This is a genomic window from Gillisella vitis (assembly GCF_021559775.1).
GTDB lineage: Bacteria > Pseudomonadota > Alphaproteobacteria > Rhizobiales > Rhizobiaceae > Allorhizobium > Allorhizobium ampelinum.
The window spans coordinates 2,519,003-2,575,858 of sequence record NZ_CP056047.1 but is presented as its reverse complement, the minus strand read 5'-3'; the positions used below and the strand labels follow the sequence as shown (position 1 = coordinate 2,575,858).

52 protein-coding genes and 1 tRNA gene (1 of these 53 running past the window's edge) are annotated in these 56,856 nt (G+C 58.4%); 18 read left to right on the top strand and 35 right to left on the bottom strand.

All coding sequences use genetic code 11. The features are described 5' to 3' along the window. Positions 1–351, bottom strand: partial view of a GNAT family N-acetyltransferase gene (locus tag AVCG78_RS12155; RefSeq protein ID WP_071204973.1) — the 5' portion only. 249 nt of this gene lie to the left of the window's left edge; only the first 351 of its 600 coding nucleotides appear in the window; the start codon lies at positions 349–351; its stop codon lies off the left edge, out of view. 470 nt (positions 352–821) lie between these two features. Further along, positions 822–2,270, bottom strand: coding sequence for a hypothetical protein (locus tag AVCG78_RS12150; protein ID WP_071204975.1), 1,449 nt, complete (start codon positions 2,268–2,270; stop codon positions 822–824). A 306-nt stretch (positions 2,271–2,576) separates the two neighbouring features. Here AVCG78_RS12150 and AVCG78_RS12145 point away from each other — a divergent pair, with 306 nt between their 5' ends. Beyond that, complete coding sequence (locus AVCG78_RS12145; protein WP_071204977.1) at positions 2,577–4,388, top strand: potassium/proton antiporter; 1,812 nt, start codon at positions 2,577–2,579, stop codon at positions 4,386–4,388. A 138-nt stretch (positions 4,389–4,526) separates the two neighbouring features. Then, positions 4,527–5,399, top strand: coding sequence for an MBL fold metallo-hydrolase (locus tag AVCG78_RS12140; protein WP_071204982.1), 873 nt, complete (start codon positions 4,527–4,529; stop codon positions 5,397–5,399). 17 nt (positions 5,400–5,416) lie between these two features. Here the strand turns inward: AVCG78_RS12140 and AVCG78_RS12135 are convergent, their stop codons facing one another. Next, positions 5,417–5,920, bottom strand: coding sequence for a pyridoxamine 5'-phosphate oxidase family protein (locus AVCG78_RS12135; RefSeq protein ID WP_071204979.1), 504 nt, complete (start codon positions 5,918–5,920; stop codon positions 5,417–5,419). A gap of 264 nt (positions 5,921–6,184) precedes the next feature. On the opposite strand from AVCG78_RS12135, the gene AVCG78_RS12130 reads away from it, so the two are divergent. Next, positions 6,185–6,931 carry a YebC/PmpR family DNA-binding transcriptional regulator gene (locus AVCG78_RS12130; RefSeq protein ID WP_015917027.1) on the top strand — a complete coding sequence of 249 codons (747 nt, stop codon included), beginning with the start codon at positions 6,185–6,187 and terminating at the stop codon, positions 6,929–6,931. 99 nt (positions 6,932–7,030) lie between these two features. Here AVCG78_RS12130 and glmM read toward each other — a convergent pair whose 3' ends face one another. The 19 genes from glmM to ruvC all read right to left on the bottom strand — a co-directional run bounded on the left by glmM (position 7,031) and on the right by ruvC (position 24,097). Continuing rightward, positions 7,031–8,383, bottom strand: a complete 1,353-nt coding sequence (gene glmM / locus AVCG78_RS12125; protein ID WP_071204981.1) for a phosphoglucosamine mutase — start codon at positions 8,381–8,383, stop codon at positions 7,031–7,033. A 268-nt stretch (positions 8,384–8,651) separates the two neighbouring features. After that, positions 8,652–10,580 carry an ATP-dependent zinc metalloprotease FtsH gene (gene ftsH / locus AVCG78_RS12120; protein ID WP_041698195.1) on the bottom strand — a complete coding sequence of 643 codons (1,929 nt, stop codon included), beginning with the start codon at positions 10,578–10,580 and terminating at the stop codon, positions 8,652–8,654. A gap of 123 nt (positions 10,581–10,703) precedes the next feature. Continuing rightward, complete coding sequence (gene tilS, locus AVCG78_RS12115) at positions 10,704–12,008, bottom strand: tRNA lysidine(34) synthetase TilS (protein ID WP_071584777.1); 1,305 nt, start codon at positions 12,006–12,008, stop codon at positions 10,704–10,706. 59 nt (positions 12,009–12,067) lie between these two features. Continuing rightward, a complete protein-coding gene (gene ybgF, locus AVCG78_RS12110) occupies positions 12,068–13,069 on the bottom strand; it encodes a tol-pal system protein YbgF (RefSeq protein WP_071584739.1) in 1,002 nt (333 codons plus the stop codon). 216 nt (positions 13,070–13,285) lie between these two features. Continuing rightward, on the bottom strand, positions 13,286–13,819 hold the full coding sequence (gene pal, locus AVCG78_RS12105) for a peptidoglycan-associated lipoprotein Pal (protein ID WP_015917022.1): 534 nt from the start codon (positions 13,817–13,819) through the stop codon (positions 13,286–13,288). Between the two features lie 231 nt (positions 13,820–14,050). Then, a complete protein-coding gene (gene tolB / locus AVCG78_RS12100) occupies positions 14,051–15,358 on the bottom strand; it encodes a Tol-Pal system beta propeller repeat protein TolB (protein ID WP_015917021.1) in 1,308 nt (435 codons plus the stop codon). Positions 15,359–15,410: 52 nt separating this feature from the next. Then, positions 15,411–16,580 (bottom strand): hypothetical protein, encoded by a 1,170-nt coding sequence (locus AVCG78_RS12095; protein ID WP_015917020.1) that lies wholly within the window; start codon positions 16,578–16,580, stop codon positions 15,411–15,413. 9 nt (positions 16,581–16,589) lie between these two features. Beyond that, positions 16,590–17,048, bottom strand: coding sequence for a protein TolR (gene tolR, locus AVCG78_RS12090; protein ID WP_015917019.1), 459 nt, complete (start codon positions 17,046–17,048; stop codon positions 16,590–16,592). A 49-nt stretch (positions 17,049–17,097) separates the two neighbouring features. Beyond that, a complete protein-coding gene (tolQ, locus tag AVCG78_RS12085; RefSeq protein ID WP_015917018.1) occupies positions 17,098–17,817 on the bottom strand; it encodes a protein TolQ in 720 nt (239 codons plus the stop codon). Between the two features lie 451 nt (positions 17,818–18,268). Then, the gene (gene ybgC / locus AVCG78_RS12080) at positions 18,269–18,718 is read right to left on the bottom strand and encodes a tol-pal system-associated acyl-CoA thioesterase (RefSeq protein WP_071205107.1); all 450 of its coding nucleotides are present in this window, start codon (positions 18,716–18,718) and stop codon (positions 18,269–18,271) included. Positions 18,719–18,729: 11 nt separating this feature from the next. Then, a complete protein-coding gene (locus tag AVCG78_RS12075; protein ID WP_071205106.1) occupies positions 18,730–19,290 on the bottom strand; it encodes a DinB family protein in 561 nt (186 codons plus the stop codon). Then, positions 19,280–19,789, bottom strand: coding sequence for an NUDIX hydrolase (locus tag AVCG78_RS12070; RefSeq protein ID WP_071205105.1), 510 nt, complete (start codon positions 19,787–19,789; stop codon positions 19,280–19,282). The genes AVCG78_RS12075 and AVCG78_RS12070 overlap by 11 nt, the downstream gene beginning before the upstream one ends. Beyond that, on the bottom strand, positions 19,786–20,244 hold the full coding sequence (locus AVCG78_RS12065; RefSeq protein WP_180216990.1) for an NUDIX hydrolase: 459 nt from the start codon (positions 20,242–20,244) through the stop codon (positions 19,786–19,788). The genes AVCG78_RS12070 and AVCG78_RS12065 overlap by 4 nt, the downstream gene beginning before the upstream one ends. A 61-nt stretch (positions 20,245–20,305) precedes the next feature. After that, entirely contained in the window at positions 20,306–21,196 is an 891-nt protein-coding gene (locus AVCG78_RS12060) for a metallophosphoesterase (protein ID WP_071205103.1), read from the bottom strand. Continuing rightward, positions 21,193–22,236 (bottom strand): Holliday junction branch migration DNA helicase RuvB, encoded by a 1,044-nt coding sequence (gene ruvB / locus AVCG78_RS12055; protein WP_015917012.1) that lies wholly within the window; start codon positions 22,234–22,236, stop codon positions 21,193–21,195. The genes AVCG78_RS12060 and ruvB overlap by 4 nt, the downstream gene beginning before the upstream one ends. Further along, positions 22,233–22,631: a PIN domain-containing protein gene (locus AVCG78_RS12050; protein WP_041697040.1), complete on the bottom strand. Its 399-nt coding sequence runs from the start codon at positions 22,629–22,631 to the stop codon at positions 22,233–22,235. Before AVCG78_RS12050 ends, ruvB begins: the two co-directional genes overlap by 4 nt. After that, on the bottom strand, positions 22,582–22,890 hold the full coding sequence (locus AVCG78_RS12045; RefSeq protein ID WP_015917011.1) for an AbrB/MazE/SpoVT family DNA-binding domain-containing protein: 309 nt from the start codon (positions 22,888–22,890) through the stop codon (positions 22,582–22,584). The genes AVCG78_RS12050 and AVCG78_RS12045 overlap by 50 nt, the downstream gene beginning before the upstream one ends. A 54-nt stretch (positions 22,891–22,944) precedes the next feature. Continuing rightward, complete coding sequence (gene ruvA, locus AVCG78_RS12040) at positions 22,945–23,562, bottom strand: Holliday junction branch migration protein RuvA (RefSeq protein WP_015917010.1); 618 nt, start codon at positions 23,560–23,562, stop codon at positions 22,945–22,947. A 25-nt stretch (positions 23,563–23,587) separates the two neighbouring features. Next, positions 23,588–24,097, bottom strand: coding sequence for a crossover junction endodeoxyribonuclease RuvC (gene ruvC / locus AVCG78_RS12035; protein WP_015917009.1), 510 nt, complete (start codon positions 24,095–24,097; stop codon positions 23,588–23,590). A gap of 205 nt (positions 24,098–24,302) precedes the next feature. On the opposite strand from ruvC, the gene AVCG78_RS12030 reads away from it, so the two are divergent. The 3 genes from AVCG78_RS12030 to AVCG78_RS12020 all read left to right on the top strand — a co-directional run bounded on the left by AVCG78_RS12030 (position 24,303) and on the right by AVCG78_RS12020 (position 27,510). Further along, positions 24,303–25,319, top strand: coding sequence for an LLM class flavin-dependent oxidoreductase (locus tag AVCG78_RS12030; protein ID WP_071205100.1), 1,017 nt, complete (start codon positions 24,303–24,305; stop codon positions 25,317–25,319). A 138-nt stretch (positions 25,320–25,457) separates the two neighbouring features. Then, positions 25,458–26,276 (top strand): outer membrane protein, encoded by an 819-nt coding sequence (locus AVCG78_RS12025; protein ID WP_071205116.1) that lies wholly within the window; start codon positions 25,458–25,460, stop codon positions 26,274–26,276. 247 nt (positions 26,277–26,523) lie between these two features. Then, positions 26,524–27,510: a sterol desaturase family protein gene (locus AVCG78_RS12020; protein WP_071205099.1), complete on the top strand. Its 987-nt coding sequence runs from the start codon at positions 26,524–26,526 to the stop codon at positions 27,508–27,510. On the opposite strand, the gene AVCG78_RS12015 is transcribed toward AVCG78_RS12020, so the two are convergent. Beyond that, complete coding sequence (locus tag AVCG78_RS12015) at positions 27,447–28,037, bottom strand: DoxX family protein (protein WP_071205098.1); 591 nt, start codon at positions 28,035–28,037, stop codon at positions 27,447–27,449. The two genes, AVCG78_RS12020 and AVCG78_RS12015, sit on opposite strands and share 64 nt — an antisense overlap. A 208-nt stretch (positions 28,038–28,245) precedes the next feature. Between AVCG78_RS12015 and AVCG78_RS12010 the strand changes: the two genes are divergently transcribed. The 6 genes from AVCG78_RS12010 (at position 28,246) to AVCG78_RS11985 (ending at position 34,978) form a co-directional block, all read left to right on the top strand. Continuing rightward, positions 28,246–29,424 (top strand): phosphoserine transaminase, encoded by a 1,179-nt coding sequence (locus tag AVCG78_RS12010; protein ID WP_071205097.1) that lies wholly within the window; start codon positions 28,246–28,248, stop codon positions 29,422–29,424. A gap of 84 nt (positions 29,425–29,508) precedes the next feature. Next, positions 29,509–31,104: a phosphoglycerate dehydrogenase gene (gene serA / locus AVCG78_RS12005; RefSeq protein ID WP_071205096.1), complete on the top strand. Its 1,596-nt coding sequence runs from the start codon at positions 29,509–29,511 to the stop codon at positions 31,102–31,104. A gap of 208 nt (positions 31,105–31,312) precedes the next feature. Further along, on the top strand, positions 31,313–32,731 hold the full coding sequence (locus AVCG78_RS12000; RefSeq protein ID WP_071205095.1) for a cytochrome ubiquinol oxidase subunit I: 1,419 nt from the start codon (positions 31,313–31,315) through the stop codon (positions 32,729–32,731). Continuing rightward, on the top strand, positions 32,721–33,725 hold the full coding sequence (cydB, locus tag AVCG78_RS11995) for a cytochrome d ubiquinol oxidase subunit II (RefSeq protein WP_071205094.1): 1,005 nt from the start codon (positions 32,721–32,723) through the stop codon (positions 33,723–33,725). The genes AVCG78_RS12000 and cydB overlap by 11 nt, the downstream gene beginning before the upstream one ends. Next, a complete protein-coding gene (locus tag AVCG78_RS11990) occupies positions 33,725–33,859 on the top strand; it encodes a DUF2474 domain-containing protein (RefSeq protein WP_139190353.1) in 135 nt (44 codons plus the stop codon). Before cydB ends, AVCG78_RS11990 begins: the two co-directional genes overlap by 1 nt. 117 nt (positions 33,860–33,976) lie before the next feature. Beyond that, positions 33,977–34,978: a Tim44 domain-containing protein gene (locus tag AVCG78_RS11985; protein ID WP_071205093.1), complete on the top strand. Its 1,002-nt coding sequence runs from the start codon at positions 33,977–33,979 to the stop codon at positions 34,976–34,978. A gap of 537 nt (positions 34,979–35,515) precedes the next feature. On the opposite strand, the gene AVCG78_RS11980 is transcribed toward AVCG78_RS11985, so the two are convergent. Further along, complete coding sequence (locus AVCG78_RS11980; protein ID WP_041697036.1) at positions 35,516–36,091, bottom strand: transglycosylase SLT domain-containing protein; 576 nt, start codon at positions 36,089–36,091, stop codon at positions 35,516–35,518. Between the two features lie 312 nt (positions 36,092–36,403). Between AVCG78_RS11980 and bcsN the strand changes: the two genes are divergently transcribed. Then, entirely contained in the window at positions 36,404–37,129 is a 726-nt protein-coding gene (gene bcsN, locus AVCG78_RS11975; protein WP_139191463.1) for a cellulose biosynthesis protein BcsN, read from the top strand. Positions 37,130–37,179: 50 nt separating this feature from the next. On the opposite strand, the gene AVCG78_RS11970 is transcribed toward bcsN, so the two are convergent. Both AVCG78_RS11970 and AVCG78_RS11965 read right to left on the bottom strand, forming a co-directional pair. Next, complete coding sequence (locus tag AVCG78_RS11970) at positions 37,180–39,405, bottom strand: TonB-dependent siderophore receptor (RefSeq protein WP_081355342.1); 2,226 nt, start codon at positions 39,403–39,405, stop codon at positions 37,180–37,182. 341 nt (positions 39,406–39,746) lie between these two features. Continuing rightward, a complete protein-coding gene (locus AVCG78_RS11965; RefSeq protein WP_174089704.1) occupies positions 39,747–40,646 on the bottom strand; it encodes a helix-turn-helix transcriptional regulator in 900 nt (299 codons plus the stop codon). Between the two features lie 153 nt (positions 40,647–40,799). On the opposite strand from AVCG78_RS11965, the gene AVCG78_RS11960 reads away from it, so the two are divergent. From AVCG78_RS11960 to fhuB, 3 genes are read left to right on the top strand one after another with little or no spacing between them, the layout of a single operon-like run. Next, positions 40,800–41,615: an ATP-binding cassette domain-containing protein gene (locus tag AVCG78_RS11960; RefSeq protein WP_015916995.1), complete on the top strand. Its 816-nt coding sequence runs from the start codon at positions 40,800–40,802 to the stop codon at positions 41,613–41,615. Between the two features lie 7 nt (positions 41,616–41,622). Further along, a complete protein-coding gene (locus tag AVCG78_RS11955; protein ID WP_071584778.1) occupies positions 41,623–42,504 on the top strand; it encodes an iron-siderophore ABC transporter substrate-binding protein in 882 nt (293 codons plus the stop codon). Continuing rightward, complete coding sequence (gene fhuB / locus AVCG78_RS11950) at positions 42,501–44,480, top strand: Fe(3+)-hydroxamate ABC transporter permease FhuB (protein ID WP_156582835.1); 1,980 nt, start codon at positions 42,501–42,503, stop codon at positions 44,478–44,480. The genes AVCG78_RS11955 and fhuB overlap by 4 nt, the downstream gene beginning before the upstream one ends. Before the next feature lie 15 nt (positions 44,481–44,495). Here fhuB and AVCG78_RS11945 read toward each other — a convergent pair whose 3' ends face one another. Continuing rightward, positions 44,496–45,122 (bottom strand): TetR/AcrR family transcriptional regulator, encoded by a 627-nt coding sequence (locus AVCG78_RS11945; protein ID WP_071205088.1) that lies wholly within the window; start codon positions 45,120–45,122, stop codon positions 44,496–44,498. A 157-nt stretch (positions 45,123–45,279) separates the two neighbouring features. On the opposite strand from AVCG78_RS11945, the gene AVCG78_RS11940 reads away from it, so the two are divergent. Continuing rightward, complete coding sequence (locus AVCG78_RS11940) at positions 45,280–46,113, top strand: cyclase family protein (RefSeq protein ID WP_234665071.1); 834 nt, start codon at positions 45,280–45,282, stop codon at positions 46,111–46,113. A gap of 77 nt (positions 46,114–46,190) precedes the next feature. After that, positions 46,191–46,586: a lipocalin-like domain-containing protein gene (locus AVCG78_RS11935; RefSeq protein WP_174089703.1), complete on the top strand. Its 396-nt coding sequence runs from the start codon at positions 46,191–46,193 to the stop codon at positions 46,584–46,586. A gap of 266 nt (positions 46,587–46,852) precedes the next feature. On the opposite strand, the gene AVCG78_RS11930 is transcribed toward AVCG78_RS11935, so the two are convergent. The 8 genes from AVCG78_RS11930 to AVCG78_RS11895 form a co-directional block, all read right to left on the bottom strand. After that, complete coding sequence (locus AVCG78_RS11930; RefSeq protein WP_409065477.1) at positions 46,853–49,000, bottom strand: TonB-dependent siderophore receptor; 2,148 nt, start codon at positions 48,998–49,000, stop codon at positions 46,853–46,855. A gap of 304 nt (positions 49,001–49,304) precedes the next feature. Continuing rightward, a tRNA-Met gene (locus AVCG78_RS11925) sits at positions 49,305–49,381 on the bottom strand. Positions 49,382–49,539: 158 nt separating this feature from the next. Continuing rightward, on the bottom strand, positions 49,540–50,736 hold the full coding sequence (gene mnmA / locus AVCG78_RS11920; protein ID WP_071205112.1) for a tRNA 2-thiouridine(34) synthase MnmA: 1,197 nt from the start codon (positions 50,734–50,736) through the stop codon (positions 49,540–49,542). 223 nt (positions 50,737–50,959) lie between these two features. Continuing rightward, positions 50,960–52,531, bottom strand: a complete 1,572-nt coding sequence (locus AVCG78_RS11915) for an FGGY-family carbohydrate kinase (RefSeq protein ID WP_071205085.1) — start codon at positions 52,529–52,531, stop codon at positions 50,960–50,962. A gap of 25 nt (positions 52,532–52,556) precedes the next feature. After that, entirely contained in the window at positions 52,557–53,231 is a 675-nt protein-coding gene (locus AVCG78_RS11910) for an HAD family hydrolase (protein WP_071205111.1), read from the bottom strand. Between the two features lie 11 nt (positions 53,232–53,242). Continuing rightward, positions 53,243–54,730: a mannitol dehydrogenase family protein gene (locus AVCG78_RS11905; RefSeq protein WP_071205084.1), complete on the bottom strand. Its 1,488-nt coding sequence runs from the start codon at positions 54,728–54,730 to the stop codon at positions 53,243–53,245. Positions 54,731–55,054: 324 nt separating this feature from the next. Beyond that, complete coding sequence (locus AVCG78_RS11900; protein ID WP_071584745.1) at positions 55,055–55,831, bottom strand: L-iditol 2-dehydrogenase; 777 nt, start codon at positions 55,829–55,831, stop codon at positions 55,055–55,057. After that, on the bottom strand, positions 55,828–56,841 hold the full coding sequence (locus AVCG78_RS11895) for an ABC transporter ATP-binding protein (protein ID WP_071205081.1): 1,014 nt from the start codon (positions 56,839–56,841) through the stop codon (positions 55,828–55,830). The genes AVCG78_RS11900 and AVCG78_RS11895 overlap by 4 nt, the downstream gene beginning before the upstream one ends. Positions 56,842–56,856 lie beyond the last annotated feature (15 nt).

The following is a 56,856-nucleotide window of genomic DNA, read 5'->3' as shown; positions in this document are numbered from 1 at the left end:
TTTGCATTCGGTGTTGAGCGGTGACCTCTGCACGGACTGTCGGTACCAAGTTGCACCAATTTCTAGCCTCCTATTGGCGGCGTCGATGTTCATATAGGTGGTCATTCCGACAGCTTTGCCTGTCGCTTTTTCAACAATGGCAAATGGGAGCATCGAGCCGATGGTGCGCAGCCCAAGCCGCCTTTCGATTTCAGCACCCATGTTTTCTGGCTCAGGCACCTTTGTGTACCAAAGGCGATGCAATTCTCCGTCCCCAGTGGCTTCGACCAGATCATCATGATGCTCCATCGTCAGCGGAACGACGGATGCAAAGGTACCTTCTGCTGTGAACGGATCTGGCCAGATTGGCATTGAGCAAAACTCCTAAGCCGTTTCGAGGGATACGGCCACTGGCCGAATTTTATCCCAGCGATGCTACTACAGAGGGTTCTAGAATCCAGCGTCCCGCGTTTATCGATCCGATGAATAATTTGAATGATGGCGTTTCTAATTTCAGAAACGGCAGCGCTTCGCGATGACAACGAAGGGAACAAACCGATCATTGGCGGCCGAATGCAAAGGTGCTTCGCCTCCATTTCGGTTGTTCGGCACTCCTGCGGCGTTTCCACAAAGCGAAAGTGCCCCTGTCCTTCGGCTCCTTTCAACAGCCAGGAAACAGGATTGGAAAAATCGAGCTTTGAATGGTCCAATTTTCTGTTTCGGCGTCGTGTTTGACCACACCATAGGTGCCGAATAATGACCCCAGTCGCGCCTAAAAAGTCGCAAATTGATCAGCATGTTAACCTGCGCGGACTAGGGTCTTTGTTCCGCGCAGAGAAGTATCAAACTTCAACGCTTACCTGAATACCACCTGGAGCCTCGCCTGCGGTGACCGGAACATCCGGGAATCTTACGATGCCTGACATTTCGATCATGGCCACGCGGCAGCGGCGAGCAAATTCGTCGTCTGAAGTGCCGGAAAGATACTGTGCGGCGGCGTACAGTCGGTCGGTCGACACTAATCCGCATGACATAGATGTGGCCGAGGCGATGCACTTGTCGGTGAACTGAGTCTCGCGCTCACCCGGCTTCGTCAGGCGATAGCCGTTTCCGAACAGAATGCCTTTGGCCAGCTGATGGACTTCTTCGCGCTGCAGGTCTTCGTGCAAGTTAGTTGACAGCTGGCGCAGCTTCTCGATGTTTACTGCTTTGTTGTCTTTGCCTTCAGCTTCACCAAGAAGGCGCCCTTCCGCGCTCTCAAAGACCGCATCGAATTCCGATTTCCCGTCCTCATATGGTTCTGCTTTGAAGCCGAGCACCGTCAACGCGGCGATGATCGCGGCTTCCAACGGCTTGCCCTTCTCGAAGAGCAGCGCGCGTAGCTGCCCGGCATCCTCCAGCTGGCGGGATAGCTCTTCCTTGGCGCGCTGGGCTTTCTCCAGTTCTGTCTCTGCCTGGAGGAGCAGCTGTCGAAGCTCGATCTCCGGGGCGAGTGCGAATTCGTCAGCCGACGCCCATTCTGGCTGCGGCGTCTTCTCACCGTCGCTGGCAATTGCCTTCGATAGCGCGACAATTTCCCCAATCAGGGACGCGCTGAATTGTTCTCCTGCCGGGGACCAGACTTCACCTTCCTCTTCATCCTCAGCGAAAAACTTCTCGGCGATAAAATCCATGTCCGGAAGGAGCAGAAGCGCGCCAGCGGAAACCTTGCCCTTAAGAAACAGGCCGACAGGCTTGTGTCCGTGTTCAGTCTGAACACACACACCTTTGGCGTTGCTGTCCCAGACCACGTTATACTTGGAGGATTGCCCAAACTGCTTCCAGTAAGGAGCCAGCAAGTCGCGCGCGCCAGTGGCCAGCGTCATCGCGGTACCCTGTGTTGCCGTCCAGTGTGACGTAACAGGCAAGCAATCATAGCTCGTAATCTGCTCGACGTGTCGAGTAACCTTCTGATTGCGGCCGGTACCGGACGTTGATTTCGCGCCGGTTGCAGCGAAGACCTCCACAGGGGGCGTGAGGAATCCTACCACTAATTTTCCGGCTTCGACCGCCTGAGCGATCTCCCGCCGCCAATGTGCGTTCGCCTCGCGCATCTCGAACGACTTGCGATCGTTGAGGGCCAACTTCCCCATGTACTCGCTGTTATCGTACTGGTACTTGGTGAAATCCGACACGACTGGCCGAAATAGCACGATGTCCCAATCCAGCAGTGATTTCTTTTCAGTGAAATCCGCAAACTCTATGTCCTCGCCTGCCAGATAAAAACCGACAGTCAAAATCTTCTTAGGCATGCAACCCCACCGTCCCGTTGATGGCTCCGAATGTAATGTCGGCCAAATATCCATTCAAGCTTGGCGGTTGCGGTCATCCCCGAAAAAGTGACTTTTGAGTGTGGAACTCTTCCCCACCCCCATTTTCCCCCTTATCGCCATATTTCGTTTTGTAATTTCGCCCCAGTCTGGGAATAGTATTCCTAAGGGAATTCAAGGCGATTCTGCCGTCTCTTCGTCAGCCACAGTGTCGGATCATGCGGTCTTGAGCGCCGGGTTGGGTACCGGACTGTGTGGTGGGGCACGGGGTAAGAAAGGGGCGCAAGGTTGGAACATTTCTACATCGTCACGCTGGTTCTGACGGCGCTGATCCTGTTTGCGGCTTTTTCCAGCCTGATCGCCTTTCGCTTTGGCGCGCCGCTGCTGCTGTTGTTTCTGGTGATTGGATTGATGGCCGGGGTCGATGGTCTCGGCATTCATTTCGACAATCATTCCGTTGCCTATACCATCGGCTCGCTGGCGCTGGCCGTTATCCTGTTTGATTCCGGCTATACGACCTCGTTGCAATCCTTCAAACAGGCGGCAGCGCCGTCGATCATGCTGGCGACAGTCGGGGTTTTGTTGACGGCGGGTCTGTTCGGTCTGCTGGCCGCCTGGATGTTAAAACTGTCGCTGCTGGAAGGCATGCTGCTTGGCTCCATCGTCGCCTCTACCGATGCGGCGGCGGTGTTCTTCCTGCTGCGGATTGGCGGCATTAATATCCGCGACAAAGTGCGCTCCTCGCTGGAAGTGGAATCCGGCACCAATGATCCGATGGCGATCTTTCTCACCCTGGCGCTGGTGCAGATGGTGTCCACCGGCAAGGATCATACCGGCCTCGATTGGAGCCTGCTGCGGATGTTCGTCGAGCAGATGGGCATGGGCCTGGCGCTCGGGCTGATCGGCGGGGCGATGATGGCGATGATCGTCAAGAAAATCCCGATTGATCGCGGCCTGTTGCCGATCATCGTGCTGGCCATGTCGATGGTGATCTTTTCCTATACCGGCGCCATCGGCGGCAGCGGCTTTCTGGCCGTCTATGTCGCGGGCATCTATGCCGGAAACCGCAAAATCCCCGGCAGTGCTTCCATTGCCCGCTTCCAGGAGGGCATGACCTGGCTGGCGCAGATCATCATGTTCCTGGTGCTCGGGCTCTTGGCCACGCCGTCGCATTTCATCAAGATCCTGTTTCCGGCGGTGGTTCTGGGCCTGTTTCTGGTGTTTATCGCCCGGCCCGCAGCGGTCTGGCTGTGCCTCATTCCCTTCGATTATACCCATCAGGAAAAGCGGTTCATTTCCTGGGTCGGCTTGCGCGGTGCGGTGTCCATCCTGCTCGGCATTCTGCCGATCCTCGGTGATCTCAAGGGTGGTGAGGTCTATTTCAACACCGCCTTCATCGTGGTGATGATTTCGCTGCTGCTTCAGGGCTGGACCATCAAGCCAATGGCCAAACGGCTCGGCCTGATCATCCCGCCGCGCATCGGCGCTATCGACAAGGTGGAGCTGGATCTGCCGGGCGCCGCCCATCACGAGTTGCTGTCCTATCGCGTCGTGGCGGGCAGTCCGGTGCTGAGCGGCGCGCGCATTCCGCGCTGGGCCATGCCATCGCTGGTGATCCGCGATGGCAAATCCATGCGCTACCAATATGCGGGCCGGCTGCGGGAAAACGATCAGGTCTATCTGTTCATCGCGCCCGGTTATCCGCGGCTGCTTGACCGTTTGTTTGCCAGCAAGGCGCCTGTCGATGATGACGATAGCGAGTTTTTCGGCACCTTCACCATTTCACCCTCGCGTCCCGCCGCCGAACTGGATGCGGCCTACGGACCCGGGCTTTTGAACGAGGCCGACCGGCAAAAAACCATTGGCGAACTGATGGAAGCGCGCCTGGGCGGCAAGGCCGAATATGCCGACCGGGTCCGGCTCGGCCATATCATCCTGATCGTCCGTGATATCGGCGAAACCGGCCATATTTCCTCCGTTGGCGTCTCCATGGAAGCTGTCGCGCCAACCGATAACGCGCCCGCCTTCCTTAGCCTGACCGGCATGGCCCATTGGCTGGCGGGCCTGCGCCATAAGCTGCGGGCGGCTGTGCAAAAGTAGCGGCCAAGACCGACCCCGATGCCCTATCCCATGGGGCCGGTCACATTTCAGCATAAATTCCATGCGGCGCTTTTATACGGCGCATTCTTCGGTTACTTTGGTGTGCATGATGCAACGCTGGCATGAGCTGAGGCGGGCATGATGACGCGAATGCTGGTGATTTTCGGTATTCTTGCTGTTCTTCCGGGCTTTGCCCTGGCGCAAGACAATAGCGCTGCCGCACGGCCTCCCGTTAGCCGCCCTCCCGTCAGCCAATGCCAATTGGTTGCCAAGCAGCTTCCCGGGGCTCGGTTTTCTCCCGCCGAATATGTAAGCGCTGGCACGGATAAAGGACCGCTGCGCCTTGCGGCTCTGGCGGAAAACGTCACCATCACTTTTCTCGGCCATTCCACCTTCGAAATCGAAACGCCGCAGGGCTTGACCATCGATACCGATTACAGCGGATACCTGCGCTCCGCGCGGGTGCCGGATGTGGTAACGATGAACAAGGCCCATTCCAGCCATTATACGCTGTCGCCCGACCCCGGCATCGCCCAGGTTCTGCATGGCTGGAACGATGCGCAGCCGGGGGAGCCGGTTCACCACAACCTTGTGGTGGGCGATGCCTATATCCGCAATGTGGCCACCGATATCCGCAGCTGGGGCGGTGATTTCGAGCCGAATGGCAATTCGATCTTCATTTTCGAGGTCGCCGGCCTGTGCATTGGCCATCTCGGTCATCTACATCATGAATTGACGGACAAGCAATTTGCCGCCATCGGCAGGCTGGATGTGGTGATGGTGCCTGTCGATGGCGGATTGACGCTCGGCAGCGACAGTATGAGCCGAATGGTAAAACGGCTGCGCTCGGCGCTGATCCTGCCCATGCACCGACGCGGGCCTATTATGAATGACTTTGTTGGAATGTTCGGTCCAGGTTTTGATGTCAGGGTTGCCGAGACCAATGCCGTGACAGTGTCCATGCGCAGCCTGCCAAAAAAGCCGCTGATCCTGGTGCTCAGCGGCTTCTAAACGGCACATAAAATCCGTTAGGCAAACGTCAGATGGTGGTGCTGCCCCACATCCGGTAGTTTTTCGCCGTCAATATTGGCCTTGGCGATTTCCCAGCCGAATTTCAGTGGATTGCCGGTCGAGGCCCAGACTTCGGCATCGTCGATATGCAGGGCGAGCATGGTGAGGTCGGGGTCTTTCTTGCCGTTATGATACCAGGCCTCGACCACCGAGCTCCAATATTCATCGATCTTGCTCGGATCGCGGCGCACATCGATAACGCCGGACAGGCTGGCATGGTAATCGTGGTTTTTGCCGACAACGCAGAAATGCGCCCGGCTGCCAGGGCGGATATTCTGGACAAAATCTGAATCGGTCCGGGTGAAAAACCACACCGTATTGGTTTTCGGATCTCCGTAAGGTGCCATCGGCTGCATATGCATGGTGGAGCCTTCCAGGCCGAGCATGCCGGCGTGAATGGCTTCGATTTCCTCCCAAAGCTGGCGGGCGGGTTCTTCGCGGGCTTCCGTGAGATTGACCATTGGCTTTCCTCTCTTCTTGCTGGTGTTCTTCAGCAGGGCAACGGAAGGAAAGCCTTATTGTTCCAGGGCAGAAGGGCTCTTCGCACCTTCGCCCCCCTTGAATGGCGAGCCACAGGGCCTTATAAGGGCGCCAATTCGCGGCTGCATGAGCAAGCGAGCTCAATCCGGTTCGAAATCATGCAGCAAAGAGAGAGCGTTAAAGCGCGCCTGACGGATCACGACCGATGCCGCAGGATGCCACAAATCAGATGTCGCAGGGGTGCCATGGCCGGCCATTCACAGTTTAAAAACATCATGCATCGCAAGGGCAAGCAGGATTCCGTGCGATCGAAAATGTTCTCCAAGCTCGCCCGTGAAATCACGGTGGCGGCCAAGGCTGGCTTGCCCGATCCGACCATGAATGCCCGCCTGCGCCTGGCCATCCAGAATGCCAAGGCGCAATCGATGCCGAAAGACAATATCGAGCGCGCCGTCAAGAAGGCATCGGGCGTCGATGGCGAGAATTACGAAGAAGTCCGCTACGAAGGCTATGGCCCGGGCGGCGTCGCGGTGATTGTCGAAGCTTTGACCGATAACCGCAACCGTACAGCCTCCAATGTCCGCTCGACCTTTTCCAAGGCTGGTGGGGCACTGGGGGAAACCGGATCGGTTTCCTTCTCCTTCGATAAGGTTGGCGAAATCACCTATAAGGCCAGCGTTGGCGATGCCGATGCAGTGATGGAAGCTGCCATCGAAGCTGGTGCGGAAGACGTGACCAGCGACGAAGACGGCCACACGATCATCTGCGGTTTTGAGGACATGAACGAAGTCTCCAAGGCGTTGGAAGCGACGCTTGGCGAAGCCGAATCCGTCAAGGCCATCTGGAAACCGCAAAACACAGTGCCTGTTGATGAAGACAAGGCGCAATCGCTGATGAAGCTGATCGAGACGCTGGAAGACGACGATGACGTGCAGAACGTCTATTCGAATTTCGAGGTTTCGGAAGAGGTGATGGCAAGGCTTTCCGCTTGATGCAATCCATGCCGCGCTGTTGAAAGCGTAGAAAAGAACGCAATGCAAAAAGCCCGGCTATGGATTTAGCCGGGCTTTTTCAGGTGAAAAGGTGAGGTTTTACGCCGCTTCGCGGCTGTTGGCGATCACGCCGATCAGGTCGTTGACGATCCGCTCGATCTGGCTGCGGTCGTCGCCTTCGGCCATGACACGGATCAGCGGTTCGGTGCCGGACGGGCGGATGACCAGACGGCCATTGCGGGCCAATTCGCTTTCGGCATCGGCAATGGCCTGGCGGACGAAACTGTCTTCCAGCGGCTTGCCGCCGGAAATGCGGACATTGCGTAGCAATTGCGGCACGGGATCGAAGCGGTGGCAGATCTGGCTGACCGTCTTGCCGGTGCGCTTCACCGCTGCCAGAATTTGCAGGGCGGCAACCAGGCCGTCTCCGGTCGTGCCGAAATCCGACAACACGATATGGCCCGATTGCTCGCCACCAATATTGTAATGGTTTTGGCGCATATGCTCGACGACATGGCGGTCGCCAACCTTGGTACGGGCCAGTGTCAGGCCCTTGCCGCCCAGAAAGCGTTCGAGGCCGAGATTGGACATCACGGTGGCGACAATGCCGCCACCCTTGAGAGTCTGGTCATTGGCCCAGCTTTCGGCAATCACCGCCATCAACTGGTCGCCATCGACAATCGCACCGGTTTCATCGATGATGATCACCCGATCGGCATCACCATCGAGCGCGATGCCGATATCGGCGCGCACCTCGTGGACTTTCTTCTGCAGTGCTGCCGGATGGGTGGAGCCGCATTCGAGATTGATATTGAGACCATTCGGTTCGTTGCCGATGGTCACCACTTCAGCGCCCAATTCCCAAAGTGCCAGAGGCGCAACCTTATAGGCGGCGCCATTGGCGCAATCGATGGCGATCCGCAACCCGCTCAGCGTGACATCGCGCGGCAATGTGCGTTTGACGAATTCGATATAGCGGTAAATGTCGCCATCGACGCGCTTGGCCCGGCCTATATCCTCAGCCCTGGCCAAGGGGAGGGGCGCTTCCTGGTTCAACAGGGCTTCGATTTCAGCTTCCAGCTCATCGGACAGCTTGTAACCATCGGGGCCGAACAGTTTGATGCCGTTATCGGCAAAGGGATTATGCGAGGCCGAGACCATGACGCCGATATCGGCGCGCAGCGAGCGGGTCAGCATGGCCACAGCCGGTGTCGGGATCGGGCCGAGCAGAAACACATCCAGGCCCGCGGCGGTAAAACCGGCCACCAGCGCCGTTTCCAGCATATAACCGGAGAGGCGGGTATCCTTGCCGATCACCACCCGGTGACGATGCTGGCCGCGACGGAGGATGGTACCGACGGCAATGCCGACCTTCATGGCGAGATCCGGCGTCATGGGAAAGACATTCGACTGTCCGCGAATACCATCGGTTCCGAAATAACGTCGTGTCATGATGTCTCCTGAGGTCCAAAGCTTTTTCGCCGTCTTTAGCGCGCGAAATGCTCTTTCTTTGTTTTTACGCATCGCATTGACCGGCAATGCCTATGTGCGCAGGCCGTCCGCCGTTCATTCATCGCTCATCGCATGTTTTAACGGCGCATTCACTTAAATTACCGTCAACATTGATTATAACCCGTTACCACATAAAAAAACCGCCCGTTCAAAGGGCGGCTTTTCGTTCTGTGACCGATATCAAGGTCTTTTTACGAGACTTGGCGGATCAATGCGCTTGGGGTTCCAGTCCGGCTTCCGGTTCGCCGCCCTTAGGCGCGTCCTTCTTACCGGTGGAGGGAACCGCAGAGCTGCGGGTTGGGCCATCTTCACCACTGTCGCGTGTTGGCTTTTCGCCACGGATCAGCGCCTTGATTTCCTCACCCGACAGGGTTTCGTATTCCAGCAGGCCTTCGGCTAGAATAACGAAGGCATCATGCTTCTCGGTGATGATACGACGGGCCTCGGTATAGGCTTCGTCAATCAGGCGGCGCACTTCGGTATCGATCTTCTGCGCCGTTGATTCCGAGACATTCTTGCTCTGCGAGACAGAATGGCCGAGGAACACTTCCTGCTGGTTTTCACCATAGGCAACCTGACCGAGGATATCGGAAAAGCCCCATTGGGTCACCATGGCGCGGGCAAGTTTGGTGGCCTGCTCGATGTCTGAAGACGCGCCGGAGGTGATGTTTTCCTTGCCGAAGGTGATTTCTTCGGCAACACGGCCACCCATCATGATCACCAGACGCGACACCATCCACTTATAGCTCATGGAGTAGCGGTCGCCTTCCGGCAATTGCATGACCATGCCAAGGGCGCGGCCACGCGGAATGATGGTTGCCTTATGCAGCGGGTCAGCGACCGGCACGTTTAGCGCGGTAATCGCATGGCCGGCCTCGTGATAGGCGGTCAGCTTCTTTTCGGCTTCGGTCATGGCGGAGGAACGGCGTTCCGCACCCATCATGATCTTGTCCTTGGCGTCTTCGAATTCCGCCATGGTGACGACGCGCTTGTTGCGGCGCGCAGCCATCAGGGCGGCTTCGTTAACGAGGTTCATCAGGTCAGCACCGGAGAAGCCGGGCGTGCCACGGGCCAGAACCTTGAGATCGACATTGGGAGCCAGCGGCACGTTGCGGGCATGCACCTTCAGAATGCGCTCGCGACCGATAATGTCGGGGTTTGGCACCACGACCTGGCGGTCGAAACGGCCCGGACGCAGCAGGGCTGGATCGAGAACGTCGGGACGGTTGGTGGCGGCAATCAGGATGATCCCCTCATTGGCCTCGAAGCCGTCCATTTCGACCAGAAGCTGGTTCAGCGTCTGTTCGCGCTCGTCATTGCCACCGCCGAGACCCGCACCACGATGGCGGCCAACGGCGTCGATTTCGTCGATGAAGATGATGCAAGGCGCATTCTTCTTGGCCTGTTCGAACATGTCGCGCACGCGGCTTGCGCCAACGCCTACGAACATTTCAACGAAATCAGAACCGGAAATCGTGAAGAACGGCACATTGGCCTCGCCTGCGACCGAGCGGGCCAGCAGGGTTTTACCTGTGCCGGGAGGGCCGACCAGCAGCACGCCACGCGGAATTTTGCCGCCCAGACGCTGGAATTTCTGCGGATCGCGCAGGAATTCAACGATTTCCTCAAGATCCTGCTTGGCTTCGTCCACGCCAGCCACATCTTCAAAGGTGACGCGGCCATGTGCTTCGGTCAAAAGCTTGGCCTTGGACTTGCCAAAGCCCATCGCGCCGCGCGAACCGCCCTGCATCTGACGCATGAAAAACAGCCAGACACCGAGAATGAGCAGCATGGGCAGCAGAGTGCCGAGATAGCTGAGGAAGCCGGAAGACCCGTCGGACTCAGGACGAGCAACGATCATCACATTCTTGGTTTGCAGTTTTTCAAGCAGATTGTCATCCACGACCGGAGCATAGGTCTGGAAGGCGGCGCCGTTTTCGCCATAGCTGCCAATGATACGGTTGCCGGTGACGGTCACGTCGCGAACACGGCCCGAATCAACTTCACGCAAGAATTGCGAATAGGGAATCTCGCGGGAACTTGTTTGCGACGGAGACGTCTGGAACATGCTGAACAGCGCGACCAATAGCAAAGCTATGATCGCCCACAGCGCGAGATTTCTAAAATTTGGGTTCATCGAACTCCCCAGAAAAAATGTTCGGCGCATGAAAACGCCGTATCGTCGGACAGTAACATAGGTTTCCTGAAGCGCCTTGCCAAGGCAAAGCGCGGCCCCGACTTCGTTTTCCGTCAATAAGATTTAAAAACAGGGTGATAAAAAGCCTGGTGCGTCGAAAAGACCCGCCAAAGCCACGGCGAGCGGCCAGTCGAACCCCGGGAGAAACCCCTGGTAGGGGGCAATCACAGGCGTGGCGTGCAGGTTTGGACCGATCCCGGGGAGAGATTGGCGGGCCAGCGCCGCCAGTGAAACGGGCAGGGACGAGGCGGGGAGGGGTGAGGTGGCCAGGGTGGGGGACGTCTGATCTGTTTTGGTTTCGCCCGGCTGCACCCGGCTTTCCGCCCTGCCGATATTGCTGATGTGCCAGCGGCCGTCCCACAGCACAGTCTCCCCTGGTTTCACAATACCATGCGGCAGATTGCGCCCTTCACGTACCAGATAGATGCCGTGGCGATGACGATGTGCAAGGCAGCGACCGAGTGTCACCCTGGCGCCAGGTGGCTGTTCGCAAAGGGCGATGAGCCGCACAAGCGCATCCTGCCCAGGCCCATGCGGCTGGCCTCCCACAGTTGCAATCAGTGCCTGCAAGGCATGGCAAAGGATCGCACGGGGTGCCTCGAACAGGGCATTATCGAGATCGACAAGTCCTGGCAGAGGCATGGTGGCATGGGTGGAGACTAAAGCGGCGGCTCCTTGCGACAGAGACAGGCGCTCATTCTGGGGCAGGCCGGGCTGCTGGTCCGTTGAGAGGTTGGCTCGGATACGGGCGCGCTCATAGGCGGGGTTGTCATTGCTGGGATCATCGACCCAGCCATGCCCACGGTCCTGCAAGAATGCGCGGATGGTCTGGCGACGCGAGCGCAGAAGCGGTCGGGTGATCCAGATAGAATTTTCAAACAGGACGGAGCTGGCCATGCCCGCAAGGCCGGTCGCCCTAGGGTTTCGACTGCGTTTCTCACGCATGGCGATGGTCTCGATCTGATCGTCGGCGGTATGGCCGGTCAGGATGGCAGCAGCGCCGATCTCTTTGGCGATCTCGGCCAGCAGCCGGTAGCGGGCGGCCCGGGCGGCGGCGGAAATTCCTGATTTCGGCTTGTCGCCTACCCAGCGGCGAATCACATGGGGAATGCCGAGCGTTGCGCAAAGCGCTGCAACCGTTTCGGCTTCTGCGGCGGAGCCATTGCGAAGACCGTGATCGATGGTGGCGGCGTGAAGGGTGACGGTTTTGGCTGGCATGGCTTGCAGCTGTTCATGCAGGGCAAGCAGCAGGCCGGTCGAATCGCTTCCGCCGGAAATCGCCACCAGAAGGCGCAAGGGGTGGTTTATTCTGTCAAGGAAAGCGGCAATGGCGGCGTCAGGAGGGACGGCGGATAGAGTGTCCGTCATGAAATCGCCCAGTCGGTCGTGGCCCGGAAGCTGTGTGTCCAAACCGGTGTCGGGCGGCATCAGCAAGCCAGGCGCTTCTGCTCGCTGGCGGCCTTGTTCTGCACGGCCTTGGAGGCGTCGGGATAGCGCTTGTTCACTTCGCGCAAGGTGGCGCAGGCGGTGTCCTTGTTGTCAAGGGCAGCCAGCGACATGCCGAGTTTCAGCAGCATTTCGGGCGCCTTGGGTGATTTTCCGTAGCCCTGGTAGGCCTTGAGGAAGGTCTCAGCCGAATCCTTGTAGCGAGCCTGCGAATATTGCGCTTCGCCCAGCCAGAAATTGGCGTCGGCGGCCTTGCCGCTTTTCGGATAGCGGCTGATGAAATCGCGGAATTCGCCTTCCGCCGCCTTGTAGTCACCCGACAGCACATGGCTATAGGCGATCTGATAGAGATCCTGCTCGCCGCCGAGCGACGCGGTTTTGGTTCCGCTCTGACCGGCAGGTGCCGTACCCGGCAGGGTGCTGGCGTTGGAACCTGCCGAACCATTGACGCTGGCGCCGACCGGATTGCCGCTGTTGTCCATTTCGATCGAGCCAAGCGTCATTTCACCGGGTGCAGCGGAGCGCCCGCCGCCAGCCGGGCTTGTTGCCTGGCTGCCAGCGGTTTCTCCGATGATCTGGCCAACACCGTCACTGCCACCAGCCGGCTGGCGCGCCGCTACCGACGGGCTGGTCTGGCCGGGGGAGCCTGCGTCACTTCTTTTTTTTTCCAGCTCCTGGAATCGGAATTCGTTGTCTTCCTGCGCCTTACGGATGGTTTCCTGCATTTGCAGCAGCTGGTAGCTCATGTCCTCGATTCGCCCGTTCAACTGGCGGATCTGGTCCTGCAATTGCTGGACTTGAACGATGTCACTGCCCTGCTGCTGGACCTGCTGCACTGGCATGTCGCTGACTGGCGCTGGCGGCGTGTGCTGGCGTTCGAAAAGCGAAAAGGCCAAGGCACTGCTGCCCGCTTGGACTCCGAGGATTGGGGGGGCGAGAATTGCAGTCATTCCCACCATCCCGGCCACGACAAGTCTCTTCATCGATGTGGTTCCTGTTTTCCGTGTTATTGCCCGATTGATGTGCGCCCGTCAGGCTTTGCTGTCGAATATCGACCGTCAAGCCTGCGATGTCTGCCAATAAAGCTTTTCTCTGTTCTTTGCAAAAAGCAACCGAGTTCGGCCAAAGTGTGAAGAAAACAAAAGGGCGGCCCGAAGACCGCCCTGTTTCTGTCATGAATGCAGGCACGATTTCGTGAATTACATTCCAGAGCCGCCGAGAACCGTCACGGCGCGACGGTTCTGCGACCAGCAGGAAATATCGTCGCAGGTGGCGACCGGACGTTCCTTGCCGTAGGAAATCGTCTTGATCCGGTTGGCCGGAATGCCACGCGACACGAGATAGGCCTTGGTGGAGGCGGCACGGCGGGCACCGAGCGCCAAGTTGTATTCGCGGGTGCCGCGTTCGTCGGCATGGCCTTCGACGGTGATCGGATACTGCGAATAACGCTGCAACCACTGAGCCTGGCGGTCCAGCGTCTGCTGGGCGTCGGCGCGGATCGAGGTTGAGTCGGTATCGAAGAAGATCCGGTCGCCGACATTGACGGTGAAGTCCTGGGTAGAGCCGGGTGTTGCAGCACCTGCGCCGCCAAGGCCAAGCTCGGACGCGCTATTGGGCATGTTCTTCTTGGAAGCGCAGCCAGCCAGCGCCAGCGTCATGGCGAGAGCGAGAATGGCGGGGTTGCTGGCAAGCTTTTGCATGCGGCTCATTACCGGGGTTACAGTGCGGCTCATGGCCGATCTCCTTGCAAGTAGTGTGGGGCAGTCATTGTGCAGTGATGGTGGGCAGCCGGTTGGGCGGTCCGTGTGAGCAGTGCCGATTGACACTGGTGTCAATCGTGGTTGCCGAACTCTAATCAATCCTGGTTAACCAGAAGCAAACGGTCATGGTTAATCTTTACTTAATTCACGACCGGTCATCAAATGCAATCGCCTTCCGGCGGGAGCCGGAAGGCGATGAAAGTGCTATTCGAGAAGCGGCGACCAGGCTGGGTCGGACGCAAAGCTCGGAGTTTTGACCAATTGCTCGTTATAGCCGGTCAAGTCGATGGAATAGAGCTGCGGTCCGCCTGAGCCTGCGGCCTGGCGGAAGAACATCAGCACGCGGCCGTTCGGCGCCCAGGTCGGGCCTTCATTATGGAAGCCGGTGGTCAGAAGCCGCTCACCCGAACCGTCCGGCTTCATCACGCCGATAGAGAATTTTCCGCCCGATTGCTTGGTAAAGGCGATCAAGTCTCCGCGGGGCGACCAGACCGGAGTGGAGTAAGAGCCTTCGCCAAAGGAAATGCGGGTCTGGCCGGAGCCGTCGGAATTCATCACGTAAAGCTGCTGGCGTCCGCCACGGTCGCTCTCAAACACGATCCGGCGTCCATCCGGCGCATAGGACGGGGAGGTATCGATGGCCGCCGTGCTGGTCAACCGGGTGGTGGTGCGCGAGCGCAGGTCCATCGTGTAGATGTTACTGTTGGCGTCCTGTTGCAGGCTCATGATCACCCGCTGACCATCCGGCGAGAAGCGCGGCGAGAAGGTCATGCCGGGGAAATTGCCGACCACTTCGCGCTGTCCGGTTTCCAGTTGCAGCAGGTAGACGCGCGGCTGGTTGCCCTCGAAGGACATATAGGTCACTTCCTGGCGGTTCGGCGAAAAGCGCGGCGTCAGCACCAGATTGGCGGTATTGGTCAACATGCGGACGTTTTCGCCATCCTGGTCCATGATGGCCAGCTGGCGCTTGCGGTCGGTCTTGGTGCCGCTTTCGGCCACGAAGACGATGCGGGTATCGAAATAGCCCTTTTCGCCGGTGATGCGCTCATAGATCGCGTCGGCGATGATATGGGCGACGCGACGCCAGTTTTCAGGCTGGGTATAGAATTGCTGGCCGCTCATCTGCTGGCCCGCATAGGTATCCCACAGGCGGAATTCGGCGCGCAAGCGGCCATCGCCTTCCTGGGTAATGCGACCAACCACCAGGGCCTGGGCGTTCAGCACCGTCCAGTTCTGCATGTTGGGCGCCTGATCGGGATTGATCTGCTTGTCGATGAAGGCGCCGTGATTGACCGGGGCGAACAGACCGGAGCGTTTGAGGTCCGCCTCCACCACGGCCGAGATCTTCGCGCCGATGCCATTGGCCGACAGGAAATCGGGAATGGCGATCGGCATCGGCTCGACATTGCCCTTATTGATATTGATCTCGACCAGCGCCATGGCCGGCGTGGCAAAGGCGCCCGCCATGCCGACGAGGACGATCAGGATACGCAGGAGTGAGAATGTCTTCATAAGGGCAAGCCTTTCAGCTTCTACATGAATTCGTGTGGGCATGAATTCGCTTTTACATGAATTCGCTTGGATCGAAGTTGACGACAACCTCGGACCAGGCATCGTATTTTTCAACGGGCAGGTTCTTGAACGGCACGGATTTCAGAATGGCGCGGCGCGCGCTTGAGATCATCACCTGCTGGGCGCTGGGCGATCCGCCGGTCGCCGTCACTTCCGGCTCGCCGATCAGATTGCCGCTCTCGTCCAGTTTGAAATGAGCGCGGATCACCATGCCCTGGGCATCGCCCATGCCTGACAGCACCGACCAGTTGTTCTGAATCGCGCCGCGCAGGGCGTCCATTTCACTCTGGCTGAGTGTCGAGCCGCCCGTGGTCTTCTTGCCGCCCAGCGCCGCCTGTTCGGTGGAGCGCTTGGCACCGCCACCGGCAGCATCGGTCTTGTTCAGCAGGGCTGCGATCTCATCGGCGTTGAAATCGCTTTCCTTGGAGGATTTCGCCTTGGCCGCCTGCTGGTTTTTGTCAGCCTTTTTAACGTCCGGTGCCTTGGCTGCCTCGGTCTTCGGCTTGGCCTCCGTTGGCTTTGGCTCAGGCGTCTTGGTCTCCGCAGGCTTTGGCGGCTCGGGCTTCGGCTTGGACGCGGGCAGGGGAACGCTGGTCGGCAGCGGAATGTCTTCGGCCTTGGCGACTTCCTGGGGTTTTGCTTCCGGCTTCGGCTCGGGTTTGGCCTCCGGCTTTGGCGGTTCTGGCTTCGGTGGTTCCGGCTTTGGCTCTGGCGTCGGGGTCGGCACGTCCTTCGGCACCGGCACGGCTTCCTTGGAAGGGGCTACCGCCGTCTCTTCCTTGGCAATTTCCTTGACGTCATTGGTTTCGTTGTCCTGCGTCGGCAACACCTTGTCGACCTTTTCAGGAGCTGCTGCGGTTTCCTGCTGCGACGGCTTTTTCGACGGCGTCGGCGGGGTCTTCATGTCGACTTCGTTGTCGCCCATGTTTTCCGCGTTCTGAACGGTGCTCGGCTTCTTGGTCGGGGTGGGTGCCGATTTTTCGCGCTTCGGCGCTTTTTTATCACCCTGCTGGATCTGGGTCAGTTCCGAGATCGGCACGATATCGACGGGCAGGGCCTCGACATCGGCGACTTGCATGGGCGCAGGCGCGCTAATCGTCACCAGCGCCATGGCCAGCAGCGTTGCGTGCAAAATCGCAGATGTGACGAGACTGCCTTTCATTTCGAAAGATCACTTGTCCTGTTCTTGCAGGGTCACAAGGCCGATATTCTTGTAGCCAGCCGAAGAAATGCGCGCCATGACCTTCATGACCGTGCCATAGGCAGCAGCCGTGTCGCCGCGCACATAAATGCGTTCATTGTAACCTGTTGTTGCAATAGCCTGGAGCTTGGGAACGATTTCCTCAAGCGGGATTGGGCTTTCCTGCAAATAGATTTCGCCAGCCGGATTGACCGAAATGGTGATCGGCTGCGTATCGGAATTCATGGCGCTGGCCTGGGTTTCCGGGAGGTCGATCGGCACGCCGACCGTCATCATCGGGGCTGCAACCATGAAGATGATCAACAGCACCAGCATCACGTCAACCAGCGGGGTGACGTTGATTTCGCTGACCGGACCGCGCTTGCCGCCCCGGCGCCTGCTGCCGCGGCGGCCACCGCCGCCTCCATTTGCTCCTACCGACATGCCCATCTGATCAATTCCTTTCGCCGACCTTGCCCAGTCGTTCTAGACTGGAGCCTTATTCCGCCGCCTGGCGAGGCTGGAGCTTCTCATCGATCTGTCGCGACAGTATGGCGGAAAACTCGTCGGCAAAGCCTTCCATGCGCGAGGACAGTTTGCCCGCTTCGCCGGAAAATTTATTGTAGGCGATAACAGCCGGAATAGCGGCGACCAGACCGATCGCCGTTGCCAGCAGCGCCTCGGCGATACCGGGGGCAACGACCGCCAGATTGGTGGATTTCGAACCGGCAATCGCCTGGAACGAGGTCATGATACCGATAACCGTGCCGAACAGGCCGATGAAGGGACCAGCCGAACCGATGGTGGCCAGCGAGCCAAGACGGGCTTCGAAATGTTCGGCCTCGCGCGCCATGGTGACATCCATCGAACGGTCGATACGCATCTGCAAGCCAATGGGCGAGCGTGCGCCGCGCTCAAAGCTCTTCTTCCACTCCCGCATGGCGGAGACGAATATGGCCGCCAGCCCGGTATTGTTGCGCTCTGCCAGCGTGCGATACAATTCTTCCAGCGACTGGCCGGACCAGAACACCTGTTCGAACTGGTCGAACTGGCGGCGCGCCTTGGCGAAGCTGACATATTTGTCGATGACGATGGCCCAGGTCCAGACGGAGGCGCCCAGAAGCCCGATCATCACGATTTTCACGACCCAGCCTGCCTGCATGAACAGGGCCCAAAGGCTGACGTCGTGGCTTGCGGCTGCCAATCCTACTTGTTCCATCGCTACCGTTCCTAAAATCCAGACGCCCGGACGTAAAGAGACCGGGCGGATTTACAGCTTTATTTGCGCATCACGCGGGCTTGCGCAAACAACGCTGTAACAAATTCGTTTTTCTATGCAATCATCTCTGCACCATCAGGCAGTGTGATCGATCATGCACTTATACGAAGGCTCATTGAAGATGACCCTTCGTATTCCCCTTGAAAATATCTCAAGCTTTTGATGCATTTGAGATATTTTCAATTCTTCAAGTCGAGGATGCGTCAGCATCTTCGAGACCTGGTATTATATACTGATGTGCCGATAGGCGCGGTGGCGTTTCATCAACGCGATCCGCCATCCCCAAAGCACCCAGCTTGCCTTTTTGCCGCTAAATTTGGTCAAAGGAAGGCGTGCGGCGCACAAAGCACCGCAAGGTTAGTAAGACATCATTATTGTTAACGATAGGTTATCAGCCGGGCGTGAAACCGAGGAACTTCTCGGCGATTGTTTCCGGCAGGCGGCGCGGACGCCCAAATTTGTTAACGACGGCAATCACAACTTTTGCGTCTATCAACCTGCGGTCACCGCTATTAATGGTTTGCCGCAGCACCATCTTGGCACCCCCGGCCTTTTCGGTGATCGTCTCGATAACAAGGATGTCATCCATCCGCGCCGGGCTTTTGAAATCCAGCTCCATGCGGTGTACGACGAAAACCAGCCCTTCCTCATCGGCATGGATCAGCTCGCTCTGTTCGCAGCCGAGACAGCGCAGATAATCAGTGCGTCCGCGCTCAAGGAAATGCAGATAGCGGGCGTGATAGACCAGCCCGGAAAAATCCGTGTCCTCATAATAGACCCGCTGGACGAGACGATGGCCGCCTTCGATCAGCTGGCCGGAAATGGAAAATTCATGCGTCATAGTTTGCCTTTTCAATGACCGAGATCGGCTTCTGTCCAGCCCAGTCGCTGCATGTCATCGGCCCGGTCGCGGAAATCCGTCGCTGTTATGAACTCATCGAGCTGCGGCGGCTTGACGCTGGTGCCAGTCAGCATCGCATGGACCTGACCGCGATGGTGGGTTTGGTGGTGGAACAGGTGGAAGAGAAGATCGTCACACCGTTCAATTTGCAGCCTCGTTCCGCGATGCACTGTGACGTCTTGGGCAAGCGCGTCGGCGGTGAGAGCATCGCACAGGGTTAGAAGACGCTGATCCACAGCGGATTGGGCCTTGTGCAAGGTGTCAACAGTTTCAAAAGGCTCCTCATTGTCAAAGGCCGCTGGACCAAGGGTGCCGCCTTCCAAGGCATCCACATAGAACCAATCGACGGTCAGAATGTGGTTGAGCGTTGCCTTGATCGACGGGAAGAAACTTGTGCGCGGCGCTTCAAACTCACCCGGTTGAAGCTGCGCGCAGGCACCCAGCAATCTCGCATTGGCCAGGGTGTTGTTGCGGGCCATCTTGCGAAAGATGCGGCAGGGATCAATGGGCATGGCTGTCCTCATCCACAATCAAGTGTTCAACGCGCTCTGGCAAACGGTTCATATAGTCGCCCAGAAAGGCTGGCCGGATATCAAAAGCTGCAAAGGCTGCTGCGGTTGCTGGCACCCAGCGAAACAGCACCTCGGTCGGACCATCAACCACGCGATGGACAACATCATCCCTGTGGAAGGGCAGGGGCACATCCATGTTCAGGAGATAGTAAAATCCCAGTTCGTGGGCGCGGTAATCATCAAAAGAAAAGAAAACCTCAGTCGTGAACAACAGGCGCTCAATGCGCACCGTGCGGTCGATTTCCTCCTGCATTTCGCGGATAATTGTCTGCTCGCTGGTTTCACCAATTTCCGCCCGGCCACCGGGCAAGGCCCAATAGCTTTCATTGACGCTTCTTTGCACCAGCAGATGATCGTTGTGCAGGATCACGCCCGCCACCCGGAAGGTGAACAGTTGCGGCTTTTTATCCAGCCGGATCATGTGGCGCTCAACGGTCATTTGTCGTCCAGATTTCCATCATCCCACACCAGATGGCGGGAGGTTTGGGGCAGGTTTTCAATCTCGTCGGCGATGAAATAAGGCGGGATATCAAGAGCGGTCAATGCTTGTTTGGTGGCTTTTGCCCATTTGAATTCCAGCGCGTTCTTTCCATCCTGGATGCGGTGAATGATATCCGTCTCATGGAAGGGCAGGGTGTCTGGCAGGTGCATCAGGTAATAATAGCCCAGTTCGTGCCAATCCCGGCCCTCGTAGTGGAAGAAGTTTTCGACGCTCCACAAAAGCCGGTCGATCCTGGCCTCGACACCGAGTTCCTCAGCCATTTCGCGGCTCAAGGTTTCCTGCGAGGTCTCGCCGATTTCGGCCCGGCCACCGGGAAAGGTCCAGAATTTTTCATGTACGGCGCGATGCACCAGCACATGTCCATTGCGAAAAGCCAGACCGGCAATGCGCATCTGGAAGATGCGGTTCTGTTGCTTGATCCGAATGCGATTGTCTTTGGGCACGTTCCCGTCCTTATGCCAGATCGATGACAAGGATTTCCGGCGGTGAACCGAAGCGGACCGGTGCGACGGAACAGCCAAGTCCGCCCGAAACGATGATATTGCGACCACCTTCCTCGCGATGGCCATAGACATAGCGTGAGCCGAAGCGCGATGGCACGACCGGTGTCCAGCCGAACAGATTGACCTGTCCGCCATGGGTATGGCCCGAAAGCGTCAGCGAGACCCGATCCGGCACGGCGGGAAAAATATCCGGTTCATGGGCCAGTAGGATGACCGGGGCATTGTCTGTCACCTTGGCCAGCGTGCCGGGTAGGTCGTCTAATCCCCGCATCCGGTGATTGCCGGTCAGATATGCCCACTGGTCTTCCAGCCCGGCCACCCAGAAGGGGTGATCGTCTGACCCCAACCGCACCGCGCTGTTGGACATCGCATTGATACCGACGCTGCGCAGTGCCCGATGGGCCATGGTCTCTGGCAGGCGTTGCAACTGCGCCTCGCTATCCTGCCACCAATCGTGATTGCCGCAGACGGCGTGGACGCCATAGGGTGCTTTCAGCACAGACAGGGCTTTGGACCATTGCTCTGGTGGCACCACGCCTGTCACCAGTTTCATGCCGGACATGTAATCGCCCAGCAGCAGGATGACATCGCCACCCAGCGTGTTGGCGTATTCGCAAATCCGGGCGATCCGCTCGGCGGGCATCCAGGGTTCGCAGGCATGGAAATCGGCAAGCGCGACAATCCGCAGGCTTTGACCCTTCGGCCAGCCGGGTGGGGAGAGTTTGTAGCGGGTGGTTTCCAGCCGCAGCAACGGCTCCACCGCGCCAGCATAGCCGCCAAGCGACAGGATACCGGCGGCGCTGCCTGCCAGCAGCTTGAAAAATGTCCGTCTGGTTATCAATCGTCATCCTCAAGGGTCAGGCGAAACTGCGCGGCCTCCATGTCTTTCGGCGGCATCAGGCCCAGATGTTTCCAGGCAATCGCGGTCAACACGCGGCCACGGGGGGTGCGCTGGATGAAACCTTGCTGGATCATATAGGGCTCGATAATATCCTCGATGGCGTCGCGCGGTTCGGACAGGCCAGCGGCAATGGTTTCAATGCCGACTGGACCCCCACCAAAATTGACGGCAATCATGGTCAAATAACGGGTGTCGAGCTGATCAAGGCCCATATTGTCCACTAACAACCGCGTGAGCGCCTCATCGGCGATCTCGCGGGTCACAGCAGGGGCGCGGGCGACCTCGGCAAAATCGCGCACCCGGCGTAGCAGCCGGCCTGCAATGCGCGGCGTACCACGGGCGCGCCTGGCAATTTCGCGCGCTCCGTCATCGGTCATGCCAAGGCCCATCAGGCGCGCGCCGCGCCGCACGATCAGCTCCAGCTCCTCGACCGTATAGAAAGACAGCCGCACCGGAATGCCGAACCGGTCGCGCAAGGGCGTGGTCAACAGGCCAAGCCGGGTGGTGGCGGCGACCAGGGTGAATTTGGAAAGGTCGATCTTCACCGAGCGCGCCGCCGGGCCTTCGCCGATGATCAGGTCAAGCTGGAAATCCTCCATCGCCGGATAGAGAATTTCCTCCACCGCCGGGCTCAAGCGATGGATTTCATCGATAAACAAGACGTCGCGCTCTTCCAGATTGGTGAGGAGTGCGGCGAGATCCCCCGCCTTGGCGATGACAGGACCGGAGGTCGAGCGGAAATTGACGCCCAGTTCCTTGGCCATGATCTGCGCCAGCGTCGTCTTGCCGAGGCCCGGTGGGCCGACGAACAGCACATGATCCAGCGCCTCGCCCCGGTTCTTGGCGGCTTCGATGAAGATCTTCAGATTGGCGCGGGCCTCCGCCTGGCCGGTAAAGTCGTCCAGGGTCTGCGGTCTGAGCGCCGAATCAACGTCTTCGCCGCGCTTTTCCGGGGTGAGGACAGGGTTTTGAGCGCTCATGTGAGGAGTTCCATGCCAGAAATTGCTTTCGCGGCTTTTCGGTCAAAGGTAACTGTGTGGCTGGCACCGTGGCGATCAGCAATATAGGCAATGATCCGGTCGGAGAGGTCGTCATTGCGTGACATCTCGTCCTCGATCATGGCGTCGAGACGATCTTCGTCTTCAAACAGAAACTGTTCCGAGGGTAAAAGTTGACGCAGCACCTTCGTGACATCTTCGTTTGTGAAACGATAACTGCGTTTCAGAACCCAGGCCATTTCAGCAACGACAACCAGCGAGACAAAGGCCGGATCGTCCATCGACCGTTTGGAAATGAAGTTTTTTGCCGCTTCGAATTGCTCGGGATCATCCGCCAGAAGAAACCTCAGAAGCACGTTTGTGTCTATGCCAATCACGCGTAATTCTCCTGTCGTCTTCTGCGAGCGATTCGCCTATGGCCGCATCCATCTCTTCCAGAGACATCGGCGGGCGGGACGGATCGTGCAGCAATCCCGCAAGCTGCATGGCATTACCATTTTTGACACGCAGGTAGACCCGATTTCCCTGAGTGACATAACGGACCTTGTCGCCGGGCTTCAAACCCAACATATCCCGGATTTCAGCCGGAATCGTCGTCTGTCCCTTCGACGTGATAGTACTGTCGTAAATCGCCATATCGATCTCCTTACTTTTTCACAATAGTAAGGAATTCTGCCAAAGGCAAGGAAATCACCGCGATAGCTCCTTCAAGCCCAGCCGGATAAGCTTCGCGCTATCTGCGCCTTCACCACCGTTTTTCAAGGCGGCGGCGATGGCGTTGGCGGCCTGGTCGCGGGAATAGCCGAGATTGGTCAGGGCTGACACCGCATCGGAAACCGGGGCGGAGGCAACGCCTTCGCCAAGCTCCTGCTTGAGACCTATGGCGCTTCCCGCATCCCCGGTGAAGGCCGGAGCCTTGTTCTTCAATTCGGTGACAAGACGCAGCGCCACTTTCGGGCCGACGCCGGGGGCTCTGGCAATGGCGGGTTTGTCTTGGAGAGCGATGGCATTGGCGAGTTCGGAAGGGGTGAGGGTGGCCAAAATCGCCAGCGCCACCTTGGCACCGACGCCCTGGACGCTTTGCAGGAGATTGAACCATTCCCGCTCCAGCGCGCTCATGAAGCCGAACAATTTCAGCTGGTCCTCGCGCACATAGGTCTCGATGAACAGCACGATGGCTTCACCGGGAGACCCCAGCCGCGCCAGGGTGCGGGACGAACAATGCGCGACGTAACAGACGCCGTGCACATCGACCAGCACATGGTCGTCGCCGATCTCGTCAATGGTGCCTTTGAGCTTGCCAATCATATGCCATATCCAATGAAAAGAGTGATTATCCCGCCAGCGCCCGGCGCATCCGCTCACCGCCGCGATTATGGGCGTGACAGATGGCGATGGCCAAGGCATCGGCTGCATCATTGCCCTTGAATTCGGCCTTCGGCATCAGGATCTTCAGCATCATATGGATCTGCTGCTTATCGCCATGGCCGACGCCGATCACCGATTTCTTCACCGCATTCGGGGCATATTCCGCCACCGGCAATCCGGCACGGGCAGGCACCAGCATGGCGATGCCACGCGCCTGGCCGAGCTTCAGTGTCGCGACGGCATCCTTGTTGACGAAGGTCTGTTCAACCGCCGCTTCATCCGGCTGGTGGAGATGCACCACATCGGCCAGCCCATCATGCAGCTGGCACAGTCTGGACGCCAGATCCATGTCTCCATCGGACATGACTGTACCCGATGCGATGAAGCGCAAAGAATTGCCCAACGTCTCGATAACGCCCCAGCCGGTGCGGCGCAGGCCAGGATCGATACCGATAATGCGAATCGCGCTTGTCATGGAAAAATCCTAATCCTTTTCGCGCCAGATGTGCCAGCAAAAAGTGAACAAAACAAAAACATTCACTGTGGATTAGTCATTCGCTTGCGCCTGTTCCCCAAGCCTGTCGCGCAAAGATGTGATCGCGCCTTTCCGCTCTCCTCCTCTGGTATTCGCGTCAGGATTACATAAATAAAGTGATATATTCACATCTGGAGCGCGCTTTATGACATCTGGAAAAACCGTGCCGATTTCCATTCTGGACCTTTCGCCCATCGCTGAAGGGCAGAGCGTGTCGGATGCGCTTTCGGCCTCGCGGCGCATGGCCGTTGCGGCTGAAGAGCATGGTTATACGCGGTTCTGGCTGGCCGAGCATCACGGCATGCCGGGCATTGCCAGCGCGGCGACCGCAATTGTCATTGCCCATGTCGGGGCGGCGACCAAGCGGATTCGCATTGGCTCCGGGGGCATCATGCTGCCCAATCATGCGCCGATGGTGATTGCTGAGCAATTCGGCACGCTCGCGGCGCTGTTTCCGGGCCGGGTCGATCTGGGTCTCGGACGGGCGCCCGGCACCGATATGCGCACAGCCCGCGCCTTGCGCCGCAATATGGAGGCGGGCGTGGATAACTTCCCCCAGGATATTCAGGAGCTGCAATTGCTGCTGGGGCCGCCGGTTGGGGATGGCAGCCTGATTGCGGTGCCCGGTGTGAATAGCGATGTGGCGGTGTGGCTGCTGGGTTCCAGTCTCTATAGCGCCCATCTGGCGGCGGCGCTGGGTCTGCCCTATGCCTTTGCGTCGCATTTCGCCCCGGATCAATTGTTTGAGGCGATCTCGATCTACCGTGATCGCTTCCAGCCCTCAGAGGCGCTCGACAAGCCCTATATGATCGTCGGCGTGATGGGCGCTATCGCCGAAACGGATCAGGAGGCACGGCGTCTGTTTACCTCCGCCCAGCAGCAATTCATCAACCTGCGGCGCAATGTGCGCAGCCAGTTTCCTCGCCCGGTCGAGACCATGGAGGGCGTGTGGAGCGAGATGGAGCGCTTTGGCGTCGAGCATACGCTGCAACATGCTGTGGTCGGCGGCCCGGCGACAGCGGCTGAAAAGCTATCTCGCTTTCTGAAAAATACCGGCGCCGATGAAGTGATCGTCTCCATGCCGATCCACGATATTGAGGCGCGGCTGACCTCGGTTCGGCTGTTTGCCGATCTGCAGCGTCAGGCATGCGAAGCGGCGTGACGGCGTGGTAGAGGCCTAAATGCGATCGCGGCATGGTTAAGCAACAGGCTTAATGAGGTCTTAACCTTTGCCCTTCATTATCCACGGTTGAAACCTGGGGGCATGGCCCCGTCATCCTTTGATTTTGGGGCCTTTCTCATGAAAAGACATCTATTGGCACTGTTTGCCGCCGGCATTCTGGCCGGTCCGGTAAGCGCCGCCGACGTCTATCAGCCAGAACCGCCGCCGCAGGACGCTCCCGAAGTGCGGGTTGCCGATACGTCCGGCTGGTATCTGCGTGGCGATATCGGCTATTCCTTCAACCAGTTGCGCGGCGCGAAGTTCTACCAGGGCTCCAATGCCAATCAGGCCAGTTTCGACCGGCATGATCTCGATAACAGCTATACGCTGGGCGCTGGTGTCGGATACCAGATCAACAGTCATCTGCGCACCGATGTAACCTTCGACTATCTCGGCAAGTCGGATTTCACTGGCTCGACCCGTGGATCCTGTGGTGTGTCAAGCGCTTGTACCTCGCGTGACCTGTCCTCCTTGCAGGCCTATACGCTGATGGCCAATGCCTATGTGGATCTCGGCACCTATGCCTCGTTCACGCCCTATGTTGGCGCAGGTATCGGCGGATCCTACGTCAAGTGGGACAAGCTGAAGAACACCTCCTGTGCCGATGACGGCAGTGGTTGCGATGGCAGCGAAGAACATGGCGGCCGGGGTAGCTGGCGCTTTGCCTATCAGCTGATGGTTGGCACCTCCATTGATCTCACCTGCGACTGGAAAGCCGATATCGGCTACCGCTTCCGCCAGACGACGGGTGGCAGCATGTTTGGCTACAAGGCCAATGGCGGTCCCGGCAGTGACAAGGGCTTTTACAGCCACGACCTGCATGTCGGCGCTCGCTATCAGTTCGGTGGCTGCCCGACGCCGGTCGCCTATGAGCCGCCACCTCTCGTGTATAAGTGATCGGGCTTACCGCCTGTGAATGCCTGCTGGTCTGGATAGAACCGGATCGATTTTGAAAAAGCGCCGTGCATTCGAAAGGACGCACGGCTTTTTGTTGTTTTTCATAACTGCCTGCCCCCTTGCATTTCCAGCACTGTCCCATAAAGCTAACAGCACAGGAACGGCTGCTTGGCGAAGGATCTCATCCGTCAATGGGCTTTTCTGCCCGGATTTACATCACCACTGTCAATCTTTTTGAACGGTCAAAATGAAAATACTCGCTTCCTTCCTGGTGTGGCCGGGCGTGTTCGTGTTCGGGCTGACGGGCTCCTATTTCGCTTTTTCCAGTTCTCATCCGCTGCTTGGCTTCGTTGCCGTCTATCTCTGTGCTTTCGGTCTTCTGGCGCTCAGCGAGCGGTTCCTGCCTTATGAGCTGACCTGGCTGGAAGGCGATGGCGAGACCGTCAACGACGTCGCCCATACGCTGTTGACCAAGGGACTGGTCGAGTTTCTATCGGGTCTGACGGTGATTTTCCCGATGGCCGCTGCCCGGGTGCTGCAACCGCTGACGGCGCTGGAATTTCACCTTTGGCCAACCGGCCTGCCCATGGCCTTGCAGGTGGTTCTCGGGCTGGTCGTTGCTGAATTCGGTCTTTACTGGGCACATCGTATTGCCCATGAACGGCTGTTCTTCTGGCGTTTCCATGCGCTACATCACAGCGTTGCCAGGCTCTGGGTGGTCAATACAGGGCGTTTCCATGTGATGGATTCACTTTTCAAGGTGGCGCTTAGCCAGCTGCCGCTCTATCTGCTGGGCGCGCCCGTCGCCGTGTTTCTCTGGGTCGGTGCGGCCACTGCCTTCATCGGTATCCTCACTCATTGCAATGTCGCAGTGCGCACCGGCATTCTTGACTTCGTGTTCAGCACACCGCGCCTGCATCGCTGGCACCATTCGAAGATTTTACGTGAAGGCAATACCAATTACGGCGAGAACCTGGTGCTTTTCGATCAGATATTCGGGACCTATTACAATCCCGAACACGGACCCAGCACCAATATCGGCATCAGCGGCACGGTGGCCAAGGGGTTCGTTGCTCAATTGGTCCAGCCCTTCACGGTGAAGGGCCAGCGGCAGATTCTCGGTGCTCGTCCGGTCGAGGAGAGGACGCTCGCATCCCCCGATGTCGTTGCTCAGAATTCGCGCTTGACCAGCAGCCTGTCCACCGACAGCGCTCCGCCACCGAAGGCCGCGTAAAACAGCGCACCGCCGGTCCAGAACAGCGAAGCAAGTTCGGCCTTGGTCTGCACCTGTTCAAGAAAGATGGTGCCGCCATCTGCAAGCCGCTTGACGGCTTCTGGGGTGAACAACGTGGCGCCGCTTTTAAGGGCGTCAATGCCTTCTTGCGTTAGGAACGCATGCCCGTAGGGGAACTTGATGTGAAACCACAGGGTGATGGCCAGCATGATGCCATTGGCGAGTGCGACTGGCCGCGTAAGAAGTCCGATTACAATCAGGAAACCGCCGAAAAACTGCATGGCAGCCAGCATGGGCGACCAGAGCCAGCCCGGGTAGAAGCCAAGATTCTCTACAAAGCCGATCTGGGCCATGGGCGCCATGATTTTTGGATAGCCCTCGATGACAAGCATGGCGCCGATGGCAACCCGGAAGGCTGTAAATGCCAGGGGCTCGGCAAAGCTTTCATAGAATTTTCCCATGATGGGCAAAATGAAACGGGTTTTAACCGGGCTGGTGGCGGGGGAATAACTTGTCTCAATCGTCATTTTGAACCTCAAGATCCTGGGAGTAAATCTGGGTTGATCTTGCATGGAATTGCTGACCAGCAGTTGATCTCAGTCAAGAGCCGCCTGAGGCATTCTGTCGTTGCTTTATCGACAAAAGGTGCTTGACGAAAATCGGGAACTCGATTAGCAACGACGGCGGGACACCTCTCCCCAACGAGAGGCCATATACCTGGAAGGGTAGTTTGCTATGGTTGATATTACTGCACCCGCTGTACGTACGGAAAATGCTAATTTTTCGTCTGGCCCTTGCTCGAAGCGCCCCGGTTGGGCACTCGACGCTCTCAGCGATGCCCCGCTCGGTCGTTCGCACCGCGCCAAGGTTGGCAAAGACAAGCTGAAGCTGGCCATTGATCTCACTCGTGAAATTCTGAACGTTCCTGCCGATTACCGCATTGGTATCGTTCCCGCATCTGACACTGGCGCTGTTGAAATGGCGCTCTGGTCCTTGCTGGGTGAACGCGGCGTGGACATGCTGTCTTGGGAAAGCTTTGGCGCTGGCTGGGTGACTGATGTGGTCAAGCAGCTCAAGCTTGCTGATGTTCGCAAGTTCAATGCCGATTACGGCCTGCTGCCAAACCTTGCCGATGTTGATTTCGACCGCGACGTGGTCTTCACATGGAACGGCACGACTTCGGGCGTTCGCGTTCCCAATGCTGATTTCATCCCCGCTGATCGCAAGGGTTTGACCATTTGCGACGCCACCTCTGCCGCATTTGCGCAGGACATGGATTTCTCCAAGCTCGACGTTGTCACCTTCTCCTGGCAGAAGGTTCTGGGCGGCGAGGGCGGTCACGGCATGTTGATCCTTTCCCCACGCGCTGTTGAGCGTCTTCAGACTTACGCACCGGCTTGGCCGCTGCCAAAGATTTTCCGCCTGACCTCTGGCGGCAAGCTGATTGAAGGCATCTTCAAGGGCGAAACCATCAACACACCATCGATGCTTTGCGTTGAAGATTATCTGGATGCGCTGAACTGGGCGAAGTCGATTGGCGGTCTGGAAACCCTGATTGCCCGCGCTGATGCCAATGCCAAGGTGATCTTCGATTTCGTGGCTGCCAATGACTGGATTGCCAATCTTGCACAGGTTGACGAGACCCGCTCCAACACATCTGTGTGCTTGACCATTGCCGATCCAGAGGTTCTGGCGCTGCCCGCTGAAGAGCAGGCCGCTTTTGCCAAGGGCATTGCAACGCTTTTGGAAAAGCAGGGCGTGGCCTATGACATCGGTGCTTACCGCGATGCGCCTGCTGGCCTTCGCATCTGGGCCGGTGCCACCATTGAGACCGCCGACATGCAGGCTCTGATGCCGTGGCTGACCTGGGCTTACCAGACCCAGAAGGCAACGCTTTCCAAGGCTGCTGCTTAAAGCCCTATCTGGCCTCGCAATGATGTGAGGCCTATTTCCCCATTCATGCTCGTTAAAAAACGAACTCTTTTAGGAGGCCTCGTCATGGCACCTCGCGTTCTCGTCTCTGATGAATTGTCAGAAACCGCCGTCCAGATTTTCCGCGATCGCGGCGTTGAAGTGGATTTCCAGCCGCAGCTCGGCAAGGATAAAGACAAACTGGCTGAAATCATCGGCAATTACGATGGTCTGGCCATCCGTTCGGCCACCAAGGCCACGGAAAAGCTGATTGCTGCCGCCACCAACCTCAAGGTTATCGGTCGCGCTGGTATCGGCGTTGATAACGTTGATATTCCGGCTGCCTCGCGCCGTGGTATCATTGTGATGAACACGCCGTTCGGCAATTCCATCACCACCGCTGAACATGCCATTGCGCTGATGTTCGCCGTCGCCCGCCAGCTGCCTGCTGCTGATGCCTCCACGCAGGCTGGCAAGTGGGAAAAGTCGAAGTTCATGGGCGTTGAAATCACCGGCAAGGTGCTGGGTGTGATCGGTGCCGGCAATATCGGCGGTATTGTCTGCAAGAAGGCCATTGGTCTGGGCATGCATGTCATCGCTTACGACCCTTTCCTGTCGGCTGAACGCGCCCAGGAAATGGGCGTGAAAAAGGTTGAGCTGGACGAGCTGCTGGCCCAGGCCGATTTCATCACCCTGCACGTACCCATGACCGACAAGACCCGTGGCATTCTCGGCAAGGAAAACCTCGCCAAGACCAAGCCCGGCGTTCGCATCATCAACTGCGCCCGTGGTGGTCTGGTGGATGAGGCCGCTTTGGCCGAAGCCATCAAGTCCGGACATGTTGCCGGTGCTGGCTTCGACGTGTTCGAAGTTGAGCCTGCCAAGGAAAGCCCGCTGTTTGGCCTGCCAAACGTGGTTTGCACCCCGCATCTGGGCGCATCCACCACGGAAGCGCAGGAAAATGTTGCCCTTCAGGTGGCCGAGCAGATGTCGGATTACCTCGTCAACGGTGCGGTTTCCAACGCCATCAACATGCCTTCGATCACTGCCGAAGAAGCACCGCTTTTGAAGCCGTTCATTCGGTTGGCTGATGTTCTCGGCGCTTTCGTCGGCCAGGTCACCGATGGTGCCATCAAGGAAATCGAGATCCTCTATGATGGCCAGACGGCCACCATGAACACCAAGGCGCTGACCTCTGCGCTGCTGGCAGGCTTGATCCGCGCCCAGGTTTCGGATGTCAACATGGTGTCGGCACCGATCATGATCAAGGAAAAGGGCATTGTCCTCTCCGAAGTCAAGCGCGACAAGACCGGCGTTTACGATGGCTATATCAAGCTGACGGTGACAACCGAAAAGCAGACCCGTTCGATTGCTGGCACGGTATTCTCGGATGGCAAGCCGCGCTTCATCCAGATCAAGGGCATCAATCTCGACGCCGATGTCGGTCCGCACATGATCTACATTTCCAACACCGACGTTCCCGGCATGATCGGCTTCATGGGCACCACGCTTGGCAATGCTGGCGTCAACATCGCCAACTTCCAGCTGGGTCGCGAAAAGGAATCCGGCGACGCGATTGCGTTGCTCTATGTCGATGGTCCTGTCGAACAGGCTGTGCTCGATCAGTTGACCGCCAATGCGGCGATCAAGCAGGCCCGGCTTCTGACATTTGCGGTCGAATAACCAATCATCAGCCTCTCAAAGCAAAAGCCCGGCATGGAGAAATCCCTGCCGGGCTTTTGTTTTCTGGCCTTCTATCTTGATATCCGTCAATGTGTCGCATGGCGGCTTGTCGCATTGATCTCATGGGCATCTGTTCTATTTTGAATTGATATCGTGTCCGCCATGCCTGTCGCTGCCGGGTCCGGTTCCATTGAAGAGGTGCGCTGCCATGTTCGATCAATTCGATGCCGTTCTTCTCGCGCGAATACAGTTTGCCTTCACGGTCTCTTTCCACATTATCTTTCCTGCCTTTTCAATCGGGCTGGCCAGCTATCTGGCTGTGCTGAATGGCTTGTATCTCTGGACCAAAAAACAGGTCTATTTCGAGCTGTTCAATTTCTGGAAGACGATCTTTGCCGTCGCCTTCGGCATGGGCGTGGTGTCGGGCATTGTGATGTCCTATCAGTTCGGCACCAATTGGTCGGTGTTCTCAGATAAGGCCGGGCCGGTGATCGGGCCGCTGATGGGCTATGAGGTGCTGACGGCTTTCTTTCTTGAGGCAGGCTTCCTGGGTGTGATGCTGTTCGGGCTGCAACGGGTCGGGCCAAAGCTGCATTTCTTCGCCACCTGCATGGTTGCCTTCGGCACGCTGATTTCGGCCACCTGGATTCTCGCCGTCAATTCCTGGATGCAGACGCCCGCCGGTTTCGGCATGAACGATAAAGGCCAGTTCATCCCGCTCGACTGGTGGGCGGTGATCTTCAATCCGTCCTTCCCCTATCGGCTGGTGCACATGGTGTTGGCCGCCTATCTCACCACGGCGCTGGTGGTGGGGGCGGTGGGTGCCTGGCATCTGCTGCGCAAGACCGCGCCGCGCCGTGCTGGCAAGATGTTTTCGATGGCGATGGGCATGGTCGCCGTGGTTGCGCCGATCCAGATCCTGGCCGGTGATGCCCACGGGCTGAACACATTGGAACATCAGCCCGTGAAGATCATGGCCATGGAAGGTCATTATGACAGCCATCCCGATGGCGCGCCGCTCATTCTGTTCGGCATTCCCAATCCCGCCGAAAAACGGGTGGATTATGCCGTCGAGATTCCAAAACTCTCCAGCCTGATCCTCAAACACGACCTCAATGCGCCAATGGCCGGGCTGGATACCGTGCCGGATGAGCTGGAGCCGCCGGTCGCGGTGATTTTCTGGTCGTTCCGCGTCATGGTTGGCCTGGGCTTTGCCATGCTGGGGCTGGGTCTCTGGAGCCTGTGGGCGCGCTATCGCCGCACACTCTATAGCAGTGACTGGCTGCATCGCGCCGCTTTTGCCATGGGACCCGCGGGTTTCATCGCGGTATTGAGCGGCTGGATCACCACCGAAGTGGGTCGCCAGCCCTACACGATCTACGGTCATTTGCTGACGGCGCAGTCCCATTCGCCAATTGCCGCGCCTGCGGTGGCGGCATCGCTGATCGCGTTCATCATCGTCTATTTCTTCGTGTTCGGGGCCGGAACCTTTTACATTTTGCGGCTGATGGCGCGATTGCCGCGCGATCCGACGCCGGAAATCGGCGATGCACCACTGCGTAGCACCGGGATCACGCCCGGCCCCGCTCACCATACCCACGGCAAAGGAGGCTCCCATGCCCTTTGATTATGCGTTCCTCTGGGCCGCGATCATCGCCTTTGCGGTGCTGGCCTATGTCATCCTTGACGGCTTTGATCTGGGCGTCGGCCTGCTGTTTCCGTTCTTCAAGAGCGAGCATGACCGTGACCAGATGATGAATTCGGTGGCGCCCGTCTGGGATGGCAACGAGACCTGGCTGGTGCTGGGCGGCGGTGGTTTGATGGCGGTGTTTCCGCTGGCCTATGCCACCATCCTGCCGGCGCTTTACATGCCGATCATTCTTATGCTGCTTGGTCTGATCTTTCGCGGCGTGGCCTTCGAATACCGCTGGCGCACGCGGCGCTGGAAGGGCGTTTGGGATGTCGGCTTTACCGGTGGTTCGCTGGTGGCTGGCTTTTCGCAAGGCGTGGCGCTGGGCGCTTTGGTACAGGGCATTCCGGTCGTTGACCGCGCCTATGCCGGTGGCTGGTGGGACTGGCTGACACCGTTTTCGATCGCAACAGGCGTTGCCCTGGTGTTCGGCTATACCCTGCTGGGGGCCACATGGCTGGTGTTCAAGACGGTCGGGCCGCTGCGCGCCCAGGCACAACGCTACGCGCTTGCCGCCGCCGTGCTGACGGTTGGGTCGATGGGCGTGTTTAGCCTGTGGACGCCGTGGTTGAAGCCGCATTATCTTGATCGCTGGTTTACCTTTCCGACGGCGGTGTTTTCCGTCATCGTGCCAATTCTGGTGCTCGGCTGCCTCTATCTGGTGTTCAAGGGGCTGCGTGATGGTAAGGACTGGCTGCCTTTCGTCGCCTCGCTTGGCCTGTTCGTGCTTGGCTATGTCGGTATCGGTATCAGTTTCTATCCCTATATCGTCCCCACCTCGGTGACGATCTGGGAAGCGGCGGCGCCCGATACCAGCCTGAAATTCCTATTGGTTGGTGCGGCTATCCTTGTGCCGATCATTCTGATTTATACGACCTATGCCTATTGGGTGTTCCGAGGCAAGATCGATCCGGAAGAAGGGTATCATTGATGGCGCAAGACATTGGGACAGAACCGAAATCCCTGAAACAGAAGATCCTGTGGTTTGCGATTTTCTGGATTGTCGGCGTGGCGGTGGTGGGCGCGGTGGCGGCCTCCATCCGGTTGGTGCTGATGCAATCATAAGGTTAGCCCGTTTTTTGCTGGCCGACCCTTAACATCGGGTAGGTCCATCGCCATATGGGCAAGGAAGGCTCATTTGGGCGCAGCAGCCCGAAAGGGCACGTTTGGAGAGAGGACGTCATGGGAAGAGCAGGCAGGATCATCGGCATCGTGGCAATCGGAGTGGCAGTAACCCTGTCGGCGGTCGATTTCGCAGAGGCCCGCCGGGCCGGAAGCTCCAGCAGTTTTGGTAGCCGTGGCGAGCGCACCTTTAGCGCCCCACCAGCGACCAGCACCGCGCCAACGACCGCAGCGCCCATTCAGCGGAGCATGACACCGAATAACGGTGCGACAACGCCCGGCATGCAGCAGCCTGCGTCGCGCGGCCTGTTTGGCGGTATGGCCGGTGGTTTGATGGGCGGCCTTTTGATGGGTGGTCTGTTCGGCATGTTGCTCGGCGGCGGCTTCGGCGGTGCGGCTGGCATGTTCGGCATGCTGTTCCAGCTCTTGCTGATTGGCGGCTTGATCATGCTGGCCATGCGTTTCTTCAACCGCAATCGCACGGCGTCGTCCTATGCCGGTCCGGCTTCGCGCAATGACATGTCGCAGCCGGGGAATGCTTCCCAAGGTTCGTCCGGGGGATCGCCTGGCGGTTTCGGTGGCTTCTCCATTCCGAAAATGGGATCTGGCGCCGCGCTCGGTGTCACTCGTCCGGCCGTTGTTAAGGCCGGTACCGATGATGTCGGCATCGGCCCGAAGGATCTGGAGATTTTCGAGAGCCTGTTGAAAGACATGCAGAAGGCTTATGCGGAAGAAGACTATTCCGCCCTGCGCCGGATCACCACGCCGGAAGCCATGTCCTACCTCGCCGAAGAGCTTGGTGAACACGCGACCAAGGGCGTCAAGAACGAGGTGCGTGATGTCCATCTCCTGCAGGGTGACCTGGCCGAAGCCTGGCGCGAAGGCACTATCGATTATGCCACGGTCGCCATGCGCTATGAAGCCATCGATGTGATGCGTGACCGTGCCACCGGCGCTGTGGTGGATGGTGATCCCGATCATCCGCAGCAGTCGGTGGAAGTCTGGACCTTCGTGCGCCGCCCTGGTTCGGGCTGGAGCATCTCGGCAATCCAGTCAGCCTGAGACGAACGGACCAACAGCAAAAGCCAACAGTCATCAGAGCCTCCGATAGCAAGATCGGGGGTTTTTTCATGCGCCGTATTTGTGCGTCCGGCTCCTCCATTTATAGCAAGGCTCTGACATGCTGACGCATCTTCGAGACTTGGTATTAGAAGAGGATCGTGCCGGTTCCGATTGACAGTACACGACGCTATCGTTTTTACCCGTGGCTTACCCCTCTGGCTTGCTAGCGTTCGTCAATAAAACGATTCACTGGATCGTTTCATCGGCTTTGCTAACCACTCCTTACCCCCTCATGGGGGAGATCGGTAAAAAGCACATACGGCATATCTTTTTGGCGACTGAATATGCTGGAAATAACAAGGTTTCTGTAGGGTAAGTGGTTTCCACATATCGATCTCCCCCATGAGGGGGAGATGCCCGGCAGGGTAGAGCGGGGTAAGCGGCATATAAAAATGTTTGCGTCGTGTTACTATTTTACCCGCATTGCCGCCCCAGACCGTATTCTCTTCAGAACACTTGCGGATGTAACGCCAAGCCTCACGGGCAGCGGCGCAGCTGCTGCTCGTAAACGGCGGTGATGGCGGCGAAGCGCTTGGCACCGGCCAAAGCCTCCGGGCGGGCGCGGTAAGCGCCTCGGCGGTAGCCGTCCTGGCCGGAATGGTAGGCCAGATAGATGTTGTAGGGGCTGCTGAAGGGGATGCCGTTACGCAGGTGGCTCTGGTAGTGATACCAGCCGATGAAGCGCACGGCGTCGCCGAAATTGGTGCGCCGGGCAAGGTAGCGGCCGGTTTCACGCTGATAGCGGTCCCAGGTACCATCAAGAGCCTGCGAATAGCCATAGGCCGTCGAGACGCGCTTCCACGGAATGAAGCCGAGAATGTAGCGTCTGGGTGGCCGGGCACGGGCACGGAAGCTGGATTCGGTATAGATGGTCGCCAGCAGGATTGGCACCGGAACGCCATATTCGCGCTCCACCGAGCGGGCGGCGCGTTTCCAGTTTTCAAAGGCCCCGTCCTTCTGCTCGAAGATCGCGCAGGCATTGCGGATCTGGCTGGGCGGCCGAGCGCAGCTTGCCAAAGCCAGCAAGAGGGCGATGATGAGGATTCTACGCATTACAATCATACCTCTTCTATCACCCCTCATCATATTCGCTAAAATTTAACGAAAAGTTTTTATTTCATTTACCGGTGATAGCCATGGGTTTTGACCTGCAACTATTGCTGTCGCAGCATGAGACAGTCGGTCTCTTCTCTTTAATATTTCGTTAACACTTCGATCACTAAAGCTTGCGGCAACAACCACGCTGCCCGTCTTGCAGACGGTGCGAGGACGCTGCACAAAACGACCGGGCCGGATTATTTCGCCTTAAATCAATCCTGATTTAAGAAATGATGCGGTAGGATGGGTTTGACGAGGTAAACGGCTATGAAAACCACAGATGACCAATGTCCCGGCAAGGGTAGTGCCCCTGCCGCAAACCGAAGCTTGCGACGGATCGGAACGCTCCTGTCGATGTTTGGCGTCGCCTTGGCGGCGTCTTCCTGCGTGGCTGGTATCGATCCGGGCTCAACAGGGTCGATTTCCAAGAAGAAGCCGCTGGCGGCAAAGACGCAGGCTGTGGAAAAGGGCGCGCCCGAAGTGGCGATGCTGAAACTCTCCGGCCTGACGGCACCGATCACGGGCAATCGTCATCGCGTCGAACCGGCTTCGGCTTTTCAGACCCTGCTATACCCGACCGCCGGCAAGCTTGGTGAAAACAGCCTGGCAATCGAGATCGGCCTTGCCGACAGCGACCGCTTTCGCCAGATGGCGATGAATGATGAAGCACCCGCGTCGATCAAGAAACTGTTTCCCGGTGTCAAAATGGTGACCGACACCGCCATTCATCAGAACGGCTATGGGCAATTCGGGGTTGCCACCGGCACGCTCGGCAAGAGCGGCGGCGCATGCGTCTATGCCTGGCAGGCGGTGAAGGACCCGCGCGCCTTCAAGACCGCGGTCAGCCTGTCCGACAAGTCCGAACTGGAACTGCCGGTGCGGGTCACGCTTCGCTATTGCGACGTGAAGGCAAAGCCGGAACAATTGGCAGATATGATGCGGACACTGTCGATCCGCTCGGTCACCAGCCGGAATCTTGATCTGTTGCGATAATCCAGCGCCGCCTGTGGTGCAGGCGGCGCGATAGGTTTTCTGATAAAACCTTACCAGCTTTTCGAAATCTTCAGCGTCACGGTTCGACCTTCGCCATAGCCGCAGGTCAGCGTACCCTGGCAGCCGGAGACATATTGCTTGTCAAACAGGTTGGTAACGGTGAGCGCTGCACCCCAATCGTCTTTCTTGTAGCGAATGGCGGCATCGAACAGCACGGCATCAGGCACTTTTTTGGTATTGGCGTAATCGGCCCAGCTTTCGCCCTGATAGCGAATGCCGCCGCCCAGGCTGACGCCTTCGAGTTTTCCGGCCAGAACCGTGGTTGGTATGGCGTAATCCAGCCAGGCGGAGGCCAGCATCTTTGGCACGAGATAGGGTGAATTGCCGATCAGTGATGTATCGGCGTGTTCGAGAATCTCCAGATCCTGATAGGTGAAGGAGGCCAGCGCCTTCCAATCGGCATTCAGCTCGACCTTGCCTTCCAGCTCGAAGCCGCGCGAGCGCACCTCGCCGATCTGGGTGGAGAGAAAGGTCAGCGGATCGGTGACGGTCCAGTTCTTCTTGTCAATCTGGAAGACCGAGGCGGTGATCATGCCCGGAAAGAAGCTTGGCTCGTATTTGACGCCCGCTTCATATTGTTCGCCTTTTTCCGCCTTCAACGGATCGCCCTGGGTCACGCCGATCTGTGGATTGAAGAAGCTGGCGACACTGACATAGGGCGTCAACCCATTGTCGAATTGATAGGCGAGACCCGCCCGGCCACTTGCCGCACTTTCATTGCTGTCATAGTCGGCATTGCTGGCGGTACGGTCGTTGGACGTGGTGTAGACATAGTCGTAACGCCCATTCAGCGTGGCGATAAAGCCGCCGCCGAAATGGATCTGGTCTTGCACATAGCCGCCGATCTGGTTCTGGCGCAGGATCTGGTTGAGATAGACCGAATTGGCGGGCTGGGTGGTGCCATAGACCGGATCGGTGGCGCTGATCGGCGTGTCGGTGGTGCTGGCCTGCACCTGGTCGAGCTGGTAGAATTTGTAATCGACGCCTAGCGTTAGGTCATGCTTCAGCGCTCCGGTCTCGACCTCGCCGTTCAGGTGATTGTCGATGGCGAAGGAATTGACTTCGGTATGGTGGCTGAAGCCAAGCCGTGTCAGGTAGGCATCGCTGCTTGTCGGTTCAGAAAGATAATTGCTGCCGGTGGCCGGATCGTAATAGCCATAGGTATAAGGCGTGTTCTCGGCCTTGTTGAGGTAGGAATAGCGGGCGGTTTGCGAAAACGTCCAGCCGTTTTCAAGCTCGTGGCTGAAATCCGTGCCCACCATGGTCTGGCGCGAATAGCTGTAGTCACTACCCGGTTCGCCATAATAGGCATCCCGGTCGATCCGCCCGAAGGAGGCTTTTTCCACCGTGCCGACATAGGGCAGGAAGCCATTGGTGCCTGAGGTTTGGTCGAGATAGGAATAATAGGCATAGACATTCAGCTTGGTGCCATCATCCGGAGCCCAAGTGATTTGCGGCATGATTACGCCACGGAAATCATGGGAATAATCGGCAGCCTTGTCGCCGCCAGCGATCTTGCCAGTCACCCGGTAGCTGACATCACTGTCCTTGATCGTATCGCCGGTATCGAAAGTCAGGAAGGCATTGCCATAATTGTTGATACCAACTTCGGTGGTGAGAAATTTTTCCCCCGTCGGGCGCTTGCCGACCATGTTGACAATGCCACCCGGATTGGAGCCGCCATAGAGAACCGAGGCCGGGCCTTTCAGCACTTCCACCCGCTCCAGCACGACAGGATCCACCAGAAACCCGCCAAAGCCATAGCTCCAGAGGTTCAGACCATCAAGGAAGCTGCCGGTCTGGGTGGCCTCGAAGCCGCGAATATACATCCAGTTGGTGTCGCCATCGGCACCGAACGGCTGGGTGTAGACGCCGGACGTATAGCGCAGCGCCTCATCAACCTTGTTGGTGACGCCGCGATCGGCCATTTCGGCGGTGCCGATCACCGAGACCGATTGCGGAACTTGCGCGAGGGGCGTATCGGATTTCGAGCCTGTCGATGTGCGCTTGGCCACATAGCCATCGACAGGGCCGGTCGCGGTTTCGCTTTTGCCTTCGACGGTGATGGTCGACAGTTGGGTGGTGGCGTCCTGCGCATGGACGAAGCCCGGCAGGCACAGCGTCTGCAGGGCAATCCCGGCCATCAGGGCGGCGCGATGCCGGTTTGAGCGATCCTGCCCTTTTGTTTTCCGTGCCTGAACCAATGCCGTCCCCATATCATCACCTTATTGCCGATGCCCCAGCCGGGCATGAATTTCAAATGATGACTAATTAATTCATGTATTTCTGTCGTGCTTGTCGCAAGCATGGACGGCTTGAACGGATTTGGGCAAACCGTGTCCCGCCGCACAGAATTTTAAGGGGTATTGTCAGAGTACACGATGCTATCGTTTTATCGGTGGCCTAACCCACCTCTGGCTTGCGCATATCGATCTCCCTCCTTGAGGGGGAGATGTCCGGCAGGACAGAGGGGGTAAGCGGCACATAAAAACGTTTGCGTCGTATCCTGTCGGGGTATTGCACCGCATTGCTGAACCGGCACGGCGCTGCCGCCAACTCAATTGAGCCGGACCCGCCGCCACTCGGACGGCGACAGGCCGACGGCGCGGCGAAAGCTGCGGGCAAAATGGGCGGCATCGGCAAAGCCGGTTTCCGCCGCGATCACCGTCAGCGGCACGGCGGGGTCGCGCAACCGTTGTTTGACCGTTTCAATCCGCGCCTTCATTTGCCATTGATGCGGCGATAGGCCGGTTGACGCCTTGAAAGCGTGGCTGAAATAGGTGGGTGACAGGCCCGCCAGTCCAGCCAGTTCCTCCAGCCTGATGGTGCGCAGGCAATGGGCCTCGATGAAATCGCAAACCCGGCGGAGCTGCCAGGCGGCCAGCTTGCTGCGTTTGCGGTTGGGCAATTGGTGCGTAGGGGTGGGGCGAATGTTCAGCACGTCGATCAGCAGCGCGCTGACCAGCCCATCTCCATAGAGATCGTGCAGGGGATGCGGATTGGCGACATCGGCGGCGATCAGTTCGGCCAGGGCCAGCAGTCGAGGATCATCAAGAAGGTAGCGCGGCTGGTGCAATGCCGCCAGCCCGGCATCCTCGCCTAACCGGTGCCGCAAGATATCAGCATCGAAATGCAGGTCCAGATGCCGTAGGCTTTTCACCCCGGTGATCGCAGTCGATAGTTCCAACCCGGCGGGAATGAAATGGGCTGCCCTGGCAATCGCTCCGGAAATCCGCTTGCCACCGCCTTCAGCCATGCTGAGGTCGGCCCCATCCTCGCCTGCGGCGTCCAAAAGAATGAACAGGCGCGGATCGCTGCTGACATAATGCCCACCCGCGTCGCTTTGGCAATCCACCGACCAGAGATCGGCGACCATGCCGTTCCAATAGCGCCGGTGCAGGCCGGAGGAGACGGACAGTCCGTCGATCTTGCTGGTCATGCGGGGCAGGTAGGACATTGGCCAATCCGGGACAAGTGAGGTGCAGGCGATGGGCAAAACAGAGTTGAAAACACACTTGCGAAGCGGCAAGACTGTGTATAGTTGATTTTTATTATCATGTTTTATCCGCCCAGTTCAAGCTGAGTGGCACTGTGTATTAGAGGATCTTTGATGGCGAGCGAACATCGCAAAATCCTGGCCGCAGGCGAACCGGAGATGATTTTCGAAACGCAGGCGCTTGGTTTCACCGTCGATGGCCGGGCCTTGTTGCGGGATGTGTCGATCGGTTTTCGTAAGGGTGAGATTTCCGGTCTTGTCGGCCATAATGGTTCGGGCAAATCCACATTGCTGAAGCTTCTCGCCCGCCAGCAAAGCCTGACATCCGGGACGATCCATTTTGCCGGGGCGGATGCCGGCGCGCTTGGCGCGCGCGATTTTGCCCGCAAGGTTGCCTATTTGCCACAGGACGTGACGGCGGCCCATGGCATGACCGTGCGCGAACTGGTGGCCTGCGGACGCTATCCCTGGCATGGCGCGCTTGGCCGGTTTACCGAGGCGGACAAGGCCAAGGTGGAGGAGGCGCTGGACTTGACCCATGTCCTGCCGATGGCGGACCGCATGGTGGATACGCTGTCGGGCGGCGAGCGCCAGCGGGCCTGGATCGCCATGCTGGTGGCGCAGGACAGCGAATGCCTGCTGCTGGATGAGCCGACCTCGGCGCTCGATATCGCCCATCAGATGGACGTGCTGGCGCTGGTGCGCCGCCTGTCGCAGGAAAAGGGTTTGAGCGTCATCATCGTCCTGCATGACATCAACATGGCCAGCCGCTTCTGCGACCGGCTCTATGCGCTGAAGGCTGGGCAATTGATTGCCGAAGGCTCCCCCACGGCCCTGATGACCCGCGAGACGCTGAACGCCATTTACGGCGTCGACATGGACGTCACCCGCCATCCAGGTTTGGAGATCCCGCTCGCCTATGTCTGCTGATCCTTTCCTGTCGCTCAGCCGCCGCCATCTTTTGGCGGGGGGTGTGAGCCTGTTCATGGCGTCTGCTGCTCGGGCCCAGAGTGCTGCGCCTGCTCGTGTTGTCTGCCTGGATTACGGCCTTGCCTCGACCCTGCTGGCCTTCGGGGTCACACCTCTGGCAGTGGCGTCTCTGGCCGATTGGGACAAATGGGTGGAAGAGCCGCGCATGCCTGACGGCGTGATCGATCTCGGCTCGTCCTGGGAGGTCAATTTCGAATTGCTGATCGCCCTGAAGCCCGACCTGATCCTGTCCACGGCCTTTAACGACCCGCTGAACCCGCGGCTGCAAGCCTTGGCGCCGCTGTTTCGCGCCAGCGTCTATGCGCCTGACACTACCGATATCCTGACCGCCTCTTACAGTGCGACGCGGGATCTCGGCAAGGTGATGCGGCTGGAGGCGCGGGCCGAGGCCTTTCTGGCCGAGGCCGATGCGTTTTTCGATGTCTGCCGCGCTCGCCTTGCCAGGCTGAATGCGCCGCCGGTGGCGCTGGTCAATTTCATGGATGCCCGCCATGTGCGGGTCTATACGGCGCCCGGCCTTTATCATGATGTCCTCCAGCGGCTCGGCCTTACCAATGCATGGACGAAGCCTGGCAATTACTGGGGTTTCGAGCTGATCGGCATCGAGACCCTGGCGACAATCACCGATCCGCGCGCCCGGCTGATTGCCTTCGAGCCTGTTCCCGCCGATGTCATGCCGGTGCTGGCAAAAAGCCCGCTCTGGCAGGCCTTGTCGATGGCAAAGCCGGAGCGCTTCGCCGTCCTGCCCTCAACCCTGATGTTTGGGATGGTGGTGGAAGCCATGCGCTTCGCGCGCCTGCTGACCGACTACTTGGACAGTCAAGCATGAATATTCCGTTCTCTTCCAGACCGTCCTATCTAGGTCCGCTCCTCGTCACCCTGCTGCTTGCCGGTCTTGGGGGCCTGATGGCATGGCATGGCATCGCACCGGTGCTGGCGCGGCCTGAAAGTGCCGGTTACGACATTGATTATGCCGTGCTTTACAATGCCACCCTGCCGCGTTTGGCGATGGCGCTAATCTGCGGGGGGGCGCTGTCCTTGTCGGGCGCGCTGTTCCAGCAGGTGCTGCGCAATCCGCTGGCCTCGCCGACCACGCTTGGCGTTTCGGCGGGGGCCAATCTCGCCATCGTCCTGGCGCTGCTGCTGTCGCCCGGTCTGCTGGGTTTTGGCCGCGATATGGTGGCACTGGCCGGGAGCGCCATTGCGGCGGGCTTGGTGCTGCTGATGGGCTTGCGGCGTGGCTTTTCACCGTTTTCGCTGGTTATGTCCGGGCTGGTGGTCAGCCTGTGGTGTGGGGCGCTGTCGAGCGTGCTAGTGCTGCTCAATGAGCGCTATCTGGTTAGCCTGTTTATCTGGGGGGCGGGGTCGCTCGCCCAGCAAAGCTGGGTTCCGGCGCTCACCCTTCTGCCCAAGGTCGGGCTGGTGGCACTGGCCGCCGCCCTGTTGCTGCGACCGCTTACTCTCGTCGAACTTGGGGAGGCAGGAGCCACCGCGCTCGGCGTCAAGACCGGCCATCTGCGGGCGGCGGCTATTGCGCTTGCGGTGCTGCTGGCGGCTTTCGTCACCAGCGCGGTCGGGGTGATCGGCTTTATCGGGCTTGTGGCGCCAACGCTTGCCCGGTTGACCGGCGCGCGGCGTTCCGGCGCGCTTTTGGTCTGGTCGACCCTGATCGGTGCGGCGCTGCTGTTCTTTGCCGATAGCGCATTGCTGCTGCTTGCCGACCAATTCAGCGACATGCTGCCGACCGGGGCCGTCACCGCCTTGTTCGGTTCGCCGCTGCTGCTTGTGCTGCTGCCGCTGTTGAAAACCCGGCATCGGATCATGGTCGAGCGAGTGCCGAAGCCTCGGCATCTTGCCTCGACGCGGACGGTCTTGATCGTGGGGCTGATCGGTGGCGTTGCGTTGATCGCCATGGCGCTACTGTTCGGGCGCAGTACCGTCGGCGATTGGGCTTTTCTGTCCCCCTCGCTCTACAGTGAAATTCTGCCTGTGCGCTTTCCCCGCGTGTTGGCCGCCTTTGCTTCTGGCGCTATGCTGGCGGTGGCTGGGTTGATCCTGCAACGGCTGACCGGCAATGAAATGGCCAGTCCGGAAGTGCTGGGCATCAGCGCCGGAGCAACCTTCGGGGTCACAGTGGCGGTGTTCTTCCTGGCGGCGCCAAGTCTTGGGATGCAACTCGGTTTTGCTGCGGCAGGTTCTCTGACTGTGTTGGCGGTGATTTTCCTGTTTGCCGCTCGGGCTGGTTTTGCGCCGGAGCGGGTGCTGTTGGCAGGCATTGCGCTGAGCGCCATGGTCGATGCCGTGGTCGGTGTGCTGGCGGCGAGCGGCGATCCTCGCGCCACCTTCCTGATGCGCTGGATGAGCGGCTCGACCTATAATGTCACGATGACGAGTGCCATCACGGTGACGATCATCGCCGTGGCTCTGGTGGTGATTGTCGCCTTGCTGCGCCGGTGGCTGGACCTTCTGCCGCTGGGGCCGTCTGCTGCGGGCGCACTTGGCGTGCCGCTCGCAATGGCCCGGCTGTTGCTGCTGCTGTTGGCAGGTGCTCTCAGCGGTGCGGCTACCCTGACGGTCGGCCCCTTGAGCTTCGTCGGCCTGATGGCCCCGCATCTGGCCCGCGAGGCGGGATTGCTGCGCGCCGGGCCGCAGCTGACCGGTGCGGTGCTGATCGGTGGCGTGCTGATGATGATGGCCGACTGGATTGGCCGGACCCTGGTCCATCCTTACGAAATCGCCGCTGGCCTGGTCTCGGCGCTGATCGGCGCGCCGGTGCTGATCCTGCTAATGCGCCGGAGGGCTTGAGGGGCTTGCCTGCCTTTACCCGCAGATTTCCAGGAAGCCAGCAAGGGAATAAGCGAGTAAAGGGTCAATTGCCCCTTCAAGATCACCGCCAGTGATCGCACCGCCTGTTAATCCGTCTATACGGGCAACGCCAGAGAATACTGACACCATCAATGCTGCGGTAAACATGAACGCCCGCGCCACACTATGTCGCGGCGCTTGTGGCAAAGCGGCATTAAGCGCCTCGATGAACAGCTGGGCAGTCTCGTCCATGTGTGACTGGAGAAGCGGCAAGTGCCGGTTCGATTGGCTGATCTGCGCGATCAGCCTTGCATAGCTCGCCCATCCATTTTCGCTACTGGTTGCAAGCTCCAGATAGGGCCGCACGAAAGCCGATAGAATTTCGGCAACGATGTCACGTCCCATCCCAGCTGGGACCTTGCTGAGCGCGTCTTGACGGCATGTGTTGAGAACCACCATCCGGCGGGCAATCACGGCTTCGAATAACGCCTCCTTGGTTCCGAAATGGTAGTGGAGGAGGTTAAGCCGCACATCGGCTTTATCGGTGATCGCTCTGATCGACACCGCATCATAACCGAGGTCAGCAAATAAAGCTTCAGCCGCGTCCAGAATACGTGTCGCAGTGATGCTCTTCACGGACATGTGACAATCTCCTATATTGATTAGGTCGTTCGACCTACCTAATTATCGAATGCGCAGATCAATGTCTGCGGAAACGTAATTGCAACAAGGATTAGAGCCCATGTCAGTCGGTGACAATGAACAATTCAAGACGAACCGGAGAACGATAATGGCTGCCATGGGCGGACTGATGGGCGCGCTTGCGGCTTCTTCCAAGGCGGTGGCCGCAGCAAAGCCCGCCCGAAAGATCGTTGATATTTCGATGGTGATCGAAAACGACGTGCCGTCCGATCCCCCGGGTCTTGACCCCAAGATCACCTATCACAGCCACAAAGAAATGGCGTCGCAGATGGCGGCCTATTTCCCCGGCCTCAAGCCGGAGGATCTTCCCGATGGGGAGGGTTGGGCCATTGAGGAGATCCGGTTGACGACGCATAACGGCACCCATCTGGATGCCCCCTATCACTACCACTCCACGATGGACGGCGGAAAACGCGCCATCACCATAGACGAAGTGCCGCTCGACTGGTGCTGCCGCCCCGGTGTCAAGCTGGACTTCCGCCATTTGGCCGATGGTCATGTTGTAACCGCCGCTGAAGTGGAGGCCGAACTGGCGCGAATTGGTCATGAGTTGCAACCGCTTGATATCGTTCTGGTCAACACCTCGGCGGCGGACCATTACGGCAATCTCAGCTATCTCTCCAGCGGTTGCGGGATGGGGCGCGATGCGACACTCTACCTGTTGGAGCGCGGGGTCCGTGTCACCGGTACGGATGCGTGGAGTTGGGATGCGCCATTCAAGTATACCGCTGAGCGCTATGAGCAGACCCATGACAAGAGCCTGATCTGGGAGGGGCACCTTGCCGGCATGACCATCGGTTATTGCCATATGGAAAAACTGCAAAAGCTCGAAACCCTGCCCTCGACAGGTTTCGAAGTCTCGTGCTTTCCCATTAAAATCCGCGGCGCTTCCGCAGGCTGGACTCGCGCGGTTGCCTTTATTCAGGAGTGATGATGCCCCAACCAGTTTCGAAATTACCTCTCGCTGACTGGCTCCAGGGCACATGGTCCCTGGAAACTTTTACCAGCATGGATGACGCGGGCGCCGTCGTGGACGTGATGGGTCCAAACGTCAGTGGATACATATCCTATGCGTCCGATGGCTGGATGTCGGTGCAGATCATGGCGGCAAACCGCAAGCTCTATGATTTTCCAGAGATATCAGGTGGAAAGGACGATCAATTGATTGCCGCAGCCACGAGCTATTTTGCCTATGCAGGTCGCTATACGATCGATCCGCAGGCGGCAATTGTTATCCATCATCTGCAATTCAGCTTGTTGCCCAACTGGGTTGGCGGGCATCAGACGCGGTATATAGAACGCGCATCCGACACTGTGCTCATTCTCAGCGGCGACCCGGCTCCTCTCGATGGTAAGCAACAGGTGGCACGGCTGCGATGGCAACGCGTGAGATCGATCAATTGAGAGGAGACGGCAGCCTCTCGATGCTGGACGGGTACAGCGTCTTTGCAGGACTGAACGACGAAGTGCAATTTAAATGCTGAAGCACATCCGCGACGCTTGCGGATTATCAGATGTGGTTATCTGATGTGGCGGGCGTTCGCTTCTCCTGAGCAAATTGGGACCTGGACTCTGTCAGGGTCAAGTTGAACCAGACAAACTCTACAGCGCCATTCGCCATATATGGCGCACGGCGCTGTAGTTTGCTGTGCCCTGGTGAGGTTTTCCCGTTACCAGGTATATTTCAGCGTCCCCAAAACCGTGCGGCGGTCGCCGTAGTAGGAGCTGCCGTAATAGGTGGTGGTGACGTATTTTTTGTCGAACAGGTTTTTGGCATTGATCGCGAAGGTGACGTTGTCTGTCACCTTGTAGCTCGCCATGGCATCGACCACGGTATAAGCATCGACCTTCACGGTATTGGCCGAATCGCCGTAGCTGGAGCCGACATAACGGACACCGCCGCCCAGCGTCAGGTCGCCGCGCCAGCCATCGCCGGGAATGGTGTAATCCACCCAGGCCGACGCGGTGTTCCTCGGAACCCGCTCGGGGCGATTGCCGGCATCGCCGCCCGTACCGTCTTCCTTGATCTCGGCATCCCAATAGGAATAGGCAAGCGTCATGTTCCAGCGGTCGTTGAGCGCCACCTTGCCCTCCACTTCCACGCCGCGCACCCCGACCTTACCGATCTGGCGCTGTAGTATGGGGGTGACGTTGGAGGGAACATTGGTTTGGGTTATGTCGAACAGGGCGACCGTGAACAGGGCGTCGAAACTATCGGGCTTGTATTTCAAGCCGATTTCATACTGTTCGCCTTCCTGCGGCTTCAGGGAGCCTTCAACGGAATAGCCATTGGCGGTCGGGGTCACCAGCGGCTGGAAGGACGTGGAATAATTGGCATAAGCCGCCAGTTCCGGCGTGATCTTGTAGCTCAAGCCGATCCGCTTGGTGAAGGCTTCCGACGTGTTGTTGTCGCTCGTGCCGGTATAGAGATAGTCGGCTTTGGTATTGACATAATCATAACGCCCGCCCAGCGTCAGGATCCAGCGGTCATCCAGCGTAAGCTGTTCCTGGGCGTAGACGCCAAGCGCCTTCTGCTTGACCTTCCAATCGAGATAGGGATCGAGAGACACGCAGGAGCGACCGCAATACACCGGATTGTTGATGTCGATGCCCGGGGCCGAGCCATAGCCTATGACTTCATGGGTGCTGTCATAGGCATAGTCGACGCCTAGCAACGTCTTGCTGTCGAGGCGATCCGTGCTGGTGTCATATTCCAGCTGATTGTCGATGGCGAAACGATCCGCCACGCCGTCCACGGCATAGGCTTCCCGATTGACGCTCGAATCTGTGCTGGCGCCATAGACTGTCTCATAATCCAGGTCCACATGCGAGTAGCGGGCATTCTGCCGGAAGGTCAGACCCTCGGTGATCTCGTGGCGGAACTCGTAGCCGACATCCTTCTGGATCGTATCGAACTTGTTGAAGTCCGGCTCGCCGTAGAACCGGGTCGTATCAACGTCGAGACCGGCTGGGAAGCCCAGGGCCGGTGTGGTGTCGCGCTTGTTGTAGTCGGTCAGGAAGGTCAGCGACGTGCTCTCGTCCGGGCTGATGGTCAGGGCCGGTGCGACGTAGATGCGGTCATCGTTGGAATAATCCGAGCCCAGGTCGGCATTCTGCCATTTGGCGGTGACGCGGTAGGTAAAGACACCTTCCTTGTCGAGCGGCCCACCAAAATCCGTGCCGGTTTCGATATGGTTGTCGCCGAAGGTGGTATAGACCTCGGCATGGAACGTGTCGGTCGGATGTTTGGTGACGGCATTGATCATCCCGCCCGGACCGTTGAGGCCGAACAGGGTGGAGGTCGAGCCTTTCAGCACTTCCACGCGTTCCAGGCCGTAGGGTTCGGTGCGGGCTGCGGTAAACCAGGCGGGAATGCGCGCACTCAGGCCATCGCGATAGATGCCGAGCGTGGTCGTGTCGAAGCCGCGAATACGGTAATAGTCGTAGCGATCGTCGGAGCCGAATTCATCGACAACCACACCGGACGTATAGGCGACGGCGGCCTGCATGTCGCTGACGCCGCGAGTTTCCATTTCCTTCAGAGTGACGACCGAGACAGCCAGGGGAATATCGATGATCGGTGTATCGGTCTTGCTGCCGACAGTCGTCTCTTTGGCGACGATATTGGCATCCGGGCCGGTGGCCGAGGATTTGCCCTGAACGGTAATGGTCGAGAGTTCCGTATCTTTCTCTTGCGACCACGCTTGCGAGGCGGCAGCAATCAGCGCCAGGCCGGCAATACTGCCGAGCAGCAATTGTCCATGTCTGGACATCGTCCGGTTCGCAGCCTGCGCGCGTCCACCGGCCCCCTTCGTCATTTTCGTCATGCTCCGCCTTCCTTCATGCTGTCGGCGTGAGGAGATATCCCGTCTCCGTCACAGGCGGACAATATGAACTATACAAACGGAGTCAACTTTAAAATTGACAAATCCACGAAGGTTTTATTTGTTTAAAAATGCCTTTAAAAGATAGAGCTTTTAGAGGTTTTCAGGGAAAACCTAGAGTCTGTCTGGCTCAATCTAAACCTGACAGACTCTCAGTGAAGTAGATGCCGGGATGGAAAAAGGTCGCCAAAATAAAACCAGCCATGGCTGATATTTAAAGGTCTGGTTTTTTGAAGAATGGTAGCGGGAGGCGGACTTGAACCGCCGACCTTGGGGTTATGAATCCCACGCTCTAACCACCTGAGCTATCCCGCCGCACCTCAAGGACTTTTGCTTGTCGAGAAAGCTGTCCGAAGCGATGGGCGGCTTATAAGGCGAGCGTCGTTGCAAAGTCAAGCAGGCAAAATGCAAAAAAGGACCGCTGGTAACGGTCCTGTTGCATTACGTGAATTTTGCCTTGTGACAACAAGCGGTTAGGCGGCTTGCGCGCCCGCCAGAAGCGCCTTCAGGAAGGTCTCGGCTTCGGCCTGGCGTTCCGAGCGTTCGATAAAGCCGCCGCCATAGACACGGGCGTCGGCGCCTTCGCCCGAATAGAGCACGCAGGCCTGTCCCGGCGCAACGCCAGCTTCCCCCATATCGAGGTCAACATAAATGCCGGTTTCATCGGCATGCAGATGGGCCGGAGCAGGGGGACGGGTGGAGCGCACCTTGGCAAAACAGGCAAAACCGCCGCTTGCCTCATCCTCGATGGAGCGGTCGCCCAGCCAGTTGATGTCACGCAGATAGACGCGGCGGGTTTCCAGCGCTTCACGCGGCCCGACGATGACCCGGCGCGACCGGGCGTCCAGATAGACGACGTAAAGCGGCTCACCAGTGGCGACGCCCAAGCCTTTGCGCTGGCCGATTGTATAGTGCAGGATGCCTTCATGCTGGCCCAGAACCCGGCCATCGAGATGGACGATATCGCCACTCAATGCCGCGTTCGGCTTCAGCTTGTTGATGATGTCGGCATATTTGCCCTGCGGCACGAAACAGATGTCCTGGCTGTCGGCCTTTTGCGCGACGACGAGGCCCATGTCCTCGGCCAGCTTGCGGGTCTCGGCCTTGGACAGGCCGCCCAGCGGAAAGCGCAGATAATCGATCTGTTCCTGGGTGGTGGCAAACAGGAAATAACTCTGGTCGCGCTCGCTATCAATCGGACGAAACAGGGCGCGGTGGCCAGGATCGTTCGGCAGAGGCGTGGCGCGTGAACGGATATAGTGGCCGGTGGCCAGTGCGTCGGCCCCAAGCTCGCGGGCGGTGGCTAGAAGATCGGCGAATTTGACCGTTTGGTTGCAGGCCACGCAGGGGATCGGCGTTTCACCGGCGATATAGCTGTCCATGAACGGATTGATCACGGTGTCGCGGAAGCGCTGTTCGTAATCCAGCACATAATGGGGAATGCCGAGCGTCTCACAGACCCGGCGCGCATCATCAATATCCTGACCGGCGCAACAGGACCCGGCCCGATGCACGGCGGCACCATGATCGTAAAGCTGGAGCGTAATGCCCAGCACGTCATAGCCTTCGCGTTTCAACATTCCGGCCACGACAGAACTATCGACGCCGCCTGACATGGCGACGACAACGCGGGTATCTTCCGGTCTCTTGTCAAAATCCAGCGTATTCACGGGGCGCGTCATTTCTCAAATGTCTGCGAGAAGACCGTTCTCGACTGCTGCGGGCGGGCCTTGAGCAACGCCATGGGCAGGAAGAGCGGGTCATTCACAATGCAGCTTGCACGATGCAGCTTGGCTTATCATTCTATCAGCCAATTCCCGCCCGATATAGAAACAATTGGCCGCGCAATCAAGACCGGTGTTTCCGTGTCCGTTATGGTGGTGCTTTTGCCGCTCAGATCGCGTCCAGCTCGGCCCGGTGCCGCTGCATGGCGAGAAAACGCGCGTAGTCGCGGTCGTAAACCTCTTTCATATCCGGGTTCGGCACCACAAGCCGCCCTGGTTCAGCCATCGCCGCGCCTGCCTCAGCAAGGCCGAGATAAAGCCCGGCGGCGCTGGCAGCATTGATGGCGGTGCCGACCAGTACGGCATCGGTGCTATCGGCCACCACCAATTCGCAGCCGGTCGCCTCGGCGTAAAGCTCAACCAGAAGCGGGTTTTTGACGTGACCGCCGGTGAGATGCAGGCGCAGCGGGCCTATCCCGTCTTTGCTGAGTGTCTCGACGATCTGGCGCAGGCCAAGCACGATGCCGACGCAGGCCCGCCAATAGAGGCGGCAGAGGCCGTCAAACGAGGCATCCAGCGTCAGGCCGGAGATGGTTCCGGTCAGGTTTGGGTCGGCAAAGGGCGAGCGGTTGCCGTGAAAATCCGGCAGGACGTTGATTTTCTGGCCGAAAGACGCACCTTCGGCGGCACGTAATTCAGCGATCCGGGCAATGATGCGGCGATGATTGTCGATGCTCGGTTCGCCGCCTTCCGCATGGCTGCGGACAAGATGGTTGAGAAGCGCGCCGGTTGCCGATTGTCCGGCCTCCACCAGCCAGAGATCGGGGAAAATGGCCCCGAAATAAGGCCCCCAGAGGCTGAAACCGTAAAGAGGCTTGGGCCGGAGCGCAATCAGGCAGCTGGAGGTGCCGCCGATCATCGCCACGTGGTTAAGCTCAGGGTCTGAGAGATCCGTCGATCCCAGCACGCCGAGCGCGCCTGCATAGGCATCGACCATGCCGGCGGCAACGGGAGTGCCGGGAATAAGACCCAGCGCGTCCGCAGCGTCCGTGCTGAGTGTGCCGACGCGTTTGCCAACCGCAACCGCCTCTTCTGGTAAGCCTGCGCGAGTCAGCACGTCATCCAGCCCGACACGATCCAGAAAATCCTGTTGCCAGCCGGGCTTGCTATGGCCGAAAAACGTCCATTTGGATGTCAGGGTACAAAGCGACCGCGCCGGGCTGCCCGTCGCCTTCCAGGTGAGGAAATCAGCGAGATCGAAGGCTAAACCCAGTCTTTGCCAGAGATCCGGGCGATGACGCTTCAGCCACATCAGCTTGGGGATTTCGGCTTCAGGGGAGATGACCCGGCCATTGTGGTGCAGCACCGGATGATCGATATGTCCGCATTCTTCGGCTTCAGCCGTGGCGCGGTGATCCAGCCAGGAAATTGTGTCGAAACCATCCTCCCCATTCAGGCAGAGCGGCTGGCCGCTTCTGTCAAGCAGCACCAGCGAGCAGGTCGCGTCGAAACCGATACCGGCAATGGCTTTGGGGGCGATACCGGCCTCTGCAAGGGCTGCCTTGACCGCGATGCAGCAGGCCTCCCAGATATCCTGGGAATTGTGTTCGCCACGCTCATCGCTTGGGCGTGAAAGCAGGATCGGGTGTTCGCGCCGGGCCAGCAGGCGACCGGTGCGCGTCACGACACCGGCACGCGCGCTGCCGGTGCCGACATCCACCGCAATCAGATGATCTCGCATGATGAATTTGTTTCCGCCCTAATGCTTATAAGACAAACTGAACCAGATTGGCCATGGCGTCAAATTTGGCGTCTGGCTTCAGGGCGTCAATGCTGCCGTGGTAGATGTCGCCCGTTGCATGGCCGCCGCCAGTAAAGGCTAAGGCGCGCATGCCAGCGGCGCGGGCGGCGGTGAGGCCAGCGGGGCTATCTTCCACCACCACGCATTGGTGTGGTTGTGTTGCCATTTTCTCGGCGGCATACAGAAACAGGTCCGGTGCGGGCTTGCCGTTTTTCACCATGGTGGCGCTGTAAATATGCGGCTGAAAACGCTCGATCAACCCGGTGACGCTAAGTGACAGAGCAATGCGATCTGGCTGGCTGGAGGAGGCCACGCACCAGTGAATGCCCGCTTTGCTGAGATCGTCGAGTGCGGTGTGTAGGCCGGAAATCTGCTTTAAATCCTGCCGGAAGCGTTCATACAGATGGGTGCGCAGGCTGGTCAGAAAGCTGTCACCGATGGCAAACGAAAACTCCTCGCGGGCCGTGTCCACCACCGTTGCCATGCTGCGGCCAAGGAAGTTGCGATAGACATAATCGGCATCAATCGCCACGCCTGCCTTTTCAAACTCGGCCACCATGACCTCAACCGAGATCGGCTCGCTATCGACAAGCACGCCGTCGCAATCGAAAATCACCAGCTTAGTGGCCGGGTCATGCATCATAACAATCCTTATGCCGCTGCGAGGCCGCCGTCGATGTAGCTTTGCAGGGTTTGTGCTGTGCCATGGGTGCGAAGGTGTGAAAGCGCTTTTGCAAAGCGCTGCCTGAACACGTCATTTTGCCCCACGGTGCCAAAAATATCGTCCAGCGCTAGGAATAGCAGCGGATCTTGCCGCGAGGCAATGGCGGTTTTTTGCAGACGCTCCGCACTGGCATCGTTGAACACAATCGGCTTGCCGCTATCGGATGTGCCTTCGAAATAATGACACCAAAGGGCCGACACCAAAGCCAGCCCGGTGACATCCAACCCCTTGGCGAGACGATCTGCTGTGGATGGCAGAATGAATTTTGGCTGACGGTTCGAGCCATCCTGCGCTAAGCGCGGAATGGTGTCGCCGATCTTGGGGTTGGAGAAGCGGCTCTCGATCAGCGTGGCATAGTCTTGCAAGCTGGTGTTGGGCACGGGTGGCACCACTGGGATGATTTCATCATGGGTCAGCTTGGCAAGGAAGGCCCGGATCAGCGGATTTTCCATGGCTTCGTGCACGAAGTGAATGTCCATCAGCGCTGCCGGATAGGCAATAGCCGCATGGCCGCCATTGAGAATGCGCAGTTTCATCAGCTCATAAGGTGCCACATCTTCCACAAAGGTGACGCCAACCTCTTCGAAAGCAGGACGACCGAGGGGGAATTTGTCCTCCAGCACCCATTGCTTGAACTCCTCGCAAAACACTGGCCATGCATCATCAATGCCGTAAGCATCGCGGGTAATGTCAATCTCGCGCGGGCCGGTGGCGGGGGTGATGCGGTCCACCATGGAATTGGGGAAGGCAACGTGATGGAGAATCCACTCGGCAAAATCGGGATCGGAAAGTTTGGCAAGGCCGATGATTGTGGCTTCCGTCACTTCGCCATTGCCGGGGATGTTGTCGCAGCACATCACGGTGAAGGGTGGAATATTGGCGGCACGTCGGGCCTTGAGGCCTGCGATGATCAGGCCGAAGACTGTTTTGGGCTGGTCGGGGTTTTGGGCGTCTGCCACGATGGCCGGGTGTTTTGGGTCAAAATGGCCAGTGGCGGGATCGATGAAATAGCCGCCTTCGGTGATGGTCATGGAGACGATGCGAATGGCGGGATCGGCCAGCTTTTCAATGATGCCGTCAAAATCCGGTGCCGCGATCATATCCACCATCGGACCGGTGACGGTGGCGGCACTTTTGGCCACATCCTGTTCCACCACGGTGGTCAGGTAATCCTGGCCTGCCAGCTTGTCTTTCATCGTGGCATCGGATGGCAGCACGCCCGCGCCGATAATGGCGAAATCGAGGTCTTTGCCGAGGTTGAACAGCTCGTGCAGGTAGACGGCTTGGTGGGCGCGGTGGAAATTGCCAACGCCGAAATGGACGATGCCGGGGGTGAGGCTTTCGCGGGTGTAGGTGGGAATGGCGGCCTTTGTGGAGGCGTCGGGCAGGGTGGAAAGGGAGAGTTTTATGGTCATTGGGTTAGGTCCTGAATGAATTTTGGGAAATGGGTGAAGGGGTGCAATGTCGGGGATGGAGCGTGTGGCTTGGTGGCTTCGCCCCCCTCATCCGGCTGCCGCCACCTTCTCCCCGCTGGGGAGAAGAGGCAGGTTGTACGGTCCCATGCTTTATTTTGCCGATGTTTGCTGGATGCGGTTTGAAGCAGTTGCTTTTTGAGTTTCGCCATATCCACAAAGTCTCTTCTCCCCAGCGGGGAGAAGGTCCCGCCTCGTTTAATAAAGAAAGGGGGATGAGGGGGTGCGAAGCCCACTCCACAAAACGCCTCAGCAAACCCTTTCATCTCAACTCATCCAATTGCCGCCATCGACATTATACGTCTGAGCCACCACATAATCGGCCTCAGCGGACGCCAGAAAAATCGCCATGCCGGTAAGATCCTGCGCCGTCCCCATGCGCCCAAACGGAACAGCCTCACCCACCAGCTTTTTCTTCTCGCCGGGGGCGCGGTTCTCGTGGCGGGCAAACAGCGCATCGACGCCATCCCAATGCTCGCCATCGACCACGCCGGGGGCAATGGCGTTGACATTGATGCCATGCTTGATCAGGTCCAGCCCGGCCGATTGGGTGATTGAGATAATCGCCGCCTTGGTGGCGCAATAGACCGCCACCAGCGCTTCGCCGCGCCGTCCGGCCTGGCTTGCCATATTGATAATCTTGCCGCCTTTTCCTCTGGCGATCATCGATTTTGCCGCCGCTTGCAGCATGAAGAGTGAGCCAGCGACATTGATGGAAAACAGCCGATCATAGCTCTCGCGGGTAATGTCCACGATGGGTGCAAGATCAAACAGAGCGGCGTTGTTGATGAGGATGTCGAGGCCGCCAGTTTTCTCTTCCACAGCCTTGATAGCGACATCGATGGAGGCCTGATTGGTCACATCCAGATGAACGGCATAGGCTTTCTCGCCAATGGCTTTGGCGGTTTCCAATGCCCGTTCCATATTGATATCGGCAATGGCAACCGTGGCACCTTCCCGCACGTAGGCCTCTGCAAACGCACGGCCAATGCCACGGGCGGAGCCGGTAATCAGGGCGGATTTTCCGTCTAATCTGCCAGTCATGCTGACATCTCCTTCTCGTTTAGGCCCTGTTCATTGAAACGATGAATGCGGCTGTCATCCGGGGTAATGAACACCGTGTCGCCATGGCGGGCGGTGAAATCGCCATCCGCACGGGCGGTGAGATGGCCAAGGCCCTCAACATCAACATGCAAATGGGTGTCGGAGCCGAGATGTTCGGCAATCGTCACCTTGCCTTTCCACGCGCCATCGGTGGTGGAGAGCGTCACATGTTCCGGGCGCACGCCGATGGTGGTGGCACCGTATTTGGCAGCGGTCTCCCCAGAAATCAGGTTCATTTTCGGTGAGCCAATAAAGCCTGCGACAAACAGATTAGCGGGCTTGTGATAGAGCTCCATTGGCGAGCCGACCTGCTCAATGCGGCCCTTGTTCAGCACCACAATCTTGTCGGCCATGGTCATGGCTTCCACCTGATCGTGGGTGACGTAGATTGATGTCGCGCCCAGCTTCTGGTGCAACTCGGTGATCTCCAGCCGCATGTTGACGCGCAGCGCCGCATCCAGATTGGAGAGCGGCTCATCAAACAAAAAGCACGAGGGTGAGCGCACAATGGCGCGGCCAATCGCCACACGCTGACGCTGACCGCCAGAAAGCTGGCGCGGTTTGCGGTCGAGATAATCTGTGAGATTGAGGATGCGGGCGGCATCCGTCACCTTCTTGTCAATCTCGCCCTTGTCCATGCCCGCCATTTTCAGCGGAAAGCCAATGTTGGAACGCACGCTCATATGCGGGTAAAGCGCATAGGATTGAAACACCATGGCAAGGCCGCGCTCCGATGGTTTGCGGTCAGTGGCGTCAGTGCCATCAATAAAAATCTTGCCGCCGGATGTATCCTCCAGCCCGGCAATCAGCCGCAGCAGGGTGCTCTTGCCGCAGCCAGAGGGACCAACAAACACAACGAATTCGCCATTGTTGATCTCCAGATCAATGCCGGGAATAACCTTATGCTCGGCAAAGGCCTTGGAGACGTTTTTAAGCTGAATACTGCCCATGATAGGTGATCCTTA

Coding starts and splice junctions, on each gene's coding strand:
- AVCG78_RS12150 (WP_071204975.1), bottom strand. CDS start 2,270: ATGCCTAAGAAGATTTTGACTGTCGGTTTTTATCTGGCAGGCGAGGAC.
- AVCG78_RS12140 (WP_071204982.1), top strand. CDS start 4,527: ATGATGACGCGAATGCTGGTGATTTTCGGTATTCTTGCTGTTCTTCCG.
- AVCG78_RS12135 (WP_071204979.1), bottom strand. CDS start 5,920: ATGGTCAATCTCACGGAAGCCCGCGAAGAACCCGCCCGCCAGCTTTGG.
- AVCG78_RS12130 (WP_015917027.1), top strand. CDS start 6,185: ATGGCCGGCCATTCACAGTTTAAAAACATCATGCATCGCAAGGGCAAG.
- glmM (WP_071204981.1), bottom strand. CDS start 8,383: ATGACACGACGTTATTTCGGAACCGATGGTATTCGCGGACAGTCGAAT.
- ftsH (WP_041698195.1), bottom strand. CDS start 10,580: ATGAACCCAAATTTTAGAAATCTCGCGCTGTGGGCGATCATAGCTTTG.
- tilS (WP_071584777.1), bottom strand. CDS start 12,008: ATGACGGACACTCTATCCGCCGTCCCTCCTGACGCCGCCATTGCCGCT.
- ybgF (WP_071584739.1), bottom strand. CDS start 13,069: ATGAAGAGACTTGTCGTGGCCGGGATGGTGGGAATGACTGCAATTCTC.
- pal (WP_015917022.1), bottom strand. CDS start 13,819: ATGAGCCGCACTGTAACCCCGGTAATGAGCCGCATGCAAAAGCTTGCC.
- tolB (WP_015917021.1), bottom strand. CDS start 15,358: ATGAAGACATTCTCACTCCTGCGTATCCTGATCGTCCTCGTCGGCATG.
- AVCG78_RS12095 (WP_015917020.1), bottom strand. CDS start 16,580: ATGAAAGGCAGTCTCGTCACATCTGCGATTTTGCACGCAACGCTGCTG.
- tolR (WP_015917019.1), bottom strand. CDS start 17,048: ATGGGCATGTCGGTAGGAGCAAATGGAGGCGGCGGTGGCCGCCGCGGC.
- tolQ (WP_015917018.1), bottom strand. CDS start 17,817: ATGGAACAAGTAGGATTGGCAGCCGCAAGCCACGACGTCAGCCTTTGG.
- ybgC (WP_071205107.1), bottom strand. CDS start 18,718: ATGACGCATGAATTTTCCATTTCCGGCCAGCTGATCGAAGGCGGCCAT.
- AVCG78_RS12075 (WP_071205106.1), bottom strand. CDS start 19,290: ATGCCCATTGATCCCTGCCGCATCTTTCGCAAGATGGCCCGCAACAAC.
- AVCG78_RS12070 (WP_071205105.1), bottom strand. CDS start 19,789: ATGACCGTTGAGCGCCACATGATCCGGCTGGATAAAAAGCCGCAACTG.
- AVCG78_RS12065 (WP_180216990.1), bottom strand. CDS start 20,244: ATGCGCATTGCCGGTCTGGCTTTTCGCAATGGACATGTGCTGGTGCAT.
- ruvB (WP_015917012.1), bottom strand. CDS start 22,236: ATGAGCGCTCAAAACCCTGTCCTCACCCCGGAAAAGCGCGGCGAAGAC.
- AVCG78_RS12045 (WP_015917011.1), bottom strand. CDS start 22,890: ATGGCGATTTACGACAGTACTATCACGTCGAAGGGACAGACGACGATT.
- ruvA (WP_015917010.1), bottom strand. CDS start 23,562: ATGATTGGCAAGCTCAAAGGCACCATTGACGAGATCGGCGACGACCAT.
- ruvC (WP_015917009.1), bottom strand. CDS start 24,097: ATGACAAGCGCGATTCGCATTATCGGTATCGATCCTGGCCTGCGCCGC.
- AVCG78_RS12030 (WP_071205100.1), top strand. CDS start 24,303: ATGACATCTGGAAAAACCGTGCCGATTTCCATTCTGGACCTTTCGCCC.
- AVCG78_RS12025 (WP_071205116.1), top strand. CDS start 25,458: ATGAAAAGACATCTATTGGCACTGTTTGCCGCCGGCATTCTGGCCGGT.
- AVCG78_RS12020 (WP_071205099.1), top strand. CDS start 26,524: ATGAAAATACTCGCTTCCTTCCTGGTGTGGCCGGGCGTGTTCGTGTTC.
- AVCG78_RS12015 (WP_071205098.1), bottom strand. CDS start 28,037: ATGACGATTGAGACAAGTTATTCCCCCGCCACCAGCCCGGTTAAAACC.
- AVCG78_RS12010 (WP_071205097.1), top strand. CDS start 28,246: ATGGTTGATATTACTGCACCCGCTGTACGTACGGAAAATGCTAATTTT.
- serA (WP_071205096.1), top strand. CDS start 29,509: ATGGCACCTCGCGTTCTCGTCTCTGATGAATTGTCAGAAACCGCCGTC.
- AVCG78_RS12000 (WP_071205095.1), top strand. CDS start 31,313: ATGTTCGATCAATTCGATGCCGTTCTTCTCGCGCGAATACAGTTTGCC.
- cydB (WP_071205094.1), top strand. CDS start 32,721: ATGCCCTTTGATTATGCGTTCCTCTGGGCCGCGATCATCGCCTTTGCG.
- AVCG78_RS11990 (WP_139190353.1), top strand. CDS start 33,725: ATGGCGCAAGACATTGGGACAGAACCGAAATCCCTGAAACAGAAGATC.
- AVCG78_RS11985 (WP_071205093.1), top strand. CDS start 33,977: ATGGGAAGAGCAGGCAGGATCATCGGCATCGTGGCAATCGGAGTGGCA.
- AVCG78_RS11980 (WP_041697036.1), bottom strand. CDS start 36,091: ATGCGTAGAATCCTCATCATCGCCCTCTTGCTGGCTTTGGCAAGCTGC.
- bcsN (WP_139191463.1), top strand. CDS start 36,404: ATGAAAACCACAGATGACCAATGTCCCGGCAAGGGTAGTGCCCCTGCC.
- AVCG78_RS11970 (WP_081355342.1), bottom strand. CDS start 39,405: ATGGGGACGGCATTGGTTCAGGCACGGAAAACAAAAGGGCAGGATCGC.
- AVCG78_RS11965 (WP_174089704.1), bottom strand. CDS start 40,646: ATGTCCTACCTGCCCCGCATGACCAGCAAGATCGACGGACTGTCCGTC.
- AVCG78_RS11960 (WP_015916995.1), top strand. CDS start 40,800: ATGGCGAGCGAACATCGCAAAATCCTGGCCGCAGGCGAACCGGAGATG.
- fhuB (WP_156582835.1), top strand. CDS start 42,501: ATGAATATTCCGTTCTCTTCCAGACCGTCCTATCTAGGTCCGCTCCTC.
- AVCG78_RS11945 (WP_071205088.1), bottom strand. CDS start 45,122: ATGTCCGTGAAGAGCATCACTGCGACACGTATTCTGGACGCGGCTGAA.
- AVCG78_RS11940 (WP_234665071.1), top strand. CDS start 45,280: ATGGGCGGACTGATGGGCGCGCTTGCGGCTTCTTCCAAGGCGGTGGCC.
- AVCG78_RS11935 (WP_174089703.1), top strand. CDS start 46,191: ATGGATGACGCGGGCGCCGTCGTGGACGTGATGGGTCCAAACGTCAGT.
- AVCG78_RS11930 (WP_409065477.1), bottom strand. CDS start 49,000: ATGACGAAGGGGGCCGGTGGACGCGCGCAGGCTGCGAACCGGACGATG.
- AVCG78_RS11915 (WP_071205085.1), bottom strand. CDS start 52,531: ATGCGAGATCATCTGATTGCGGTGGATGTCGGCACCGGCAGCGCGCGT.
- AVCG78_RS11910 (WP_071205111.1), bottom strand. CDS start 53,231: ATGCATGACCCGGCCACTAAGCTGGTGATTTTCGATTGCGACGGCGTG.
- AVCG78_RS11905 (WP_071205084.1), bottom strand. CDS start 54,730: ATGACCATAAAACTCTCCCTTTCCACCCTGCCCGACGCCTCCACAAAG.
- AVCG78_RS11900 (WP_071584745.1), bottom strand. CDS start 55,831: ATGACTGGCAGATTAGACGGAAAATCCGCCCTGATTACCGGCTCCGCC.
- AVCG78_RS11895 (WP_071205081.1), bottom strand. CDS start 56,841: ATGGGCAGTATTCAGCTTAAAAACGTCTCCAAGGCCTTTGCCGAGCAT.